Below are 56575 nucleotides of genomic sequence, written 5' to 3'. Positions count from 1 at the left end.
CGGCTCCGGGCCGTCGGCGGCGGTGCCGGCGAGGATGGCCCGCTCGGCGGGGGTCGCGTGCTCGATCCACTCCGGGGCCAGGGCCGCGTACGTGGTGACGTCGTGCCACGCGCCCTGGGTGTGGAAGAGGCCGCGCAGGGTGGCCTCCGGGCGCAGGCCCGCCGCGAGCATGATGTCCCGCATCCGGGTGTGGTCGGCGCGGTGGCCCGCCCAGATCCGGTACAGCCCGAGCGGGCCGAAGCCGTGGGCCATGAGCAGCCGGCCCGCCTCGTGGCCGTGGCCGCGCACCGGGGCGTCGGGCAGCAGCACCAGGCTGGTCAGCATGGCGTTGCGCCCGTACTCCTCGACGAGCAGGCCCATCATGCCGACCATCGTGTCGTCGCCGGGGGCGCACACGGCCATCGTGTGCTTGCGCCGGGGGTGGGCGAAGGGCTGGGTCAGGCACTGCACGAAGGCGTCCTGGGCCTGCCGGGCGTCCATCCGGTCGATGCCGAGGTAGCGGGTCAGCACCCGGTGGGTGTGGATGCGTTCGAACGGGGCCAGGTCGGTGGGGCGCAGCTCGCGCAGCCAGAGCCGGTGGCCGTGCAGTTCGGGCAGCTGGTTCACGCGAGCGCTCCCACCGGCACGCGGCCCACGAGCCGCTCCAGGTCCACGTAGTAGCGGCCCGACGCGACCGGCTCGCCGAGCAGGATCCGGCGGGCGGTGTCGGTGACCAGGGCGCCGCCGAGCGCCACCCCGCTGGCCAGCTGGGGCCAGCTGCACAGGGTGGTGCCGATCCGGCGCAGGGCGTCGGCCATGGCGGGGCTCAGGTTCGCCTCGTCGCAGATGTCGAGGAGGTGGGCGAGCGCGTCGGCCGGGGCGAGGCCGCGCACCTGCGCCGCCGTCAGGCCGCCGCCGCGGCCGTGGAAGAGGGGGCGGTCCGGCTCCAGGTCGAAGCGTTCGACGTCGAGCAGCCCGCGGTCGTTGGCGTCCATCAGGACGGGCACCCGGCGGGCCCGCGCGTGCTCGCGCACGGCCGTCTTCACCCAGGGGGTGTCGCACTCCTCGACGACCAGGTCGAGGGCCTGCTCCCCGGCGCCGACGAACGCGCCGACGCCGTCCTCGGTGAGTCCCTCGGGCCACAGCTCGATGTCGAGGTAGGGGTCGGTCTCGTACATCTGGCGGGCGCACAGGACGGTCTTGGCGAGGCCGAGGTCGTGCACGCCCGCCCGCAGCCGGTTGAGGTTGCTCAGGCCGATGTCGTCGAAGTCGGCCAGCCGGAACGATCCGCCAACGCCCTCCATGGCACAGGTCAGCGCGGCGCTGTTGCCCACGGAGAGGCCGACGACGCCGATCCTGCGGCGCAGCAGGCGCTCCTGCCCGGCGCTGGTGATCTTGTCCCGGTTGCGGTCGGTGCGCACCCGGCGGAACTCCCGCTCGGGCAGCACCCGGACGAGCCGGCCCGACCAGGGGTACCAGACCCAGGTGCCGTAGAGGCGCGGATCGGCGCCGGCGAGCACGTCGGCGACGGCGGCGTCCCGCGCGGGCCCGGCCGGGGCGTCGCCCGGGCGCAGGCAGCGGACGAGTTCGGCGAGCTGGTCGGCGAGGCGGTCGTGCGTCTCGCGTACGTCGCCGGAGGCGCGCAGCGAGTCGAGGCGGGCCCGGTCCCGGGGGTCGACGGGACGCAGCAGGACGGGGCGCCAGGGGGCCGGTACGGCCGGGGTGTCCGGCGCTCCTCGCTTGCTTGCGCGGAGAGTGACGGAGGGGGCGGTATTGATCACAGTCGGTGAAATTAGCAGCGCGAAGGGGTGCGATGGGGGCGCGCAAGGGTTTTGCGCTACGGGAAAACATGAACGATTCGTACTCTGGGACATCTGTTGTTCGAGTGTACGTTCGAATAAAGCGGTACGGTGGGGTCATGCTTCAGGGATCGCTGTTCGACCAGACCGAGGAGATCGCGCTCGGCCCGCTCGCCGGTGTGCGGCGGACCGAGCTCGGGGCGGGCGCCTGGATCGACGTCCTGCCCGGCTGGCTGCGCGGCGCCGACGCGCTGTTCGAGCACCTGGCCGGTGCGGTGCCCTGGCAGGCCGAGCGGCGGCAGATGTACGAACGCGTGGTCGATGTGCCCCGGCTGCTGAAGTTCTACGGCGCCGGGCAGGAGCTTCCGCATCCGGTGCTCGACGCCGCCCGCGACGCGCTGTCCGCGCACTACGCCGAGGAGCTGGGGGAGCCGTTCACCACCGCCGGGCTCTGCCACTACCGGGACGGGCGGGACAGCGTCGCCTGGCACGGGGACCGGAGCGGGCGCGGCGCCCGGGTGGACACCATGGTCGCCATCGTGTCCGTGGGGGCGCCGCGGGACCTCCTGCTGCGGCCGGTCGGCTCCGGCGGGACCGCCGTGCGGCGGGCGCTCGGACACGGGGACCTGATCGTGATGGGCGGGTCCTGCCAGCGCACCTGGGAGCACGCGATCCCGAAGTCGGCCCGGGCCATCGGGCCGCGGATCAGCGTGCAGTTCCGGCCCAGCGGGGTGCGGTGACGCGGCGGGCGGCGTCGGGCGCTACGCGGCGGCGGGGGTGCGGCGGACCGAGCGGCCGGCCAGGACGTCGGTGCGCCGGCCGTCCTCGATGACCGGCCTGCCGTCGATCAGGACGTGCGGGATGCCCTCCGGCAGGGTCCGCGGCGCCGCGAACGTCGATCCCGCCGCCACCGTCTGCGGGTCGAACAGCACCAGGTCCGCGCGGTAGCCCTCGCGGACCAGCCCGCGGTCGCGCAGCCGCAGCCGCGCCGCCGGCCGCGCGGTGAGGTGCGCGACCGTCTCCTCGAGCGACAGCACGCCCAGGTCGCGGGCGTAGTGGCCGAGGTAGTGCGGGAACGTGCCGTACGCGCGCGGGTGCGGCTTCGTGCCCTGGAGGATGCCGTCGCTGCCGCCGGTGTGCACCGGGTGCCGCATGATCGCGCGGACGTTCTCCTCGTGCCCGACGTGCTGGAGGATCGTCGAGCCCAGGCCGTCCTCCAGCAGCAGGCGGCGCGCGGTGGTCCAGGGCGACTCGGCGCGCTCGGCGGCGGACTCGGCGACGGTCCTGCCGACGTAGGAGGCGAGCGCGGGGTCCGTCGTCCCCGAGATCTCGATGCGGTCCCACTCGATCGGGACGCCGTGGCAGCCGTCGGAGCCGATCTCCTCGACGTGCTCGCGGATCCGCTCGCAGACCGCGTCGTCGCGCAGCCGGGCGAGGGTGGCGTCCGGGCCGCCCTCGTTGGCCCAGCTCGGCAGCATCGCCACGAGCGTGGTGGCGCCCGGCGTGTACGGGTACGTGTCCAGGCTGATGTCGGCGCCCGCCGCGATCGCCCCGTCGAGGAGGGCGAGCAGGTCCACGCCCTTGCCCTTGTTCACGCCGAAGTTCATCGTGGCGTGCGCCAGGTGCAGGGCGCAGCCCGCGGTGCGGGACAGCTCGACCATCTCGCGGTACGCGTCGAGCGCGCCGGCGCCGTAGCTGCGGTGGTGGGGGCAGTAGTAGCCGTCGTACGCGGCCACCGTGCGGCACAGCTCGGTGAGTTCGGCGTCCTTGGCGTACATGCCGGGCGTGTAGGTGAGGCCCGACGACATGCCGACCGCGCCCTGCTCCAGGCCCTCGGTGACGAGGCGCTTCATGTGGTCCAGCTCGGCGTCGCTCGCGTCGCGGTCCTCCCAGCCGACCGCGTACATCCGCACCGTGCCCTGGGGGATGAGGTAGGCGGCGTTCACGGCGATGCCGCGGTCGAGGCGGTCCAGGTACTCGCCGACCGTGCGCCAGTCGAAGTCGACGGAGGTGTCGTCGGGGCCGCCGCCGTTCCAGCCGGTGATGGTGCGGCGGACCTGGTCCAGGGTGCGGTCGTCCACCGGGGCGTAGGACAGGCCGTCCTGGCCGAGGACCTCCAGGGTGACGCCCTGGGCGGCCTTCGCGCTGTGGTCGGGGTCGCGCAGCAGCGCGAGGTCGCTGTGGGCGTGCATGTCGATGAAGCCGGGGCTCAGGGCGAGGCCGGTGGCGTCGAGGGTGCGGGGGGCCGTCGGGCGCGGGCCCGGGTCGCGGTCGCTGTGGATCTCGGCGATGCGGCCCTCGGCGATCTTCACGTCCGCGCGGTAGGAGGCTCCGCCGGTGCCGTCGATCACTCGGGTGTTCTTGATGACCAGGTCCATGGGGAGCCTCTCGTCTGCCAGTTGTTGTCGGGGGTCGGGGCGCGCCGTCGTCACCGCCGGCCGGGGGAGGGGCCACGGCGGCGCGCCGGACGCGGGGCCTAGAAGAAGGTGCGGATGTAGTCCACGACCGTGCCGTCGGCCTCGACGAGGGGGATCAGCTGCCACTTGTCGAACGCGGTGCAGGGGTGCGACAGGCCCATGCCGAGCCAGTCGCCCACCTCCAGCTCCGCCCCGTCGTCCAGGCCGAGCCACCCGTGCTGGTCGGAGAGGCCCGTCACCGCGACCCCGGTGGCCTCGCGCACCGCGCCACCGCGGGCGGGGCGGACGGCCTGGGCCTCGGGCAGGTCGAGGTCGTGGGCGGCGTCGCGCTTGCCCGCGTTGATGAAGGCCTGGTCCGGCGCGGGCCGCGACACGACCTGCGCCCACAGCCGGAACGCCGGATGCAGCGCCCCCTCCTCGGGGACCCGGTTGAACGGCGTGAGGTGGCGGTAGTGGCCGTCGTCGTGCGAGACGTACGCGCCGGAGCGCAGCAGCTTCAGGACCGGTGCGCCCAGCTCGGGGATCTGTGCGAACACGTCCGCCACCGCGTCGAACCACGCGGAGCCGCCCGCGCTGACCACGATCTCGTCGAGGCCCGCGAACCGCCCGGCCCGGTCGAACTCCGCCGCCAGCGCGACCAGCCGGCGCAGCCAGGCGCGGACCCGCTCGCCGTCGGCCTGCGGCACCTCGCCCTCGTACCCGGCGACGCCCACGAGCCGCAGCCGGTCGGCGCCGGCCACCGCGTCGGCGACGGCCGCGCACTCGGCCTCGGTGCGGACCCCGGTGCGCGCGCCCGCTCCGGCGGCCAGCTCCACGACGACGTCCACCGGCCGGGTCGCGCCCGCCTGCGACAGGGCGGCCTGCATCAGCTCCACGCCGCGTACGGAATCCACGTAGCAGACGAACCGGAAGGCGGGGTCGGCGGTGAGTTCGGCGGCCAGCCAGCGCAGCGCGGCCGCGTCGACCAGCTCGTTCGCCAGGAAGATCCGCTCGACGCCGAAGTGCCGGGCCACCCGCACCTGGTGCGGCACGGCGAGGGTGATGCCCCACGCGCCGTGCTCGATCTGCCGGTGGAAGAGCCGCGGCGCCATCGACGTCTTGCCGTGCGGGGCGAAGGTCAGGCCGTGGCGCGTGGCGTAGGTCTCCATCAGCGCGAGATTGTGTTCCAGGCGCTCGGCGGAGAGGGCGAGGACGGGGCTGGTGAAGCCGTCCGTGAAGAGGTTGAGGCGGCGGTCGGCGAGCTCGCCGACCGTGGCGCCCTCGGCCTCGGGGGGCAGTCCCTTGAAGCGGAAGTCCACCCGTTCCTGCGCGAGCTCGTCCAGGCGGTCGGCGGTCATGGGCCCTCCTCGAGGCGGACTGTTGCATTATTTGCAACGGTCATTGCGTATGTCGCTCACTGCTGTCTAACATCCGAGCCGATGCCGGGTCAACGAAGCCGTAGACCCCCACCCCCGAGGAGGACGCCCCATGAATGGCACGCCGGTGGACGTCGTCGCGCTCGGCGAGTCCATGGTCACGTTCCGGCCCACCGCGCCCGGACGCCTCGCCGATGTGCCGTCCTTCGACCGCGGGATCGGCGGCGCCGAGTCCAACGTCGCGTGCGTCCTGGCCGCCGGCGGACACCGCACGCGCTGGGTCAGCCGGGTCGGCGCGGACGGCTTCGGCGACCACCTCGTCGAGGCCATCGGCGGCTACGGCGTCGACGTCGGCGCCGTGCGCCGCGACCCCGACCGCCCCACCGGCATCTACTTCCGCACCGCGGGGGACCGGGGCGGCGACAGCCACGAGGTCGCCTACTACCGCGCCGGGTCCGCGGCCTCCGCGATGTCGGCGGCCACCCTGGACCTCGACGCGCTGCGCGCCGGCCGCGTCCTGCACCTGTCCGGGATCACCGCCGCGCTCTCCGCCGACTGCCTCGACCTGCTGCGCACCCTCACCGACGGCTCGACCCCGGGCACCGTCTCCTTCGACGTCAACCACCGGCCCGGCCTGTGGCGCACCCCCGAGGACGCCCGGGTCCTGCTCGACCTGGCCCGCCGCGCCGACCTCGTCTTCGTCGGCGAGGACGAGGCCGAGGACGCCTGGGGCGTCACCGGCGGCCCCGACGCCATCCGCGCCGCGCTGCCCGAACCGGCCCTCCTCGTCGTCAAGCAGGGCGCCGCGGGCGCCGTCGCCTTCGACCGCTCGTCCGGTGAGCGCCGCCACTTCGAACCCGCCCCGCGCGTCGACGTCGTCGCCGCCGTCGGCGCCGGCGACGCCTTCGCCGCCGGATTCCTCTCCGCGACCCTGCGCGGACTGCCCGCCGCCGCCCGGCTGCGCCACGGCCACCTGTGGGCCGCCGCCGCCCTCACCGTCCCCGGCGACCTCGCCGCGCCCCCGCACCGCGCCCACGCCGACCGGCTGGCCGCCCTGCCCGGGGCCGCGTGGGAGACACTGCACCTCGGCCCCGGCTGGACCGAAGCGACCGAAGCAGCCGACAGCGGGGCCGCCGAGGAGGTACGTACGCCATGAGCCAGACCGTCGACCGCGCGCTCAGCATCCTGCCGCTGCTCGCCGAGGGACCCGCGGACCTGGGGCAGGTCGCCGACCGGCTCGGCGTCCACAAGTCCACCGCCCTGCGGCTGCTGCGCACCCTGCACGAGCACGGCCTGGTGCACCGCCAGTCCGACCAGCGCTACCGGCTCGGCGCCCGCCTCTTCGCGCTCGCCCAGGAAGCCGTCGAGAACCTCGACGTCCGGGAGATCGCCCACCCCCACCTCGTCGCGCTCAACGAGAAGTGCGGCCACACGGTCCACCTCGCCGTGTACGAGGAGCACGAGGTCCTCTACATCGACAAGGTCGAGAGCCGCTACCCGGTGCGCATGTACTCGCGCATCGGCAAGCCCGTCGCCATCACCGTGGCGGCCGTCGCGAAACTGCTGCTCGCCGACCGCCCCGAGGCCGAGCGCCGCACCCTCGCGGAGAGGCTCGACTACCCCCTGTACACGGCCCGTTCGACGCCGAACGCCCCCGCCTTCCTGCGGGAGCTGGAGAAGGTGCGCGAACAGGGCTGGGCCACCGACCTGGGTGGCCACGAGGAGTCGATCAACTGCGTCGGAGCGCCCATCCGCGGCGCCGACGGACGGGTCGTCGCCGCCATGTCGGTCTCCGCACCGAACGTCGTCGTCACCGCCGAGGAACTCCTCACCCTGCTCCCGCTCGTGCGCCGCACGGCGGAAGTGATCAGCCGGGACTACTCCGGCAACCCCCCAACCAAGGAAGCCAGTTCACGATGACCGAGAACGCCAAGACCGCACTCACCCCCGCCACGCACACCACCCCGCCCGCGAAGTTCTCGCACGGCGTCAAGAAGGGCAACATCCTTCAGGTCGCGGGCCAGGTCGGCTTCCTCCCGGCCGTCGAGGGCCAGGCCCCCACCCCGGCCGGCCCGACCCTGCGCGAGCAGACCCTCCAGACCTTCGCCAACGTCAAGGCGATCCTCGAAGAGGGCGGCGCCACCTGGGACGACGTCATGATGATGCGCGTCTACCTGACGGACGTCGACCACTTCGCCGAGATGAACAAGATCTACAACGAGTACTTCGAGGAGCAGGGCCTGACCGCCCCGGCCGCCGCGCGCACGACCGTGTACGTCGGTCTGCCCAAGGGCCTGCTCATCGAGATCGACGCGCTCGCCGTCCTCGGCTGAGCCCCCGCACCACCCGCTGAACCACCCGCAAGCCGTACGTCGTCACGGCACGGCCCACCCGCTCCCGCAGCGCGGTGCGCCGTGCCGCGATCCCCCCTGCCCCGAAAGCCCATGCACTTACGAGGTCAACGATGTCCCCGTTCGCACTCGCCGCCCCGCTCGCGGCCCCCGCCGAGGCCCCGCCGCACACCGGCGGCATCCTCACGATCATCGACGGCACCGCCGGTCTGCTGACCGTCGCCCTCCTCGGGATCGTGCTGCTGCTCGTCCTGATCATCAAGGCCCGCATCCAGCCCTTCGTCGCCCTGCTCGCGGTCTCCATAGCCGTCGGCCTCGGCGCCGGCCTGTCGGTCACCGAACTCTTCGGCACCGTCCAGAAGTCCGACGCCGTCTCCACCATCGAGTCCGGCATGGGCGGCACCCTCGGACACGTCGCGATCATCATCGGCCTGGGCACCATGCTCGGCGCGGTCCTGGAGGTCTCCGGCGGCGCCGAGGTCCTGGCCTCCCGCCTGCTGAACCTCTTCGGCGAGAAGCGCGCCCCCCTCGCGATGGGCCTGACCGGCCTGATCTTCGGCATCCCCGTCTTCTTCGACGTCGGCATCTTCGTCCTCGCGCCGATCGTCTACGCGGCCGCCAAGCGCGGCGGCAAGTCGATCATCCTCTACTGCATGCCGCTGCTCGCGGGCCTGTCGATGACGCACGCCTTCCTGCCGCCGCACCCCGGCCCCGTCGCCGCCGCCGGACTGCTGAAGGTCGACCTCGGCTGGGTCATCCTCATGGGCATCGTCTGCGGCATCCCCGCCGTGCTCGCCGCCTGGGGCTGGGCCGCCTGGATCGGCAAGCGGATCTTCGTCCCCGTACCGCAGGACATGGTCGAGGCGGCCGAGGAGGCCAAGGCCGCCCTGGCGGCCGAGCAGCGCGCCTCCGGCGTCACCCCCACCGAGAAGCCGGTCCCGCTGGGCACCGTGTTCACCATCATCGGTACGCCGCTGGTGCTGATCCTCCTCGCGACGTTCTCCTCGATCGCCTTCGACCCGTCCACGGGCCGCTCGGTCATCGAGTTCTTCGGCCACCCCTTCGTCGCCCTGACGATCGCCCTGCTCATGGCCTACTACCTGCTGGGCATCCGGCGCGGCTGGTCCCGCAAGTCCCTGGAGACGGTGTCGACCGCGTCGCTGAAGCCGGTCGGCAACATCCTCCTGGTGGTCGGCGCGGGCGGGGTCTTCGGCGCCGTCCTCAAGGCGAGCGGCATCGCCGACGCCCTGGCCGACACGTTCAACGGCATGGGCCTGCCCGTCATCGTCCTCGCCTACCTGATCTCGCTGGTGCTGCGCGTCGCCCAGGGCTCGGCGACGGTCGCCATCGTCACGACGGCGGGCATCGTCGCCCCGCTGCTCTCCGAGGGCCACTACTCGCAGCCGTTCACCGCGCTGGTCATCATGGCGATCTCGGCGGGCTCCATCTTCGCCTCGCACGTGAACGACGGCGGGTTCTGGATGGTCGCCAAGTATTTCGGCATCTCCGAACGCGACACGCTGCGCACCTGGACCGTCCTGGAGTCGGTCCTGTCGCTGGCCGGGTTCGCGGTCGCGGCCGTGGTCAGCCTGTTCGTCTAGTCGGCTAGTCGGTCAGGCGGTTCGTCCGGCCGCCCGGATTGTCACTCAGCGGGGCGGCGTCCTGACCCACCATGGTGGGCGGGCGCCGTCCGGCCGTTCGTGACCAGGACGTGAGGGGCCGGGGGGCGCGGGACACAGCGTCGTCCGCCATACTTCGGCGCGTGGAGCAGCGTATGGACAGTCAGAAGGTCACGCCCGTCGCCGGCGCCGGTTCCGACCCGGCGTACGTCCCCGGCCTGACGTCTCCCGCCAAGGAGACGGTTGTCGAGGACGCCCAGGCCACCGAGGCGGAAGCGGACGAGCCCGCGGGGGAGGTGAGCGCGCGGGACGAGCCCGGGAGGCCGTCGCTGGAGAAGACGGCGCCCGAGCCCGAGGACGCCGTGCCGGGCACGGCGGGCGACACCGCCGGGGCGGACGGTGCCGAGTCCGGGGCGCGGGAGGGATCCGGCGCGGAGCCGGAGGCCGGGCCGCAGGCCGACGGCGCGCGGGACGGCGGCGTCACGCTGGAGGCCAAGGACCGCCGCGGCTCGATCAGCGTCGACGCGACCGGTGTCCGCTACACCCTCGACGACCAGGCGGCCGACTTCACCTGGGACGAGATCAGCGCGGTCGAGTACGGCACCTCGCGCAAGCGCCTCACGGTGACCGTCCACACGCCCAACAGCCGCTGGTACCCCAACGACGTCGAGGCCCCCGACAAGTCCCGCCTCAAGGAGTGGACGGACAGCCTCGACAAGGCGCTGGACCTCTACTTCGAGGACTGACCGCCCTCTCCTTCGAGGGCCCGGGGCCGGGGGACGCGCTCGTGCGGTCCGACGTGGGCAGCGCCGCCGGGGGAGCGGCGGCGCTGCCCGTCCGAGGGTGGCACCGGCCTACAGGCCGTGCACGTGCGGGCCGACCGCCGACGACCAGGCGTTGCCGGCCGTCGCGTCCCAGTTCGTGGACCAGGTCATCGCGCCGCGGATACCGGGATAGGTCTTCGACGGCTTGAAGGAACCGCAGCCGGTGCCCTTGGCGAGGCAGTCCAGGGCGTCGTTGACGACCGACGGGGCGACGTAACCGCTGCCCGCCCCGCTCGTCGACGCCGGGACGCCGATGCCGACCTGCGACGGGTCGAGGCCGCCCTCCAGCTGGATGCAGGCGAGCGCGGTCAGGAAGTCGACCGTCCCCTGGCTGTAGACCTTGCCGTCGCAGCCGAGCATCGAACCGCTGTTGTAGTACTGCATGTTGACCACGGTGAGGATGTCCTTCACGGCCAGCGCGGTCTTGAAGTACTCGCCGGACGTGGACTGCATGTCGATGGTCTGCGGCGCCATCGTGAGGACGAAGCCGCTGCCCGCCTTCGCCGCCAGGGACTCCAGCGCCTGCGACATGTACGTGGAGTCGAGGCCGTTCTCCAGGTCGATGTCGACGCCGTCGAACCCGTACTCCCGCATGAGCGCGTAGAGCGAGTCGGAGAAGTTGGCGGCGGAGGCCGCGTCGTTGATCGAGACCGTGCCGTTCTGGCCGCCGACCGAGATGACCACCGACTTCCCGGCCGCCTGCTTGGCCTTGATGTCGGCCTTGAACGCGTCCTCGGTGTAGCCGCCGAGGCCCGCCGAGTCGAGCGTGAAGTCGACCGCGCCCGGCGTCGTCGTGGCGTCCGCGAAGGCCACCGCGATGATGTCGTAGTCGGACGGCACGTCGCTGAGCTTCTGGACCGCCGCGCCGTTGTCGAAGTTCTGCCAGTAGCCGGTGACCGCGTGGGCGGGGACGGCGGCGGTGCTCACGGCGGTGCTCGCCGCGGCGCTCGTGGGGGCGGGCGCCGCGTCGGCGCTGCCGACGGTGGTGAGGAACAGGCCGGTCGCGGCGAGCGCCGTGGCCGTGAAACCGCCGATGAGCGTGCCGAGTCGGCCGCTCCGTCGGTGGGCGTGCGTCATCTCTGCCTCCGAGTGGGGGGATCCGTGGGGGAGTTGGGGAAGCAGCTGCTGGGGATACAAGCTGGTCCAGACCAATCCTGATGTCAAGGGTCCGGACCGTGCGGAGGTGACGGTTCCGCGCCAACTCCTGCCCATCCGGCCATGAACAGTGAGAAGTTGGGTGTTCAGGAGCGCTCACGTGGATATGGTGCGTAGGCAGGACGCCGTCAGGAGGAGTGCAGAGCGACCGGGGGTGCGTGCGTGCCGACCGCCATAGCCGTGACCGACCCCGACCTCGTGCTCACCTCGCCGGACCGGCACACCCCGACGGCCTCCGTGCTGCCCGTGGGCGAGCCGCAGGAGCGGTACCCGCTCGACCGCGCCATCATCGACGTCCACACCCTGATCGAACAGCACGGCTATGTGATCGTGCTCTGTCCGCAGTCGGCACCCGACACGGTCCTGCACCGCCTGCACGCGATCCGATCCGTGCTGGAGAGCGACCGCATCGCGATCCTGCGCCCCGAGCTGCCGCCGCTCGGGCTCGCCGTCCTCGCCCTGCAACTGCGCCAGTTGTCGATCTGCGACTTCAGCCCGGGCGTCCTCGCCTCGGCCGCCCGGCTCCTCGCGCACTACGTGTACGCGGGCGCCGTCGTCGGCTCCGTCGCCAAGCTCGACCGGGTCCCCGTCACCCTGCGCGCGCACGCCAAGTCCTGGTCGCCGGGCGCCCAGTTCGCCGTGCTCGCCTCGCCCCAGCCCGAACTGCTCCGGCTGACCGGAGCGGCCGACGAGACCCCCGGCGGGCCCTCCTTCGGCACCCACCTCTTCTACGCCGCCGGGCAGGGCTCCACCGACTGGGTCACCGGCGCGCTCGCCCCGGCCTGGCGGGTGCACGGGGTGACCGAGGCGCGGCTGCCCGCCGAGTCGGCGCGGTGGTGGGCGACCGGGAAGGCGGGCGGCCCCGGCCGGATCGTGGAGTTCGCCGCCGCGATCCCCGACATCTCCATCCTGTACCAGCTCGTGTCGTCCGTGCGGCGCGAGGACTGCCGCTGGTGCGGGCTCGAACTCATCGGTGACCGCTGCGGGTTCTGCGCGGCGCCGCTGTCCCCCGACGCGCCGCCCGAGCGGGTGGGCGGTGGCCGGTCGGCGGCGGTGCTGCAACCGGCGGCGGCCTCGGCACGGGCCGCGCTGCCGCGCGCCCCGCATTGACCCTGTCCGCCCTGTCCGCCCTGTCCGCCCCGTCCGCCCTGTCCCCGCTGATCCCAGCCGTCTATCAACGAGGTTGTCCCGTCCATGAATTCACGTCAGCGCCGCGGCGTCATTCTCCTGGTCGTCTCGGCCCTGTGTGCCCTCGGCGCGTTCGCCGGTGTGCTGTCGGTGATCCACGACGTGAACTCCAAGGTGGGCCCGGAGCGGACCGCGTACCGGCTGAAACAGGACATCGCTCCCTACAAGGAGTTGACGGAGGATCAGTTCGAGAAGGTCGACATGCCCGAACGCTGGCTGTCGTCCACGGCCGTCACCCGGCTCGGCCAGATCCGCGGCAAGATCGCCGTCACGCAGCTGAAGAAGGGCTCCCTGCTCCAGGAAGACATGATCGTCTCCCGGCCGCAGCTCAAGGCGGGACAGCAGGAGATCGCCATCATGATCGACGCCGAGACGGGCGTCGCCGGCAAGATCGACCCCGGCTCGAAGGTGAACATCTACGCCACCTTCAAGGCCGCCAACGACAAGCAGCGCGACCAGTCCAAGGTCATCGTGGAGAGCGCCGAGGTGATCGACGTCGGCAAGCTCACCCCCATCGACCAGCAGGGCGCCAACGCCTCCGACAACAACGGGGTGCGGCGGCAGGGCGAGGCCGTGCCGATCACGTTCGCGCTCGGCGCGGCGGATGCGCAGCGGGTCGCGTACGCCGAGTCGTTCGCGACCCATGTGCGGCTCGCGCTGGTGGCACCGGGCACCGACGGGGCGGTGCCGCCGGGGGACCGGACGTACACGCTGGACGAGGACAAGTAGGGGGTCGGGTGATGGTGATGCGTGCGGTTCCCTTCGGGTCCGGGGTGTTGGTCGTTCGCGGGGTTGTGGGGGTGGGGCGTGCTGTTGGGCGTGCCCCTGGGGGGTCGGTCGTCCTCTGCGGGCCGGTGGGGGCTGGTCGCGCAGTTCCTCGCGCCCCTGGCGGGGCGGTCGTTCGCGGGGTTGTGGGGGTGGGGCGCGCTGTTGGGCGTGCCCCTGGGGAGTCGGTCGTCGTCTGCGGGGCGGTGGGGGCTGGTCGCGCAGTTCCTCGCGCCCCTAGGGGGGCGGTCGCCCGGGGGGTCGGGAGATGTGGGCGGTGGCCGGTTCGGGTGCTGGGTGGGGAGGGGGCGCGGTGACCACTCGCATTCTGCCCGCCGTCGGTGACCCGGACAGCGCCCGCGCGCTCATCACCCTGCTCTCCCAGCTCCCCGACACGGAGCCGGCACCCCCCGTCCCCGACTCCACCGCCCTCCTCGACCTGCTGGCCCGCCTCGCCGCCGAGTCCCTGGACGAACTCCCCGAGGTCGTCCTCGTACACGAACGCATCGGCCCCGTACCGGCCCTGGACCTCATCCGGGACCTGGTGCTGCGCTTCCCGGCCGTCGGCGTCGTCCTCGTCACCGCCGACACCAGCCCGGCCCTGCTCACCGCCGCCATGGACAGCGGCGCCCGCGGCATCGTCTCCTTCCCGCTCGGCTACGACGCCCTCGCCGAACGCGTGCACGCCGCCGCCTCCTGGTCCGCCGGAATGCGCCGCCACCTCGCGGGCGGCACCGGCGGCGAACTCGTCCCGGTGGGCGGCGGCGGCCGCGTCGTCGCCGTCACCGGCGCCAAGGGCGGCGTCGGCACCACCCTGACCGCCGTCCAGCTCGCCCTCGCCGCCCGGGCGTCGGGCCACTCGGTCGCCCTGCTCGACCTGGACCTCCAGTCCGGCGACGTCGCCTCCTACCTCGACGTCCAGTTCCGCCGCTCCGTCGCCGACCTGGCCGCCATCCACGACATCACCCCGCGCGTGCTCCAGGACGCCGTCTTCACCCACGAGACCGGCATCGACCTCCTCCTCGCCCCGGCCGACGGCGAACGCGGCGAGGAGATCACCGACCGCGTGGCCCGCCAGGTCGTCCACGCCCTGCGCGCCCGCTACGAGGTCGTCGTCATCGACTGCGGTACGCAGATGGGGGCGGCCAACGCCGTGGCCGTCGAACTCGCCGACCAGGCGGCCCTGCTGATCACCCCCGACGTCGTCGCCGTCCGCGCGGCCAAGCGCATGATCCGGCTCTGGGACCGGCTCCAGATCCGCAAGGCCGAGGAGACCCTGACGGTCGTCAACCGGTTCGCCCGCACCGCCGAGATCCAGCCGACCCTGATCGAGCGCGTCACCGGCACCAAGACGGCCCGCACGACGATCCCGGCCGCGTTCAAGGAACTCCAGGCCGCCGTCGACGCGGGCCGCATGCAGGACCTCGACAACCGGTCCACGGTGAAGCAGGCGATGTGGACCCTGGCCGGCGAACTCGGCCTGGTCGCCGCCCCCGCCCCCGACGCGCCGGGCGGCCGCCGCTCGCGCCGCCGCGGCGACAAGGGCGCCGTCACCCTCGAATTCGCCGCGATGTTCCCGCTGGTGCTCGTCGTCATGGGCCTGCTCTGGCAGTGCGTGCTGTACGGCTACACGTACTCCCTGGCCGGGAACGCGGCCGACGAGGCGGCCCGCGCCGCCACCTCGGCCCAGGCCGGCACCGGCGACTCCGACGGCGCCTGCCAGACCGCCGGCCACAAGAACCTCCCGTCGGCCTGGCAGGACGCGAGGATCAGGTGCGCAGGCGACGGCACGGTCATGAAGGCCACCGTCGAGGTCGAGGTCCCCCTCTTCTTCCCCGGCGTGAACCCGGGCTGGAGGGTCAAGGGCGAGGCGGGCGCCGCGGAAGAGAAGGCCGAGGACCGGTGACGGCCCCCGAAGAGCCGCGGGGAACCGCGCAGGCGACCGCCACGCCCGCGGGCACCGCGCACCGACGGCCGGCAGCGGCGCACGGCCGTCTGCGGGGCGACCGGGGCGTCTCCATGCTGGAGTTCGCCGGCTTCCTCCCCTTCCTCCTGGTCATCGGCATGGCCGTGATCCAGCTCGGCCTCGTCGGCTACGGCGCCAACCAGGCGGGAAGCGCCGCCCGCGCCGGAGCCCGGGCCGAATCCCTGAACCCCGGGTCCGGCCCGGCGGCGGCGACCTCCTCGGTGAGCGGCTGGCTGGCACCGGCACCGGGCGCGTGCGGCGGCGACCCCCTGGTCACCTGCACCGTCACCGTCCACGTCCCGGCGATCATCCCGCTCTTCGACGGCTGGTACCTCCACCGCACCGTGACCATGCCCAACGACAGAGCCGACCAGGGGAGCTGACATGAGCCTGCGCTCCAGAGTGGTCGCCACCCGCGACCCCGCCGGCGGCGAACCGTCCCGCGACGACGGCCTGGTGGCCGTCTACCGCGCCAAACTCCTCGAAGAGATCGACCTCGCCGAGATGTCGACCCTCGCCGCGGCGGACCGCCGGGTCCGCCTCGAACGCGTCCTCGGCCACATCATCAGCCGCGAGGGCCCGGTCCTCTCCTCCACCGAACGCACCCAGCTCATCCGCCGCGTCGTCGACGAGGCACTCGGCCTCGGCATCCTCGAACCGCTCCTCGCGGACGCCTCCATCACCGAGATCATGGTGAACGGCCCCGACGCGATCTTCGTGGAGCGCGCCGGCCGCGTCGAACAGCTCCCGATGCGCTTCGCCTCGCCCGAGCAGCTCATGCAGACCATCGAACGCATCGTGTCGACCGTCAACCGCCGCGTCGACGAGTCCAACCCCATGGTCGACGCCCGCCTGCCCACCGGCGAACGCGTCAACGTGATCATCCCGCCGCTCGCCCTGACCGGCGCGACCCTCACCATCCGCCGCTTCCCGCGCGCGTACAGCCTCAACGAACTCCTCGACCTCGGCTCCCTCGACCAGCACATGCTGATGCTGCTCGCGGCGTGCGTCCGGGCCCGGTTCAACATCATCGTCAGCGGCGGCACGGGCTCCGGCAAGACCACCCTCCTCAACGCCCTCTCCGCCCTCATCCCGCCCCACGAACGCATCATCACCATCGAGGACTCGGCGGAGCTCCAGCTCCAGCAGGACCACGTCATCCGCCTCGAATCGCGCCCGGCGAACGTCGAGGGCAAGGGCCAGGTCACCATCCGCGACCTCGTCCGCAACAGCCTGCGCATGCGCCCCGACCGCATCATCGTCGGCGAGGTCCGCGGCGGCGAGACCCTCGACATGCTCCAGGCCATGTCCACCGGCCACGACGGCTCCCTGGCCACGGTCCACGCCAACACCGCCGAGGACGCCCTCACCCGCCTCCAGACACTCGGCTCGATGTCCGAGGTCGACGTCCCCTTCGAGGCGCTGCGCGACCAGATCAACTCGGCCGTCGACGTCGTCGTCCAGCTCACCCGGCACGCCGACGGCTCCCGCCGGGTCACCGAGATCGCCCTCCTCGTCAGCCACGGCCGCGAACAGTTCACCATCGCGACGGTCACCCGCTTCGCCGCCCAGCCGCACACCTACGGCGACGCCGGCCCGCGCCGCGTCCACGGCTACTACGAGCACCTGCCGCTGCCGCGCCGCGTCGCCGACCGGCTCTACGTGGCGGGGGAGTCGGTACCGGCCGCCTTCGGGGTGGTCGAGTCCGTCGACGTACTCAACACCAGGGAGGCCACGGGATGACGTCCGACCACGCGGCGGCGGGTGCGGCATGACCCAGCCGGCCCTCATCGCCCTCGGCGCCACCGTCCTGGCCTGCCTCGTCGCCGTCGCGGGCGTCCACGTCTACGCGTCCGGGCGCGCCCAGCGCCAGGCCCTCGTCGACCGCCTCGACGACTATCCGGCCGGCGGCTTCGGCACCGGCCCGGGCGGCCGGACCCGGCGCTTCCGCACGGTCGACCGCCGGCTGCGCCGCACCCGCCTCGGCCGGTCCCTGCACCTGCGCCTGTCGGCGACGGGCCTGGACCTCACCCCGGGCGAGTTCTTCGTCTACGTGGCCGTGGTCTTCGTCGCCCTGTGGCTGCTGGCGGCGACGCTCCTCGCCCCGTTCTTCGGGCCCATCGCGGGCGCGGTGGGCATCTGGAGCGCCGTCATCTTCCTCAACTGGCAGCGCCAGAAACGCATCGAGGCGTTCATCAACCAACTCCCCGACGTGGCACGCCTCCTGGCCAACGCGACGGCCGCCGGGCTCGCCCTGCGCACCTCGCTGGCCATGGCGGCGGAGGAGCTGGAGGCCCCGGCCGGCGAGGAACTGTCGCGCGTCGCCGACCGGCTGGCGCTCGGCCACTCGGTGGACGACGCCCTCGACGAACTCGCCACCCGCCTCCCCTCGCGCGAACTCATCGTCCTGGTGACCACGCTGGTGCTCGCCAACAAGGCGGGCGGCACGGTCGTCTCCTCCCTGCGCAACCTCACCCAGACCCTGGAGGACCGCAAGGAGACCCGGCGCGAGATCCGCACCATGCTCTCCGAGGTCAACGCCACCGCCTTCACGATCCCGCTGCTCGGCCTCGGCTCCCTCATCCTCATCAACTCCTCGAACGAGGGCGCCCTCGCCCGGGTCACCGGCTCCCCGATCGGCCAGACCCTCATCCTGGTCGCGCTCGGCCTCTACGCGATCGGCTTCTTCGTCATCCGCCGCCTGGGAAAGATCGAGGTCTGAGGCGCTCATGTCCACCACCGTCATCGGCCTCCTCCTCGCCCTCCTCACCGCCCTGGCCGTCCTCGGCGTCTTCACGGGCATCCGGATGTACCGGGCCGACGCCAAGATCCCCAGCGACCTGGCCCTCGCCCTGGAGGTCGGCGCCACCCGCGTCTCGGCCCCGTCCTCGGCGGTCGACCGCCTCGGCATGCGCTTCGCCCCGCTGGTCCTGCGCCTGATGGGCCCCCGCCGCGTCGACGCCAAACGCCGCCGCATCGACATGGCGGGCAACCCCGGCGGCCTGACGATCGACCGGTATGCGGCGCGGCGGGCGGTGTACGGGGCGTTCGGCGTGGTCATGGGCCTCGTCTTCCTGTCCGCCGGCCGGCCCCTCTTCGCTCTGTTCACGTTCGCCTTCGGCGCGCTCGCCGCGGACGCGCTGATCCTCCAGGCCATGCGCGAACGCAAGGACGTCATCGACCGCACCCTCCCCGACTTCCTCGACGTCCTCGCGGTCGTGGTCTCGGCGGGTCTGGGGTTCCGGCAGGCGCTGGACCGGGTGGCCGAGAAGTACGAGGGCCCCTGGGCGGACGAACTCCGCATCACCTTGCGCCAGATGGACATGGGCGTGTCCCGCCGCCAGGCCTTCGACGAACTGCGCCGCCGCAACGCGTCCGAGCAGGTGGCCCAGTTCGTCTCGGCCCTCCAGCAGGGTGAGGAACTGGGTTCCCCCATCGCGGACACCCTTATCCAGCTGGCCACGGACATGCGCCGCACCGACGCCCAGAACTCCCGCCGCCGCGCGGCGAAGACCGTCCCCAAGGCCACGATGGTCACCCTGGTCTTCATGCTCCCGGCCACCATGATCCTGATCGGCACGGGCATGTTCCTCGGCTCGGGCTCCGACTTCGGCTCGATCCTGGGCCGCTGAGTCCGACACGTCCGACACGGAGGAGGGACACGCGATGCGACCGGCGGCACAAGGGGCACCGCGGACAACTCGACATCAACTTCCGGTCAAGCGGCGGAGGTTAATTGTCGAATCCGGGTACAAGCGGTTGCGGGTCGCGTACGTTGCGTACGGTACGCGCGCGAGCGTGGCCGTCGTACGGGGAAGGAGAGATCGTGACCAGGGATCGGCTCATCGAGGTGTGGGTCAAGTGGACGGTTTCGGTGTCGGATCGGTTGCGCGGGGATCGACGAGATTCCGGCGCCGGGTTCGTGGAGTACGCGGGGCTGATGATTCTGATCGCCGGGATCTTCTTGGCCATCGACGCATTGGGTCTGGACGGCAAGATCTCTCAGGCGATCGGCAACGCTATCGGTCGCGTTACTGGTGGAGGCTGAGGTCGCTTCGTCCTAGCGGTGACCGCGGGTCGACCCTCCCGATCTACATCTGGCTCACGGGAATTCTGCTCTTCACCGCACTCGCCTTCTTCGCTTTCGCTCAAGCGGCTTCAGCGCGCAACGGAGCTCAGTCAGCAGCTGACGCCGCCGCGCTGGCGGCGGCGCAGGCCTCGCGTGACGAGTTGATGGAAGGCTTGGGGAAGGCCATCGAAGGTGGCGACGACTGGTTCGAGTGGCTCGATGGAAAGAACTTCGTCGGAGGCGATGCGCAGGCGGCTGCCGGGCAGCTGGCAGCTGAGAACGACGCCGACGTCATCGCTGGCCCTGACGCCACAGATGTCAACGGGTTCCCGGGCTATCGGGTCGAGGTCCGAACTCGGTACACGGTCGGCGACACGGTGATTCCCGGTACGGAGAACAAGCACGCCACCGCGCATGCCACGGCAGTGATTCAACCGAGATGTGACATTCCTTCAGATGCCGACTTCGAGAAGCCGGTCCAATTCGAATGCGATGGGTCTCCTTTTGAGATCGACCCCGAGAATTTCGACCTGGAGGACCTGCCCGACGCGTCGGCCCTGTTTTCCGTCCACCTGGCCGACTGACGAGAAAAGGAAGCCGTAGCGATGAACCTTCGGCGCACTACGACGACCCGCCGGGCACTGGCGGCGGTGGCGATCACGACGGGGTTGGTCTTCTCCGTGGCGGGTTGTGGAGGTGGCGACGACAAGGGTGACGCTGCTCCGAAAACATCCTCAGCGACGAAGAGCGATGCCAGCGACAAGCCGAAGGAGACACAGTCGGCGGACGCGGATCAAACCCTCGCAGAGGTGAAGAACAACGGCATCACGCTTGCGGTGACCTCGGCAAAGCGGGACCAGGGTGGTTACCTCACAGTCAGTGGCACCGTGACGAACGGGACGTCCGGAATCTGGCTCGCCACCGAGTGGAAGAGCGACGAGAGCGAGCTCCAGGGAAACGCGGCTTCGGTGGCTGGGGCCAGCATCGTCGACCAAGCGGGCAAGAAAAGGTATTTGGTCCTCAGGGACACTCAGGGGCGTTGCCTCTGCACCAAATTCCAGGGCGGCATCGACCCCGGCAAGTCCTCGGACTGGTTCGCCCAGTTCCCCGCACCCCCCGAAGGCACCACCTCGGTCCAGCTCCAGATCCCCACCATGCCCCCGGCCCAGCTCGACATCACCGAGGGCGATTGACATGCCCCGCCACCACCTGACGGCCGCCACGCTCACGGTTCTCCTGCTCGCCACCGGCACCACGGTGGCCCACGCCGACGACAAGCCCTCCGCGCCGCCGGGCAGCACCAGCACCTCGGCCCCGCCCGACGTCGACGCCAACAGCCCGGGGCTGAAGCTCGCCGACGGTGCCACGCTGGCGCCCGCCAAGGTGCTGGACATCAAGTCGGTCGTCGAGGACCTGTCCGGCGACGAACGCCGCTCCGACACCAACGAGACCATGACGTTCGCCCTCCAGGCCGAGGTCCTCTTCCCGAAGGACAGCTCCAAGCTCAACCCGGACGCGCGCTCCCGCATCCAGGCCATCGCCGACGAGATCAAGTCCCAGAAGGCGTCCACGGTCCGGGTGTTCGGCTTCACCGACAACCTGGGCTCGTACGCGCACGGCCTGACGCTGTCCAAGAAGCGCGCCGAAGCGGTCCACGACCAGCTGTCGTCGGCGCTCGGCGGATCCGGCGGCGACGTCACCTTCCAGGTCCGGGGCTACAGCGAGGACTACCCGATCGCGGACAACGGCTCGGAGGAGGGCCGCAAGAAGAACCGCCGCGTGGAGGTCTCCTTCCCGAAGAGCGCCTGACCCGTTCCGGCCGGCCGGCTCGCCGCGTACGACGACCGGTCCGGGACCGGGTCCACCGCGGAGCCGCCGGACCGGCCGACGCCCGGCGCCCCGGGCGCTCAGCGTTTCGTGGCGTACCGGGTCAGGACCACCCCGCCCGGAAACGCCCGCGTCTCCACCAGGTCGAGGTCCACCCAGTTGTCCAGCGCGGCGAAGAACGGCGTGCCGCCGCCCACCAGGACCGGCGCGGTGGCCAGCACGTATTCGTCGATCAGCCCGGCCCGCATGGCGGCCCCGGCGAGCGTCGCGCCGCCGATGTCCAGCGGGCCGCCGTCCTCGGCCCTGAGCCGGGCGATCTCGGCGACCGCGTCACCGGTGACCAGGCGGGCGTTCCAGTCGACCTCGTCGACCGTCGAGGAGAACACCACCTTCGGCCTGTCCCGCCAGCGCCGCGCGAACTCGATCTCCGCCGGGGTCGCGCCCGGCCGCTGGTCGCCGGTCGGCCAGTGCGCGCTCATCGTCTGCCACAGCCTGCGCCCGTAGAGCGTCAGGCCGGGCTCCCGCAGCCGGTCCGACCAGAACCCGAACAGTTCGTCGCTCGGCACGCCCCAGCCGAGGTCGTCGCCGGGCGCGGCGATGTAGCCGTCCAGGGACACGTTCATGCCGTAGGTCAGTTTTCGCATGGCGCCAGCCTCCCGCAGGTCCGGTCCGTCTCCCCGTACCGACGTACAGACCGGCGCCGCGCGGGAAACTCATCCGGGACCAACCACCCGTCCAGCCCCCGGATCCAGGCCCCGATCCCGCCGCGTCGCTAGGCCTTTCCCCAGTACGTCATGTCCACGTTCAGGAAGGCGATGTCGGGCAGCGCGGTCGACTTCACGTTGACGACGAGGGAGGCGAGCCGGCCGTCGCCGCTGCGCACGCAGAACTGGGTGCCGGCGGCGGTCGCGGCCAGCGACCAGGTGTGGCTCGTCTTGCCCGTCTTGGTGCTCGTCATGAGGTCGCACATGTCCCGGACGGCGAGCGGCCTGCCGAAGATCTGCATGAACACGGCCGTCCTGCTGGTCAGTTCGCAGCTGGCGTCCTTGCAGGAGAACAGGATCTCGCCCTTGCGGTCGTCCCGCTGGTGCGGGGCGTCGAAGCTCAGCGAGTTCTTCGCGTCCAGCATCATCCCGGCCTCCCCCGAGAGCGTCGGCTCCGCGGCCGGGGCGGACGCGGAGCCGGTGCCCGCTTTACCGCCCGCCTTGCCGCCCGCCCGGCCACCCGTGTCGGCGGCCTTCGCGTCCGCGCCCGACGCGGCGGACTTCGCCGCCGGCCCGGACGGCGACCCGCCGGCCCCGGTCCCGGCCGACACCCCGCCGCCGCCCGCCTTCGCCGACCCGCGGCCCGCCGGGTCGCGGTCGAACACCCCGCCCGCGTCCAGGGCGGTCCAGGCCAGCACCGACAGCGCCGCGACCGCCGCCGTCACGGCCGCCCCGACGGCCAGCCGGGCGCCACGGCTGCGCGCGGGCGGCCCGCTGGGCTCCGTCGGCGGCGCCCATGGATCCCCGCCCCACGGGGGCTGCTGCCCGGCGGCCGTGCGCGGGGTCGCCGTGTAGGAGGCGGTCCCGTCCGGACCCGCGCCCGCCCCGACGCCCACACCCGCCCCGGCCCCCGGGGTCCCCGCGGGAACCGGCCCCGGCGGTGTCCGGAGCGGCCCCGGCACCGACACCTCCGGCCCCGTCACCTCCCGCCACACCGCGGGCCCGCCACCGGTGTGCACCGCGTCCCCGAGCCGCTCCCGGCACCAGTCCACGATCTCCGCGAGGGTGGCCCGCTCGGCCGGGTCCGCGGCGAGGCAGCGGGCGAACAGCGGTCGCAGCTCCTCGGGGAGCGGCGTCAGGTCCGGCCGGGAGTGGACGATGCGGTAGAGGACGCCCACCCCGGGACCGTCGCCGTACAGCGGAGCGCCGAGCGCCGCGAAGGCGGCCGTCTGGCCGAGCCCGAAGACGTCCGTGGCCTCGGTGACCGCGGCGCCGGACGCCTGTTCCGGCGCCATGTACTGCGGGGTGCCGATGGCCAGGCCGCCGCTCGTCGCGGTGTACGAACTCAGGCCCGAGGCCAGGGAGATGCCGAAGTCGATGACGCGCGGGCCGTCGGCGGCGAGCAGCACGTTCGAGGGCTTGAGGTCGCGGTGCACGACGCCCGCCGCGTGGATGGCCTGCAACGCCTCGGCGATGCCCGCCATCAGCCACAGCAGCGCCGGCACCGGCAGCGGACCGCGCCGCTCGACCGCCTCCGACAGGGAGGGGCCGGGCACGTACAGGGTGGCGAGCCACGGCGGGTCGGCATCGGCGTCCCCGCCGATCAGCTCGGCCGTGTAGGCGCCCCGCACCCGCCGCGCCGCCTCCATCTCCCGGCGGAACCGCCGCCGGAAGGAGGGGTCGTCGGCCAGCTCCGGGCGGACGACCTTCAGCGCCACCGGGCGGCCGCCCTGCGTGTGCGACAGATAGACCCGGCCCATGCCGCCCGCGCCGAGCCGCGCCACCAGCCGGTGACCGGCCACCGCCACCGGGTCGTCGCCCTGGAGCGGAGCGAATCCCGCACCGGGCCCGGCCTGCGCCGCGTCCCCCCTGAGATCCATGATCCCCTGACCCCTTCCCCTGCTCCCCGTCGCTCCCCATGAGCCCCCGGTCAACCGTTGGTTGACCCATGTATGTGGCAGCAGCCTATGCCGAGCGATCCGGGGCGACGGGCGCGCGGGGACCTGCGGGGAGGTGCGGCGGGACGCGGTGAGGTGCGGTGCGGTGCGGTGAGGAGGTGCGGGCCTAGAGGCGCACGGGGAGCGAGTCGACCCCGTACACGATCGACAGCTTGCGGAACTCCAGTTCCTCCGGGGCCACCGCGAGCCGCAGGTCGGGGAACCTGCGGATCAGCTGGGGGAAGGCGGCCCGCAGCTCCATCTTGCCCAGCTCGGCGCCGATGCAGCGGTGGATGCCGTAGCCGAAGGCCAGATGGGAGGCGACGGGCGGGCGGGACGGGAGGAAGGCGTCCATGTCGTCGCCGGGCCCGCCGAGCCGCGGGTCCCGGTCGGCGGCGCTGAGCGACACGATCACGATGTCGCCGCTGGATATCGCGGTGCCGCCGATCTCGACGTCCGCACACGCGAACCGCGGGAAGGCCGTCTGTACGACCGTGAGATGCCGCAGCAGCTCGTCCACGAAGGGCGCCGCGACCGCCATCGGATCGTCCGCGTCGCGCAGCGCCGTGACGTGCTCCCGGTCGCCCAGCATGATCATGGTGCCGAGGGCGAGCATGCTCGCCGTGGTCTCCAGGCCGCCGGTCAGCACGCCGTCGGCGAGACCGGTCAGCTCCTCGTCGGTGATGTTGTCGCCGTGCTCGCGCACCAGCATGCCGAGCAGGCCCTCGCCCGGATGGCGCCGCTGCTCGGCGACGACCCCGCGCAGATAGTCCAGGGACTGCGAGACGGCCCCGAACGACGCGCCCGCGCCGCCCAGCACGTCGAAGCGGGCCACCGAGAACCGCTGGAACGCCTCGCGCTCCTCGTAGGGCACGCCCAGCAGTTCGCAGATCACCAGGGCCGGCACCGGCATCGCGAAGTGCTCGACGAGGTCGGCCGAGCCGTCGGGCGACTCGTGCACCGCCTTCTCCAGGTGGGCCAGCTGCTCCTCGACGATCGCGTGGATGCGCGGGGTGAGCCGCGACAGCCGGCGCATCGTGAACTCGGGCGTGAGCAGGCGCCGCAGCCGGGTGTGGTCCGGCGGGTCGCAGAAGCCGAGCCCGCCCGGGTTCTGATCGGCGCCAGCGCCGCCCACGCCCACCAGGTGCCGGAAGTCGTTGCTGAACGCCTTGGCGTTGCCGAGGACTTCCTTCGCCTCGTCGTAGCCCGACACGAGCCAGACCGTCATGCCGGGGATCGGCAGCCTGCTGACCGGCTCGCGGTCGCGCAGCGCACCGATCTCGGGGACCGGGTCGACGCCCTCGCGGCGCAGCGGCAGCAGCGCGCCGTCGGGCAGCTTCGACAGGATCGACAGATCCAGGCCCGTCCCCTTTCTCCGCAGCCGGGAGAAGTAGAGGCGGGTCAGCCAGCTCGCTATCGCGGAACGTGCAGATCGTACGTACATGTGCTCGCGTCTCTGCGGTGAGGTGGGACGGACGGGCCCGATGTGGGGGACGTGGGCCGAAAGGGTGATGCGGCGGGGGCGCGTCAAGGGTATGTGCGTGCCCGGGGTCCCGGGGAAGAGGGCCAGCCCCTGGGAGAACCCTGGGGACAGCCCCCACGGATCCCTGAGGGCAGCCCCCGGCGGACCCTTGACGCGCCCCGTACGGGAAGAGGGGTCCGGGCGGGCCTCAGTTCCCCGCGTCGGACAGCGGGGGCAGGAATCCCGTCGCGCCGTCCGTCAGCTCCCGCAGGATGTCCATGTGGCCCAGGTGCCGGGCCGTCTCCTCGACCATGTGCACCAGCACCCAGCGCATCGACACCGTCCGGCCGTCCCACGCGGTGCCCGTGTCCTCCAGCGGGATCGCGGCGACGGCCAGGTCGGCGGCGGCGCGCGCCCGCGCGTAGAAGGCGAGCAGGCCGTCGATCGTCTCGTCGGCGGCGGCCACGATGTCCTCGCCCCGGTACGGGTCGAACCACAGCGGCTCGCTCGCGCGCCCGAACGTGTCGCAGAACCAGCCGTACTCCACCGTCGCCAGGTGCTTGACGAGCCCCAGCAGGTTGGTCCCGGACGGCGTCAGCGGCTGCCGCGCCCGCTCCTCGTCGAGCCCCTGGAGCTTCCACACGACACCGTCCCGGTGCCGGTCGAGCGCCGCGTGCAGGCTCTCCTTCTCGCCGCCCTCGTACGGGACGTGCCGCGTCGTCGCCCTGCTGGTCATGGCTGTTCCTCCCCTGTCCGGCGCTTCCGGAGCGTCCGGTGCGCAGAAAGTAGCAGCGGCCTCGGACGGCGCGGACGCGGGGAAAGCCGGGAAAGCCGGGAAAGCCGGGAAAGCCGGGGAAAAGGGGAGGTCGGTGTCGGTGCCGCCTGGAACCATGGGTGACATGAACGCCAAGGACGCCACGCACCACACGAACCACGGGGAGCACACGAACCAGGGGGAGCACACGGAGCACGGGGAGCACACCAAGCACGACGGGCGCAGGAGTTACGAGGCCCTGGTTGCCGAGGCGGTCGCCGCGCCGACCGAGGGCTGGGACTTCTCCTGGTTCGAGGGCCGCGCCACCGAGGAGCGCCCCTCGTGGGGGTACGCCCGGCTGATGGGGGAGCGGCTCGCCGGCGCCGAAGCGGCGCTCGACCTGCACACCGGCGGCGGCGAGGTGCTCGACCTCGCGCCGCGCCTGCCGCGCCTGATGGCGGCCACGGAGGGCTGGCCGCCGAACGTGGCGAAGGCCTCCCGCCGGCTCGCCCCGCGCGGCGTGGTGGTGGTCGCGTCCCCCGACGACGCGCCGCTGCCCTTCGCCGACGCCACCTTCGACCTGGTCACCGCCCGCCACCCGGTGCGCGCGGACTTCCCCGAGATCGCCCGCGTGCTGCGCCCCGGCGGCACCTACTTCGCCCAGCACGTCGGCCCCAGCAGCGTCTTCGAGGTGGTCGAGTACTTCCTCGGCCCGCAGCCGGAGGAGGTGCGCCGGGGCCGCGACCCGCAGCAGGAGGCCGCGCAGGCGCGCGCGGCGGGCCTGGAGATCGTCGATCTGCGCGCCGAGCGGCTGCGCATCGAGTTCCACGACGTCGGCGCGGTCGTCCACTTCCTGCGCAAGGTCGTCTGGATGGTGCCGGGCTTCACCGTCGAGGCGTACGAGCCCCGGCTGCGCGCCCTGCACGAGCGGATCGGCGCGCAGGGCCCGTTCGTGGCCCACAGCTCCCGTCATCTGATCGAGGCGCGCAAGCCGTAGGACCGCGATCGAGCAAACGGTGCAAACCGGGCGCCTGGAGCAACCGATTCCGCATCGTTACCGACAGGCACTCGATCCCCACGTAAACCTCACGTAAGTTCAGACCAACGGCAATTCGCGCCAGCAAAGCTGCGCGGCGGTACCGCGCGGTGGAGGGGGCCGCGCGGTGCCGCTTGCCACCTCCCGGCCCGGCGCCCGCCGCCGCGCGAACCGAATGCGCCATATCCGGGACGGCCCTCGCGGCCCGCGCCGCAGGCGTCAACCTCGCGCGTGACACGGGAGAGGGACGCCGAACCTCCGGCGAAAAGCCCGGGAGGACGGTGCCGAAGGCGCCTGTGAGCCCACTGTGGAGCGGCCGGAAAGCTACCTCCGGCCGTCGCCGGGCGACTGCGGAGAGTAGTTGTGGAGCGCCGATGCACGCATCCGCACTTACGAAGGGTTATGGTGGAACCCCCCCCTCGGGCCGGTCCGTCTCCCCCCCACGGACCGGCCCGTTTTTTGTCCGCACATAAGGACAGGCCAAGCCCCGCTCCGGGGCCCGCCGGGGACGAACCGGATCAGCTGCGTCCGGCCCAGATGTTCGTACCGGGCGTGGAGACCGCGAACGAGTCGATTTCGGTCAGTTCCGCGTCGGTCAGTTTCGCGGCGCTCAGGGCCGCCACGTTGTTCTCCAGCTGCCGCACGCTGGAGGCCCCGATCAGGGCCGATGTCATCCGCTCGTCGCGCAGCACCCAGTTCAGCGCGAGCTGGGCCAGCGACTGGCCGCGCCGCTGCGCGATGTCGTTCAGGCCGTTCAGCCGGCGCACCACGTCCTCGCTCAGCAGGTTCGGGTCGAGCGACTTGCCCTGCGTGGCGCGCGAGCCCTCCGGGATGCCCTTCAGGTACTTGTCCGTCAGCAGCCCCTGCGCGAGCGGCGCGAAGGAGATGCAGCCCATGCCCGCCGCCTCCAGCGTGTCGAGCAGCGCGTCGTCCTCCGTCCACCGGTTGATCATCGAGTAGGACGGCTGGTGGATCAGGGCCGGGACGCCCATCTCCTCGAGCAGCCGCGCGGCCCGCGCCGTCTGCTCACTGGTGTACGAGGAGACGCCGACGTACAGCGCCTTGCCCTGCTGCACCGCCGAGGCGAGCGCGCCCATCGTCTCCTCCAGCGGAGTCTCCGGGTCGAAGCGGTGCGAGTAGAAGATGTCGACGTGGTCGACGCCCATCCGCTTCAGCGAGGCGTCCAGCGACGACAGCAGGTACTTGCGGCTGCCCCACTCGCCGTACGGGCCGGGGTGCATCAGATAGCCGGCCTTGGTCGACAGGACCAGCTCGTCGCGGTACGGGGCGAAGTCCTGCGCGAAGAGCTTGCCGAAGTTCAGCTCCGCCGAGCCGGGTGGCGGGCCGTAGTTGTTCGCCAGGTCGAAGTGGGTGACGCCGAGGTCGAAGGCGCGGCGCAGGATCGCGCGCTGGGAACCGAGCGTGCGGTCGTCCCCGAAGTTGTGCCACAGGCCGAGCGAGATCGCGGGCAGCTTCAGTCCGCTGCGGCCCGTGCGCCGGTACTCCATCGTGTCGTAACGGTCGGCCGAGGCCGCGTAGGGAGAGATGTCGTTCATGGGTACGAAGCTACGTCAGGGCCCTCGACACCCCACAGCTCCCACCCGGTTTCGCGGCTGTAGGCTTTCGCCCTCGGGGACCGTCGTCTGCACGGAGGGGCAAAGACCGTGAACCTGCGCGACAGGCTGCGCGGCCTGCTGGTCAGGCTGTACGCACGCCGGGTCGAAGGCCATCTCGACCACGACCAGGTGCCCAAGCACATCGGCGTCATCATGGACGGCAACCGACGGTGGGCCAAGGCCGCCGGCTCCACCACCGCCCAGGGCCACCAGGCGGGCGCCGCCAAGATCGAGGAGTTCCTCGGCTGGTGCAGCGAGACGGACGTCGAGGTCGTCACCCTGTGGCTGCTGTCCACGGACAACTTCGACCGGCCCGCCGAGGAACTGGTCCCGCTGCTCGGCATCATCGAGGACACCGTGCGCGCCCTCGCCGCCGACGGCCGCTGGCGCGTGCACCACGTGGGCGCCGCCGACATCCTCCCCGAGGGGATGCAGGGCATCCTCAAGGAGGCCGAGGAGGCCACCGCCCACCGCGACGGAATACTGGTCAACGTGGCGATCGGCTACGGCGGCCGCCAGGAGATCGCCGACGCCGTCCGCTCGATGGTCCTGGACGCCGGGGACAAGGGGCAGTCGATCGAGGAGCTGGCCGACGCCGTCTCCGTCGACCTGATCGGCAAGCACCTCTACACCAGCGCCCAGCCCGACCCGGACCTCGTCATCCGCACCAGCGGCGAGCAGCGCCTGTCGGGCTTCATGCTCTGGCAGACGGCCCACGCCGAGTACTACTTCTGTGAAGTCTTCTGGCCGGCGTTCCGCAAGGTCGACTTCCTGCGCGCGATGCGCGACTACGCCGCCCGGCACCGGCGTTTCGGCGGCTGAGCCGCCCCCGCCCGGGACGCACCCCGGGGACGTACGACATCAGGAGTTAACGCACGCGTCGCACCATGCCGTGGCATGGCTGCGCGTGTTCGAGGGAATAACCCCGTCAGGTCGGTGTCCGCACCAAGGACGCCGCATCTCAGCGGGCGGCACGGGGCCGCCCGCCCGGGAGGCCCTTTGCACCAGGACGACCGCACGCACAGCCGTGCGGATGACGACTTGGAGGGCCGGCTCTCGGCCCGCGCAGCGCGGCCGACGACCGGCGGCCTTCGCCGGTGCTCCCGGCCCAGGAACTCCTCCGTCGCTCCCCGACCTCATCCGAGGGGGTACGTCCTTCCGTGGTGACCAGCAACAAGCGCCTGCGCAAGCCCGAACGGCGCACTTATGTTCTCGACACCAGCGTCCTGCTGGCCGATCCCAACGCCATGACCCGCTTCGACGAGCACGAAGTCGTGCTGCCGATCGTGGTGGTCACGGAGCTGGAGGCCAAGAGGCACCATCCGGAGCTCGGGTACTTCGCCCGGCAGGCCCTGCGCCTGCTCGACGACTACCGGGTTCGCTACGGACGCCTGGACGCCCCGATCCCCACCGGAGACCTGGGCGGCACGCTGCGCGTCGAGCTCAACCACTCCGACCCCGCCGTGCTCCCGGCGGGCTACCGCCTGGGCGACAACGACTCCCGGATCCTGGCCGTGGCCCGCAATCTCCAGGCCGAGGGATTCGACGTCACGGTCGTGTCGAAGGACCTGCCGCTCAGGATCAAGGCGTCGTCGGTCGGCCTCCTCGCCGAGGAGTACCGCGCCGAACTCGCCATCACCGATTCCGGCTTCACCGGAATGGCCGACCTGACGCTCGCCGGCGAGCAGGTCGACCTGCTCTTCGAGGAGGAGACGCTCTACGTCCCCGAGGCCGCCGACCTCCCCGTGCACACCGGCCTGACGATCCACTCCGAGCGCGGCAAGGCCCTCGGCCGCGTCTCGCCGGAGGGCAACGTCCGGCTGGTGCGCGGCGACCGGGAGGCCTTCGGCCTCAAGGGCCGCAGCGCCGAACAGCGGATCGCGCTCGATCTGCTGCTCGATCCGGACATCGGCATCGTCTCCATGGGCGGCAGGGCCGGCACCGGCAAGTCGGCGCTCGCCCTCTGCGCGGGCCTGGAGGCCGTCCTGGAGCGGCGCCAGCACAAGAAGGTGATGGTCTTCCGCCCGCTGTACGCGGTGGGCGGCCAGGAGCTGGGCTACCTGCCCGGCAGCGAGGCCGAGAAGATGGGCCCGTGGGCGCAGGCCGTCTTCGACACCCTCTCGGCCGTGACCACCCGTGAGGTGATCGAGGAGATCACCTCGCGCGGGATGCTGGAGGTCCTGCCGCTCACCCACATCCGCGGCCGTTCGCTGCACGACGCGTTCGTGATCGTGGACGAGGCCCAGTCCCTGGAGCGCAACGTCCTGCTGACGGTGCTCTCCCGCATCGGGGCCAACTCGCGGGTCGTCCTCACCCACGACGTCGCCCAGCGCGACAACCTGCGGGTCGGCCGGTACGACGGGGTCGTCGCCGTCGTCGAGAAACTCAAGGGGCATCCGCTGTTCGCGCACGTCACACTGACGCGCTCCGAGCGGTCGCAGATCGCGGCCCTGGTGACCGAGATGCTGGAGGACGTCCAGATTTAAGGAAGTTCGCCCCCAAAAGGCGCCGTTCGGCGAAGCCAGAGAGCTTAGCCGGGCGGCGTCCTGGTGCGCGGGGGTTTCCTGAATTCCCTTGCGCCAAACGGGGTGTGACGTTTCCCACGCAACGCAGAATTGCCTAGCGGCGTCCGAATGCGGCAGAGTCACGGTCCTGTCAGGCCCCGCATACGACACTTGCGTACCCCCAGGGGTGCGAAACCCCCGCAGTACCAGCTGCACCTTGAACTCCATACAGGACGTCGTATGCCGCCCGCGCACCACGCGGCGCTCCCGCAACGGAGTTGCCCACCGGGCCCGTGCCTCCCGTGACCCCGCAGTTGGGAGGCCAGCGTCAGGGGCACGATTGCGTCCGCGACGGTCACGCTCACGCGGGCGACGCTGGAAGGAAACCGTGTGAGCCGGATTTCGGTCCGGGGATTCGCAGTGGCTTCGGCCACCGCGGTCACCACTGTCGGCGCCGTCGTGGGTGTTGCCTCGGGCAGCACCGCTCAGCCCAACGAGGCTGAGGCCACGGCGAGCGACGCGACCCTCCTCGCCGACATACCCGCGGGCCAGCAGGCCCAGGTTCAGACCTCGTCCCTGGAGCAGCAGGCTCAGACGCAGGCCATCGCCGCGGACAACGCTGCGCAGAAGACGGCGGAGGAGGCGGCCCGCAAGCAGGCCGCCGAGGACGCCGTCGCCAAGCAGCAGGCCGCGCAGGACGCGAAGGAGAAGGCCGAGAAAGAGGCCAAGGAGCGTGCGGAGGCCAAGAAGAAGGCCGCCAGCCGTTCCGAGACCCGCGACGCCTCCAGCTTCAGCACCCAGTCCTCGTACTCGGTCGGACAGATCCAGGCGATGGCGCGCCAGATGGTGCCCGCCGGTCAGTTCCAGTGCTTCAGCAACATCGTGAACCACGAGTCGAGCTGGAACTACCGCGCCACCAACGCCTCCTCGGGCGCCTACGGTCTCTTCCAGGCCCTGCCCGCCTCCAAGTACTCCTCGGCGGGCGCCGACTGGCAGACCAACCCGGCCACCCAGATCAAGTGGGGGCTGAACTACATGAACGACCGCTACGGCAGCCCGTGCGACGCCTGGTCGTTCTGGCAGGCCAACAGCTGGTACTAGGACGCCCGCGCGTTCAACCTTCCGAAGCCCCCCACCGTCCTACGGTGGGGGGCTTCCGGCTGTACCAGGATGTACGGTCGTCGGTGTCAAGGGCGCCCCAGGGGGAACTGGTGGGTGCGAACGGGGTACCCCGCGGGGAAATCAGAGGATGGACCATGTCGCGAGTTCCAGGCTGGCTCGGCCGGGTCGGGGCCGGAATCAGTAAGGTCGGCGAACGCCTGGACGAGCGCCGGGCCGAGGCCGAGCGGGAGCGGGAAGAGGAAGACGGCCCCGCCACGGTCGAGCGGCTGTCCGACGTGGTGCAGGAAGCGCCGGCGGGCGAGCAGGTGCCCGCGCCGCCCGCGTACGCGCCCGACGTGTCGGCCCGGCCCGAACCGGTCGCCGCCGTGCCCTGGGGGCTGCGCGTCGCCGCCGAGGCCGGCTGGCGGCTGCTGATCCTCGCGGGCGCCCTCTGGATCCTGATGAAGGTCATCAGCTCGGTGCAGCTGGTGGTGTTCGCGTTCATCGCGGCGCTGCTCATCACCGCGCTGCTCCAGCCCACGGTGGCCCGGCTGCGCCGGCACGGGGTGCCGCACGGACTCGCGACGGCGCTCACCGCGATCCTCGGGTTCGTCATCATGGGGCTCGTCGGCTGGTTCGTGGTCTGGCAGGTCCAGGAGAACATCGACACGCTCTCCGACCAGGTCCAGGACGGCATCGACGAGCTGCGCAAGTGGCTGCTCAACAGCCCGTTCCACGTCACCGAGGACCAGATCAACGACACCGCCAAGTCGCTGCGCGACGCCATCGGGGCCAACACGGACTCGATCACGTCCGCCGGACTCGAAGGCGTCACCGTCATCGTCGAGGCGATGACCGGCATCCTCCTCGCGATGTTCTCCACGCTGTTCCTGCTCTACGACGGCAAGCGCATCTGGGAGTGGACGCTCAACCTCGTCCCGGCGCAGGCCCGGCCGGGTATGGCGGGGGCGGGGCCGCGGGCGTGGCGCACGCTCACCGCGTATGTCCGCGGGACCGTCATAGTCGCGCTGATCGACGCCATCTTCATCGGCCTCGGCATCTTCTTCCTCGGCGTCCCGATGGCGGTGCCGCTCGCCGTCTTCATCTTCCTGTTCGCGTTCATCCCGCTCGTCGGCGCGGTCGTGTCGGGGGCGCTCGCCGTCGTCGTCGCGCTGGTGACGCAGGGCGTGTTCACCGCCGTGATGACGCTGGCCGTCGTGCTCGCCGTGCAGCAGATCGAGGGGCACATCCTCCAGCCGTTCATTCTCGGCCGGGCCGTGCGGGTGCATCCGCTGGCGGTCGTGCTGTCCGTCGCCACCGGGAGCATGGTCGCCGGGATCGGCGGGGCCGTCGTCGCCGTGCCGCTCGTCGCCGTCACGAACACCGTCGTCGGCTATCTCCGGAGCTGGTCCCAGGAAGCCGCCCGCCGCCGTGCCCCGGCTCCGCGCGACACCACCCCGCCGACCCCGGCGACCGCGCCCCCCGAATCCCCATAACCTCCCAGCGAAGCGCGCCACCGTGGTGGCTGCCCGCGCAGTTCCCCGCGCCCCTGGGTGGTTCTTCGTCCGCGGGCCGGTGGGGGCTGGTCGCGCAGTTCCCCGCGCCCCTGGGTGGTTCTTCGTCCGCGGGCCGGTGGCCGCGTCTCGCGCAGTTCCCCGCGCCCCTGGGGTGTACGTCGACTGCGGGCCGGTGGCCGCGTCTCGCGCAGTTCCCCGCGCCCCTGGGTGGTTCTTCGTCCGCGGGCCGGTGGCCGCTTCTCGCGCAGTTCCCCGCGCCCCTGAGGCATGCGCTGACGCGCAGCCTCCCCTTGAGGCCGCGCTTCGCGCGCCTCCCCTTGAGGCCGCGCTTCGCGCGCCTCTCCTGAGAGGCGGGGGGTGCGCCTCTTCTGGGAGGCGGATCGGTGGGGCGGCTCTTCTGGGAGGCCGGACGGTGGGTGCGTCTCTTCTGGGAGGCGGGACTGTGGGTACGCCTTTCCTGGGAGGCGGGACGCGGGTGCGCCTGTCCCCGGAGGCACGGGGCGGGGGTGCGCCTCTCCTTGGGAAGCGGGACGCGGGGGGTGGCTGGTGAGATGGCGCACGCAGTGCGCATCTCAGGGGCGCGGGGAACTGCGCGACCAGCCCCCACCGGGGCGCGGGCGGGGAGACGGCAAAGGTCGGGCCCGGCACCAGGGGTGCCGGGCCCGACCTTCTTACGGTTACGCCAGGACGGCTTCCGCGTCGAGCGTCACCGCCACCGCCTGAACGACAGACGCGATCTTGAACGCCTCCTGCACGACCTCCCGGTCGACACCGGCCTTGCGCAGCACCTGCTCGTGCGAGTCGAGACACATCCCGCAGCCGTTGATCGCGGAGACCGCGAACGACCACAGCTCGAAGTCGACCTTGTCGACCCCGGGGTTGCCGATGACGTTCATCCGCAGACCCGCGCGCATCGACCCGTACTCGTCGTCCGACAGCAGATGACGGGTCCGGTAGAACACGTTGTTCATCGACATGATGGCGGCAGCCGACTTGGCGGCCTTGAACGCCTCCGGCGACAGATTCGCCTCCGCCTCCGGCGCCAGCTCGCGCAGCACGTGCGGCGAGCGGGACGCGATGGCGGTCGCCAGGACCGTGCCCCACAGCTGCTGCCGCGGGAGGTCCGAGTTGCCGATGACCGAGCCCAGGTTGAGCTTCAGGTCCTTGGCGTAGTCCGGTATGGCGGACTTCAGTTCGTCGAGAGCCATGTCAGATCCTTCCGTTCACTCGCCCGAGAGCAGCGCGACCGGGTCCAGGGTCTCGTCACCCTTGCTCCAGTTGCACGGGCACAGCTCGTCCGTCTGGAGGGCGTCGAGGACCCGCAGGACCTCCTTGGGGTTACGGCCCACGGATCCGGCGGTCACCATCGTGAACTGGATCTCGTTGTTCTGGTCGACGATGAACACGGCGCGCTGCGCGAAGCCGTCCTCGCCCTCGATGCCGAGGTCACGCATGAGCTCGTGCTTGGAGTCGGCCAGCATCGGGAAGGGCAGGTCCGTCAGGTCCGGGTGGTCCTTGCGCCAGGCGTGGTGCACGAACTCGGAGTCGCCGGAGAAGCCGAGGACCTGGGCGTCACGGTCGGCGAACTCGTCGTTCAGCTTGCCGAAGGCGGCGATCTCGGTGGGGCACACGAAGGTGAAGTCCTTGGGCCACGCGAACACGATCTTCCACTTGCCCTCGTAGGTCTTGTGGTTGATCTGCTCGAACTCCTGGCCCTTCTCCAGCGAGACGCAGGCGGTCAGGTCGAACTCGGGGAACTTGTCACCGACAGTGAGCACGCGCTCTCCTTGCAGCTAGAAAGGTCCCTTTTTGGGGGACTTTCCTGTGGGTTGGACTGTGGGTGATCGTGGCACAGGGTGCATTGATTACGGAAATAGCTAGACTCGGTCGTGTTGATCGGAGGTGGCTATCAGTGGCCGTGGGTAAGGGAAAGCCCGCAGGTGGGCGGCGTCGGCAGCCGAGCCTGGCGCAACTGCGGGCGTTCGCCGCGGTCGCGGAGCACCTGCACTTCCGGGACGCCGCGGCGGCCATCGGGATGAGCCAGCCCGCGCTGTCGGGAGCCGTGTCGGCCCTGGAGGACGTGCTGGGGGTGACCCTTGTCGAGCGTACGACGAGAAAGGTGCTGCTCTCGTCCGCGGGGGAGCGCATCGCGGTGCGGGCGCGCGCCGTGCTCGACGAGGTCGGGGCGCTGATGGACGAGGCCGAGGCGGTCCGGGCGCCGTTCACGGGCGCGCTGCGGCTCGGGGTGATCCCGACCGTCGCCCCGTACCTGCTGCCGACCGTGCTGCGGCTCGTCCACGAGACGTATCCCGAGCTGGACCTCCAGGTGCACGAGGAGCAGACCTCGTCGCTGGTCGAGGGGCTCGGCGCGGGGCGGCTCGACCTGCTGCTCCTCGCGGTCCCGCTCGGCGTGCCCGGGATCGCCGAACTGCCGCTGTTCGACGAGGACTTCGTGCTGGTGACGCCGCTCGACCACTGGCTGGGCGGCCGGGAGGGCATCCCGCGGGAGGCGCTGCGCGAGCTGAACCTGCTGCTGCTGGACGAGGGGCACTGCCTGCGCGACCAGGCGCTGGACATCTGCCGGGAGGCGGGCCGCGGGGACGCGCCGGTCACCACGACCGCCGCCGGGCTCGCCACGCTGGTCCAACTCGTCGCCGGCGGGCTCGGGGTGACCCTGCTGCCGCGTACCGCCGTGGCCGTCGAGACGAGCCGCAGCAGCCAGTTGCTGACGGGGTACTTCGCCGAGCCCGCGCCCACCCGACGGGTCGCCCTGGCCATGCGCGCGGGGGCGGCGCGCTCCGCCGAGTACCAGGAGCTGGCGGCCGCGCTGCGCGGCGCCCTGCGGGGGCTGCCGGTCAAGATAAGCGCCACGGACGGCTGAGGCGCGGGGCCCCGGTCCCGGGGCCCCGCGCCCGCGCGCCCGGGGGCGCCTACTCGGTCCGCAGTCCTTCCGGCCGCATCAGGCGGTAGAGCGGCGGCAGGCTCAGCAGGGTCACCGCGGCGATCGCGGCCAGGCCCACGCCGGCCAGCGGCAGGAAGGCCAGCCAGTCCTGCACCGGGGACCCGACCATCCGCAGCATCAGCGTGCCCAGCGCCAGGCCGCCGCCGACCGCCACCGTCATGCCCAGGGCGACCGGGATCGCCGTCTGCCACAGCACCGACCAGGCCAGGGTGGAGCGGCGGGTTCCGTACGCGACGAGGATCGACAGCAGGCGCCTGCGGTCGCGGAGTTGCTCGATCTGCGAGACCAGCAGCGACGCCGCGATCAGGGCCATCGTCAGGGCCGCGGCGGAGAACAGGCCGCGCCGGATGGCCGCGTACTCGTCGTCGCGCTCGACCGTGCGGAACTCGGACACGTTCGTCGTCGGGTCGAGCCGGTAGGCGGTGTTGCGCACGTGCTCGACGGCGTCCGGCACCGTCGGGTCGATCCTGATCTGGAGGGACACCATCCCGTTGGTCAGGTCGCGTATGTCGACGGCGGACGGGGTGGCGAGGATGCCGCCGTAGCGGTTGCCGTCCGGGGCGCGCAGGGACGGGACCGTGCGGGCGTCGTCCGGCACCGTCCACCGCGCCTTCTCGCCCAGGTCGTCGATGGTGAGCCGGGCGCCCGGCCGCGCGTCGCGGACCAGCGTCCGCTCGCTGTCGGAGAAGTCGGAGCCGGTGACGCGGAAGACGTCGCCGTCCGCGCAGGAGGGCAGCTTCGCCAGCTCGCGCAGGCTGGAGCAGGAGCCGACGGACAGCGGCACGGTCGCCTGCGAGACACCGGTGCCGGGCTCGGCGCCCACCGGCGTCATCGAGCTGTTGATGGTGCCGATCGCCTTGCGCACGCCCTCGGTCGCGGCGAACTCGCGCACCATGCGCTCGGCCGTCCGGCCCGAGGTGACATCGGCGCTGACGCCGATCTGGGCGCGCGTCGGGTCCTGTCCGGTGGCTTCGCTGAAGTCCCCGTCGATGCCGCCCATGTACATCTGGAGGGCGATGCCGCCCGCCACCGCGATGGTGATCCCGGCGACCGCGCGGCTCGCGCCGGTGCTGTGCGACTGGAGCCTGCGCACGGCCAGTTGCCACGGCACCGGGCCGCCGCGCAGCCGGTGCACGACCGCCTCGACCAGCCACGGCAGCACCAGGACCAGGCCGATCAGGGTGAGGGCGATGCCCGCGGAGGTCTGGAAGACGCCGAAGCCGCCCAGGTCCGACGCCGATCCGGTCGTCAGCAGCAGCGCGGCGCCGACCGCCGGCACCACGAGCCGCCACCACAGCCGGCGGGACCGGGTGCGGCCGCCGCGGACGACGCCCAGCGGTTCGATGGTCACCGAGCGCAGCGCGAACACCGTGACCGCGACGGCCGAGACCGGCACCGCCACCAGGACCAGGACGCCGAGGGCCGGTACGGGCGTGAGGTCGGACGGGAACGCCGACAGCCGCCAGAGCTCCACCACCCCGAGCAACTGCCGCCCGGCCAGGAAGATCAGGACGCCGAGGGCGAGGCCGAGCAGCGTGCCGAACAGCGCCTCGCCCGCGGCCGTGCGCCGGGTCGTCCGCGCGTCCGCGCCGACCAGCCGCAGCGCGGCCAGGCGCCGGTCGCGCCGCTCGCCGCCGAAGCGGACGGCCGTCGCGATGAAGATGGCCACCGGGACCAGCAGCACGACGCAGGCCAGCACGATGAGCACGATCAGGCTCGGCGAGAGGGCGGGGCGGGCGTAGGTCATCCCGAAGTGGTCGAGGCGGGCGGTGCTCGTCCCGTAGGTGAGCGTGTCGCTGCCCGCGTAGAAGTACAGCTCGAAGGGGTTGTCCAGGCCCGCTTCGTGGATCGTGCCGACGTCGCGGTAGGCGTAGCGCTCCTTGAGCAGCCGGCCGTCGGGGGAGGCGAGCAGCTTGCGCAGTGCGGGCGAGACCACCATCTCGCCGGGGCCCGGCAGCCTGTCGACGCCGGGCGGCACCGGCGGGTGCGCGCCTTCGGGGCGCAGCAGGGCGCCGCCGACGAACTCGCCGCGGTAGTCGGACGACGCGCCGGCGGCGATCATCGTCCGGTCGCCCCGCTTGAGGACGCTGTCGACGCCGACGCCCAGCTGCCGGTTGTCGCCGCGCACGTCGCGCTCGTGCATGAACGTCGGCACCGAGGCCGCGCCGAGCAGCACGGCGACACCGAAGGCTACGCCGACGGCGGTCAGCAGGGTGCGGATCCAGCCCTCGCGGCCGCCGGACACGGCGAACCGCATGCCGAGGGCGAGGTCGTGGAGGTATCTCATCGGGCGAACTCCATGTCCCGCGACCGGCCGTCCCGTACGACGATCTCGCGGTCGGAGTAGGCGGCGACCCGGGCCTCGTGGGTGACCAGGACGACGGCGGCGTTCGCGCCGCGCGCCGCCTCGGTGAGCAGTTCCATGACCCGCTCGCCGTTCAGGGAGTCCAGGGCGCCGGTCGGTTCGTCCGCGAACAGCAGGCGCGGGCCGGTGACCAGGGAACGGGCCACCGCGACGCGCTGGCCCTGGCCGCCCGATATCTCGCCGGGGCGCTTGTCCGCGAGGGTGTCGACCTCCAGGCGCGCCAGCCAGGAGGCGGCCTGCCGCTCGGCCTCCTTGCGCTTGGTGCCGTTGAGCCGCAGCGGCAGCGCGACGTTCTCCACGCAGGTCAGCTCCGGGACCAGCTGGCCGAACTGGAACACGAACCCGAAGTCGGTGCGGCGCAGGGCGCTGCGCTCGGCGTCGGAGAGCGCCGTGAGGTCGCGGCCGTCGTAGACGATGCTGCCGGAGTCCGGGGTGACGATGCCGGCCAGGCAGTGCAGCAGGGTCGACTTGCCGGAACCGGAGGGGCCCATGACGGCGACGATCTCGCCGGGGTGCACGGAGAAGGAGGCGCCGTCCAGTGCGGGGGTCGGGCCGTACGCCTTGTGCAGGTCGGTGGCGATGAGCAGGGCGCCTGCGGGGGTGGCGGTCATGAGGGGCGTACCTCCGCGGCGAGTCGGTCGAGGCGCGCGGCGGTCAGTTCGAGCCAGCGCAGGTCGGCTTCCAGGTGGAACAGGGCGTGGTCGCAGATCAGCTGGTCGGCGAGGTCGCCCTTGCGCTTGCGGTCCGTGAGGATGCGCATGAGGCGCAGGTGTTCGGCGCGCTGGGTGTCGAGGATGGTCGCCGCGTCGCGCTCGGTCAGCAGCGCCAGGACGACCTTCGTGTAGAGCGTCGACTGGAGGTACGGCTCCGGCTTCTCCGGGGTCGCCAGCCACTCCTGTACGTCGGTGATGCCGGCGTCCGTGATCGCGTACCGCTTGCGCTCCGGGCCGTCCCCGGCCTCGATCCCGTCGACCTCGACGAGGCCGTTCTTCAGGAGGCGGGACATGGTCGAGTAGACCTGCCCGTAGTGCAGCGGCTTGTCGTGACCGAACGTCGAGTCGAAGGTGCGCTTGAGGTCGTATCCGTGCCGGGGGCCGGATTCGAGGAGCCCGAGAAGGGTGTGGCCGATGGACATGAGGTGACTGTACACCGTGTGTATACCTGGGGTGTATAGCGCTCGGGCCGACTGCCTCGCTTTGCCGACGCGCGCGGCTTTCGGTGTGACTGCCCGCGCAGCGCCCCTGGCTGGTTCTCCGGGTGCGGCTCTCGTCGTGGCTGGTCGCGCAGTTCCCCGCGCCCCTGGATGGTCCGTCGTCTGCGGCCCGGTGGCCGCGTCTCGCGCAGTTCCCCGCGCCCCTGAGATGCGCACTGCGTGCGCCATCTCATCGGGAGAGGCGCACCACCGTCCCGCTTCCCGGGAGGGGCGCTCCACCGTCCCGATCCCTGGGAGGGGCGCTCCACCGTCCCGATCCCTGGGAGGGGCGCTCCACCGTCCCGATCCCTGGGAGGGGCGCTCCATCGTCCCGATCCCTGGGAGGGGCGCTCCATCGTCCCGATCCCTGGGAGGGGCGCTCCACCGTCCCGATCCCTGGGAGGGGCGCGCCCCTGTCCCGATTCCTGGGAGGGGCGGGCCACCGTCCGCCTTTCAGTGGAGGCGCGCGGAGCGCAGCCTCTGGGGGAGGCTGCGCGTAGCGCATGCCTCAGGGGCGCGGGGAACTGCGCGAGAAGCGGCCACCGGGCCGCGGACGAAGTACGGCCTAGGGGCGCGGGGAACTGCGCGAGAAGCGGCCACCGGGCCGCGGACGAAGTACGGCCTAGGGGCGCGGGGAACTGCGCGAGAAGCAGCCACCGGGCCGCGGACGAAGTACGGCCCAGGGGCGCGGGGAACTGCGCGAGAAGCCCCACCGGGCCGCGGGCGAGGGACCACCCAGGGGCGCGGGGAACTGCGCGAGTCGCCCGCGCCCCGGCGCGGGGAGGGGGCGGCCCGGGTTGGGGTCACGGGGGCGGCGGGGACTCGGTGTCGGGGGGTGTGGTGGGTGGGCGGCCGCGGCGGGGGAGGGGGGCGGCGCCGCCCGGCAGACGACCGGACTCCGCGAGAGCGCGCCGCAGCAGAAACTCGATCTGCGCGTTCGCGGAGCGCAGCTCGTCACCGGCCCACCGCGCGAGCGCGTCGTACACGGCGGGATCCAACCGCAGCAGCACCTGCTTACGCGGACGCGGGGTCACTGGTAGAGCGTCCCGGTGTTCAGCACGGGCTGCGCCGCACGGTCACCGCAGAGCACCACGAGCAGGTTCGAGACCATCGCGGCCTTGCGCTCCTCGTCCAGCTCGACGATGTCCTGCTCGGAGATCCGGGCGAGCGCGGCCTCGACCATGCCGACGGCGCCGTCCACGATCTGCCGCCGCGCGGCGACCACGGCACCGGCCTGCTGCCGCTGGAGCATCGCCGAGGCGATCTCGGGCGCGTACGCGAGGTGCGTGAAGCGGGACTCGATGATCTGGACCCCGGCCGCCTCCACGCGCGCGTGCAGCTCCACGGCGAGCTTCTCGGTGATCTCCTCCGCGTTGCCCCGCAGCGACAGGCCCTCCTCCTCGTGCGCGTCGTAGGGGTACTCGATCGCGATGTGCCGCACCGCCGCCTCGGTCTGCGTCGAGACGAACTCCAGGAAGTCGTCGACCTCGAACGAGGCCTGCGCGGTGTCCTCGACCTTCCACACCACGACGGCGGCGAGCTCGATCGGGTTGCCGTAGGCGTCGTTGACCTTCAGGACGGCGGTCTCGTGGTTGCGGACGCGCGTCGAGATCTTCGTGCGCGAGGTCAGCGGGTTCACCCAGCGCAGGCCGTCGGTGCGGATCGTGCCGCGGTAGCGGCCGAAGAGCTGCACGACGCGGGCCTCGCCCGGCGCCACCATGTTCAGCCCGCACATCGCGAAGAACGCGGCGATCGCGAGCACGATCCCGACCGCGATCAGCGCGCCCTCGGCGCCGGCCGAGTCCAGCCCGGCGCCGAAGGCGACCAGCCCCGCGCCGACGAGCAGACCGACCAGGCCGAGCAGCAGGGCGAGGCCGCCGCCGATGCTCTTGGCCGTGAATTCCCGCACGCCGGTCCGCGGCATCTGCGGAACATCAGGTGTGGCGTCCGTCTCTGGCACAACAGTCCCCGTTCGCTCGAAGCATTGCTGAGCTGCTGGTTCGCGCCGGATGTGACCCGAACCCGCTCTAGCAAAGTGATATCACTTTAACGCAGGCGGCAACCTTCCGCATCTGTTGCTCGTCGGTTCTCTTGGGGCGCGTGCTGATTGTCACGTCCCGAAAAGCCCGGATAGGCCGGAATTGGCCGGTAGGCGCGGTGTTAGCTTCATGCACTGATTGGCCCTGCTGGGGGCGGAAGGGCCGGGTTCACAGGCCGGTGCGGCACGATCGGCCCACCGGAGCACGCCGAGAACGACGAGATGCGGAGCGGTAGACGTCATGGGCCGAGCGGAAGAGCGGCGGGCACGGCAGCGCGGTGGCGCGCGCCGCGCCACGCCCGCCCCGGCGACGGGACACCGTGCCGAGGGCGGGCGCACGGACCGGAGGAAGAGCAGGGGCGGCAAGGGCAAGGACGACCGGGGCTTCATACGCAGGCTGTTCACCTGGAAGAAGCTGCTGGGCACCTTCTTCGGGCTCGTCCTGCTCTGCATGGGCGCGTTCGTCGTGCTCTACATGATCATCGACGTCCCCGACGGGAACAACGAGGCGAAGCTCCAGAGCAACGTCTTCGAGTACAGCGACGGCACCGTCATGGCCCGCACCGGCCAGGTCAACCGCGAGATCGTCAGCCTGTCCGAGCTGTCCCCCCAGGTGCAGCACACCTTCGTCGCCGCCGAGAACAAGTCGTTCTACACGGACAAGGGCGTCGACCTGAAGGGCACCGCCCGCGGCCTGATCAACACCCTCTCCGGCAAGGGCAAGCAGGGTGGCTCGACCATCACCCAGCAGTACGTCAAGAACTACTACCTCACGCAGGACCAGACCGTCACGCGCAAGCTGAAGGAACTGGTCATCTCGCTCAAGGTGGAGCGGCAGAAGTCCAAGGAGGACATTCTCGCCGGCTACATCAACACCAGCTACTACGGCCGCGGCGCCTGGGGCATCCAGGCCGCCGCCCAGGCGTACTACAACGTCGACGCCTCCAAGCTGACGGTGCAGCAGGGCGCGTACCTCGCCGCGCTGCTCCAGGCCCCCAGCCAGTACGACTGGTCGAGCGCCACCGAGACCGGCCGCACGCTCGTCACCGCGCGCTGGAACTACGTCCTGGACAACATGGTCGAGATGCACTGGCTCGACCCGGACAAGCGGCGGGACCTGAAGAAGCTGCCCAAGCCGCTCAAGCCGAAGGCGGCCTCCGGCCTGACCGGCCAGGAGGGCTATCTGTACGAGGCCGCGAAGGGCGAGCTGGCCAGGGACCTCGACATCACCAAGGAGCAGTTCGACGCGGGGGGTTACACCATCACCCTCAACATCGACCGCAAGAAGCAGCGGCAGCTGGAGAAGTCGGTCCGGGACCAGCTGACCGGCAGGCTGCACCCCAAGCGCAGCGACACCGACGCGGACGTGCAGGCCGGCGCGGTGTCGGTCGACCCGAAGACCGGCAAGGTGCTCGCGATGTACGGCGGCCCGGGCTACACCGAGCACTACACCAACAACGCGACCCGCGCCGACTACCAGCCCGCCTCCACCTTCAAGCCGATCATCCTGGCGGCGGCCCTGGCGGACGGCGCCACCACCCAGGCCGGCCAGCAGATCAAGGCGAGCACCAGCTACGACGGCACCAGCAAGCGCCCGGTGGAGCAGGACGGCGAGAAGGTCGGCTTCGCCCCGCCGAACGAGGACGACCAGGACTACGGGCCGGTCACCGTCCAGACCGCCATGAACAAGTCCATCAACTCCGTCTTCGCCCAGATGGGCATCGACGTCGGCATGGACAAGGTCATGGAGACCGCCAAGCAGCTCGGCATGAACGGCGACGACCTCAAGCCGTACGCGGCCCAGACCCTCGGCACGATGGGCGCCAGCCCGCTGGAGATGGCCGGGGTCTACGCGACGTTCGACAACCACGGCAAGAAGGTCACCCCGAAGATCGTCAAGTCCGTGTCCTACCAGGGCCGGAAGGACAGGCTGCCGGACGCGATCGGCGGCCAGGTCCTCGACCGCGGCGTCGCCGACTCGGTCACCTCGGTGCTGACCGGAGTGGTCGACGACGGTACGGCGAAGACGTCCGTCCGCGACAACCCGGCGCGGGCCGGCCAGCAGGTGGCGGGCAAGACCGGCACCTCCGACTGCAACCGCTCGGCCTGGTTCACCGGCTACACCCCGGACCTGGTCACCTCCGTCGGCCTGTTCGGCGAGGCGGCCGGGAAGCGCACCCTGTCCTGCGACGACAAGAAGACCCCGGTCGCCAAGGGCGGCCAGGTCTCGCTGACCGGCGCGGCCGGCGGCGGCCGGGTCAACGGTGGCGCGTTCCCGGCCCAGATCTGGGCCCAGTACACCTTCAACGCGACCGGCGCCACCGGCAAGTTCGACCTCGACACCGACATGGGCGCGGGCGTCAGGCCGACCACCACGGCCCCGATCACGCCGAGCGAGACGCCGACGACGCGGGAGCCCAGCCAGACGCCGACGACGCGGGAGCCCAGCCAGACGCCGACGACGCGGGAGCCGAGCCAGACCCCGACGACGCCGACGCAGACGCCGACGACCGAGCAGCCGCCGGACCCGACGGACACGCCCACGGACGACGACCCGGAGAACCCGGTCAACGGCAGGGAAGAGCAGTAACCGCGCGAAGGGGCGCCGGAGACGGATCCGGCGCCCCTTCGGCGTGCGTACGTGCCCCCGTGCGGCCTACGACGGGCCGCTGCCGGGCCGCGCCAGCTCGAACCACACCACCTTGCCGGTCGACAGCCGGGTGGCGCCCCAGCGCCTGGCGAGACGGTTCACCAGGAACAGGCCGCGACCGCCCTCGTCCGTGGCGCGCGCCTGCCGCTGCCGGGGCAACTGCGGCACGTCGTCGCCGACCTCGCAGCGCAGCACGTCGGTGCGCAGCAGCCGCAGCGTCACCGGCCGGGACGCGTACCGCACCGCGTTCGTCACGACCTCGCTGACCAGCAGCTCCACCGAGTCGGTCAGCTCCTCGAGACCCCAGCGGGCCAGCGCGCTGCGGGCCAGCCTGCGGGCCCGGGACGGCGCCGTGTCCTCCGGCTCCAGGAACCAGTACGCGACATCGCTCGGCGCGATCCCGTCGAACCGGGCGGCGAGCAGCGCGATGTCGTCGTCCCGGTCGCCCGGGCCGAGCATGTCGAGCACCTCGTCGCAGAGGGCCTCCAGCGGCGGCGGGTGGTCCGGGCCGGTCAACTGCGCGGTGTCCGCGAGGCGTTCGCGCAGCTGCTCTATGCCGGTCCACACGTCGCGCAGCCGGGACTCCACGAGTCCGTCCGTGTACAGGAGCAGGGTCGCCCCGGCGGGCGCGTCCAGCTCCACGGCCTCGAAGTCGACGCCGCCGACGCCGATCGGGGCGCCCGGCGGCACCCGCAGCACCTCGGCGCGGCCGCCCAGGTGGAGCAGGACCGGCGGCGGATGCCCGGCGTTGGCGATCGTGATGCGGTGCGAGACCGGGTCGTAGACCGCGTACAGGCAGGTCGCCATCCGGTCGGTGCCGAGCCGCTGCGCCTGCTCGTCGAGGTGGTGCAGCACCTCCTGCGGCGGCAGGTCGAGGCCCGCGAGGGTCTGTGCCGTCGTGCGCAGCTGGCCCATGATGGCCGCCGACGTCATCGAGTGGCCCATCACGTCCCCGACGACTAGCGCGACCCGGCTGCCCGGCAGCGGAATCGCGTCGTACCAGTCGCCGCCGACCCGCGCGGTCTCCGCCGCCGGCAGATAGCGCGAGGCCAGCCGCACCCCGGTCGGGCGCGGCAGGGTCTCGGGGAGCATGGTGCGCTGCAACTCGTCGGCGATGTACGCCTCGCGCCCGTACAGGACCGCCTTGTCGATGCCGAGCGCGCTGTGCGTCGCCAGCTGCCCGGCGACCAGCAGATCGTCCGGGTCGAAGGGGATCCGGTCCTGGCGGCGCAGGAACACCGCGGCGCCGATCACCCGGCGGCGCCCGCGCAGCGGGGCCAGGATGACGCGCTGCCCGGACGGCAACGACGGCTCCCCGCCGAGGAGTTCGGGCAGGGCCGCCGCCGCGGCCGGGGTGTCCGCGAACACCGGGCGCACCCCGCGCAGCACCTCGGCCAGCGCGCCGCCGACCCGCACCTCGCACAACTCGGCGCTGCCCGACGCCAGTTCCGCCGGCGGCGGGAGCGGCACGGACAGCGGACCGCCGTCGGTGTCGGTGTCGTCGGCGTCGGGGATCCGGTCGGTGCGGCGCAGCCGCAGCACCATCGGGCCCGTCGGACGCTCGTCACCGACCGGCAGCGGCTCGCGCAGATACACCAGGATCGCGTCCGAGAACGTCGGCACCGTGGCCCGGCACAGGCCCATCACGATCTCGTCGAGGTCGATGCCGCGGGCGATCCGCCGGGTCGCGGCGCCCACGAACCGCAGCCGGTCGCCGTCCCGGCGCATCGCCACGGGCTGGCCCGTGGGGCGCGGCTGCCCTGAGCGCCGGTCGGCGCCCTCCGGCGGCCCGGACGGGTCGGGGCGCACCGGCTCGGGCGAGGGGGTCCGCGGCTGCGAGTGCTCGGCGTCCGCGGCGGACGCGGGCGGCGCGGAGCGGCGCGGCTGTTCCGGTAAGCCGCCCGAGCCCTCCGCGGACTGCGGGGTGTGCCGCAGGGCCGCGCGGGGATCCGCGGGGCGGGCCGCCATGCCGTGATGGCGGCCTTCGTGGGAGCCTTGATAAGAGGCTGAGTGCTCCGTCACGCGTGTCGAATCCGTCCGTCCGGGGCTGCGCGCCGTGTCACTGGCCGAGGCGTCGGCAGGTGCTGAACAGCTGATGCTCGGGGGCCCCCAGGAGTGCCGATACCCGGAACCTGTGCCCGGGGAACGGAATCCCGGCGTCGCACGGACACGTTCACGGTCCCGCCGCCCCTCGATGACCTCGTCGACATCGTGTCAGACCCCTGGTGGGCGCGGAGAGTTGCTGCCCGACCTTCACCACATCCGCAGGTGTTCGCTCTTGCGGAGGACGATCCTACGTTTCCTCCCCGGGGGCGCATCAAGGGTCTCATGAGGACACGTGCGCGGGCGTACGGTCCCAGTCGGCGGGCAGGTCCGGTACCGGCCACGCCGGGTCGGGGCGCCAGTGCTGCCAGCCGTCGCGGAACGGGTGCCCCCAGCGCTCGATCACCTCGACGGCCCGCGCCCCGGCCGCCCGCACCTGCCGGGCCTGCTCCGCGCCCATCAGGCCGACGGCCTGGGCCTGCGCGAACTCGTCCTCGTCGTGCCAGCGCCAGCTGCGGTCCTCGTACACCGACAGGTCGAGGAAGTGGTCCTCGGAGTCGACGCCGCCGGACCAGCGGGTGCGCGGCGCCTCCAGGTTCACGTACCAGTTGCGGAAGCGCCAGTCCGGCTCCCAGAACAGCCACACCGACCACGGCTCGCCGGGGCGTGCCAGCTTCAGCACGCCCGCGCCGAACCAGCGGTCGCGGTGCACGGTGCGCGGCTTGGTGTAGCGGGTGGCCAGCGGCTCGCGGTGCAGCGGGGTGCCGTCCGCGAGGACCGGCCGCACGCACTCGGTGCCGGGCGCCATCCAGGCGGCGAGCAGCTCGTCGCTGTCCTCGACGACGGTGACCGGACGGCAGATGTGGACCGGCCCGGGATCCGGGTGTCCCGTATTGGCGCGATAGCGCCACAGGATCCGCTCCCCGGGCGCCCAGCGCCCCTCGCCCGTCCGGCCGTTGTCTGTCATGGACAGATATTAGGTGCCACCGGCATACGTCGGCAGCGACCGGCGTCACGATGTCGGCATTCGGCCACCCGTTGTTACGGACGGGTCATCCGCAGGACATCCAGCGCCTCGTCCAGCTGCTCCTCGGTGAGGTCGCCGCGCTCGACGTAGCCGCCCTCCCGCACGACCTCGCGGATGGTCTTCCGCTCGGCCAGGGACTTCTTGGCGACCCTGGCCGCCTCCTCGTAGCCGATGTACTTGTTCAGCGGGGTCACCACCGAGGGGGACGACTCGGCGTACTCGCGGGCGCGCTCGCGGTCGGCGGTGATGCCGTCGACCGTGCGGTCGGCGAGCAGCCGGGTGACGGAGGCGAGCAGCCGGATCGATTCCAGGACATTCTTGGCGATCACCGGAAGCATGACATTCAGCTCGAAGTTGCCCGCGGCGCCCGCCGTGGCCACCGTCGCGTCGTTGCCGATCACCTGCGCGGCGACCATCAGCGTCGCCTCCGGAATGACCGGATTCACCTTGCCCGGCATGATCGAGGAGCCGGGCTGGAGGTCCGGCAGGGCGATCTCCGCGAGGCCCGTGCGCGGGCCGGACGCCGCCCACCGCAGGTCGTTGGCGATCTTCGTCAGGCCGACCGCGATGGTGCGCAGCTGCCCGCTGGTCTCCACGATGCCGTCGCGCGCGCCCTGCGCCTCGAAGTGGTCGCGGGCCTCGGTCAGCGGCAGACCCGTGACCCGGGCCACCTCGGCGATCACGGCCGGTGAGAACCCGGGCGGCGTGTTGATCCCCGTACCGACGGCCGTGCCGCCCAGGGGCAGTTCGGCCAGCCGGGGCAGCGAGGCGGTCAGCCGCTCGACGCCGTAGCGGACCTGCGCCGCGTACCCGCCGAACTCCTGGCCCAGCGTCACCGGCGTCGCGTCCATCAGGTGCGTGCGGCCGGACTTCACGACGTCGGCGAACTCCTCCGCCTTGCGCCCCAGGGACGCGGCGAGGTGTTCGAGGGCCGGGATCAGGTCGTGGGTGACGGCGGCCGTCGCGGCGATGTGCAGGGAGGACGGGAAGACGTCGTTCGACGACTGCGAGGCGTTGACGTGGTCGTTCGGGTGCACGTCGCGGCCCAGCCGCTCGGTGGCCAGCGTCGCCAGCACCTCGTTGGCGTTCATGTTCGACGAGGTGCCGGAGCCGGTCTGGAAGACGTCGACCGGGAACTCGGCGTCCCAGCGGCCGTCGGCGACCTCGGCGGCCGCGTCCGCGATGGCCCCGGCGATGTCCTTGTCGAGCACCCCGAGCTCCGCGTTGACCTTCGCGGCCGCGCCCTTGATCCGGGCCAGGGCCTCGATGTGGGCGCGCTCCAGGCGCTGGCCGGAGACGGGGAAGTTCTCCACGGCGCGCTGGGTCTGGGCCCGCCACTTGGCGGTGGCGGGGACGCGGACCTCGCCCATGGAATCGTGCTCGATGCGGTAGTCGGTCATACCCGGTACAGCGCGTGCGGCGCCGCCGGTGTTCCCGGCGCACCGCCGGACGGGTTCCGGGCCCGGCCCGTCCGGCGGTGCGGCGGGCGCGGTCAGCCCAGGCCGGGACCGCGCACCGGGATGTGCGTGAACGTCGGCTCGGGGGCCGGGTTCTGGAAGAAGTCGTTGCCCTTGTCGTCCACGACGATGAACGCCGGGAAGTCCTCGACCTCGATCTTCCAGACGGCCTCCATGCCCAGCTCCTCGTACTCGACGACCTCGACCTTCTTGATGCAGTCCTGGGCGAGGCGGGCGGCCGGGCCGCCGATGGAGCCGAGGTAGAAGCCGCCGTGCGCGTCGCACGCGTCGGTGACCTGCTGCGAGCGGTTGCCCTTGGCGAGCATCACCTTCGAGCCGCCCGCCGCCTGGAACTGCGCGACGTAGGAGTCCATGCGCCCGGCCGTGGTCGGCCCGAACGAGCCCGACGCGTACCCCTCGGGGGTCTTGGCCGGACCGGCGTAGTACACCGGGTGGTCCTTGAGGTATTGCGGCATCTCCTCGCCCGCGTCCAGCCGCTCCTTGATCTTGGCGTGCGCGATGTCGCGGGCGACGACGAGCGGGCCGTTCAGGGAGAGCCGGGTCTTGACCGGGTGCCGGGTCAGCTCGGCGAGGATCGCGTCCATCGGCTGGTTCAGGTCGATGCCGACCACGTCGCCCTCCTCCTCCAGGTGCTCGTCCGTCGTCTCCGGCAGGAACCGCGCCGGGTCCGTCTCCAGCTGCTCCAGGAAGACGCCCTCGGCGGTGATCTTCGCGACGGCCTGGCGGTCGGCCGAGCAGGACACGGCGATGGCGACCGGGCAGGACGCGCCGTGCCGGGGCAGGCGCACCACGCGCACGTCGTGGCAGAAGTACTTGCCGCCGAACTGCGCGCCGATGCCGATCTTCTGCGTCAGCTCGAAGACCTTCTCCTCCAGCTCCTTGTCGCGGAAGCCGTGGCCGAGCGCGGAGCCCTCCGCGGGCACGTTGTCCAGGTAGTGCGCGGAGGCGTACTTCGCGGTCTTCAGCGCGTACTCGGCGCTGGTGCCGCCGACGACGATCGCCAGGTGGTACGGCGGGCAGGCGGCCGTGCCGAGCGAGCGGATCTTCTCCTCCAGGAACTTCATCATGGAGGACTCGTTCAGGACGGCCTTCGTCTCCTGGTAGAGGAACGACTTGTTGGCCGAGCCGCCGCCCTTCGCCATGAACAGGAACTTGTAGGCGCCGCCGTCGGTCGCGTAGAGCTCGATCTGCGCCGGGAGGTTGGAGCCGGTGTTCTTCTCGTCCCACATGGTCAGCGGGGCCATCTGCGAGTAGCGCAGGTTCAGGTTCTGGTAGGCGTCGAAGATGCCCTTGGAGAGCGCCTTCTCGTCCTCGCCGGCGGTCAGCACGTTCTGCCCGCGCTTGCCCATGACGATCGCGGTGCCGGTGTCCTGGCACATCGGGAGCACGCCGGCCGCCGCGATGTTGGCGTTCTTCAGCAGGTCGAGCGCCACGAACTTGTCGTTGCCCGACGCCTCCGGGTCGTCGACGATGCGGCGCAGCTGGGCGAGGTGGGCCGGGCGCAGGTAGTGCTGGATGTCGTGGATCGCCTCCTCGGCGAGCGCGCGCAGCGCCTCCGGCTCGACCTTCAGGAACGTACGGCCGTCCGGCCCCTCGGCGGTGGAGACACCCTCCGAGGTCACCAGGCGGTACGGCGTGGTGTCCTCGCCCTGGGGGAGCAGATCGGTGTACGCGAACTCAGGCATCTCGCCCATTCCTCTTTCGGCCGGTGGCAGCGCTGGCATCCGTTGGCAGCGCCAACCAGCGTAGAACCTGGCCGCGGGGCCGGACCTGTGAGGTAGGGCTCAGTCGGCCCGGATCCGGTGCCGGCGCACCCTAGTCGCGATCTATCGCGTTTGGGTACGCTGCTGCCGTGGACCTTCAGAAGCGCCCCGAGCGCAGTGCCCCCGCGGCGGAGCCGACCGACCTGCGCGCGTCCGACGCGGACCGGGACCGGATCGCCGACATCCTGCGCGAGGCGCTCGCGGAGGGCAGGCTTGACGCGGACGAGCACGCGGAGCGGATCGACGGGGTGTACCGCGCCAAGACGGTGGGCGAGCTGGAGCCGCTGGTCCGGGACCTGCCCGGCGCGCACACCGGCGGGCCGTCCGGCGCGTCCCCGGCGCCCGAGCGCCCGGCGCCCGGCACCGTTCCGCCGCTGCCGGGGGAGAACCTGGTGGCGGTCTTCAGCTCCACCGTGCGCAGGGGCCGCTGGCGCGTCGGCCGGCGCACGCACGCGTACGCCGTGTTCGGCAGCGTGGAGATCGACCTCAGCGAGGCGATCTTCGAATACCCGCAGATCTACATCAAGGCGGTCTCCGTCTTCGGCAGCGTCGAGATCCGCGTCCCGGAGAACGTGTCGCTGCGCGGCAGCGGCGGCGGCATCCTCGGCAGCTTCGAGGTGGACGCCATGGACGCGCCGGACCCCGGGGCGCCGGTCGTCTACGTCGACGGCGCGGCGGTGCTCGGCAGCATCGAGGCACGGCCCAGGCGCGGCCGGATCATCGCGAACCTGGAGAAGCACCTGCGCAAGCACTTCGGCTGACCTCGCGGCGGGCGGCGGCTGAACTCCCGTACGCGCACGGGAACTTCCGTGCTTCGGAACTCAGTGCATAGGCGTCGACACAGCGGGTAGAGCTTGGGGCATCGTCTACCGATCGACCCCTGTTGCCTCTGAAGCTCGCGAAAGCCGCCGTAAGCCGTCGTCAGGAGTAGACCGTGCTGCATCCGCCGCATCAGTCCTTGCAGGTCGCCGCCGTACCCCAGCAGCGGGTGCCCGTGCGGGACCAGGACGCACCGTGGCACACGGAGGCCGTGTGCAGGCGCGACGAGGCGGGCCTCTTCTTCGCCCCGTCCAAGGAGCCCACGGCCGCGCGCCTCGCGCGCGAGGAGGCGGCCAAGCGGGTCTGCGCCCGCTGTCCGGTCCTGGTCGAGTGCCGCGAGCACGCCCTGCTCCAGCCCGAGCCGTACGGCGTCTGGGGCGGTCTGACGGCAGCCGAGCGCCGCGTCGTCCTGGCCCGCAGGCGCCGGCGTGACGTGGAGCTGAAGTCCACGGGCCGCCCGGTCGCCGCGGCGGGTTAGCGCGCAAGGGCGCCCCGGGGCCCCGGGGCGCCCTCCCGCACGGCGCGGCCGCGCCTGCTCGGCGGGGTCCGCCTCCTTGGCGGGGTCCGCCTACTTGGCCCGGTCGAAGTCGATCGCCGAGTAGGCGCGCAGCTTGCTCAGCCGGTGCTCCGAGTCGATCTGCCGGATCGTCCCGGACTTCGAGCGCATGACGAGGGACGACGTGGTCGCGCTCTCCGAGCGGTAGCGCACCCCGCGCAGCAGCTCCCCGTCCGTGATCCCGGTGGCCACGAAGAACACGTTCTCCCCGGAGACCAGGTCGTCGGTGGACAGCACCCGGTCCAGGTCGTGCCCGGCGTCGAGCGCCCGCTGCCGCTCCGCGTCGTCCTTCGGCCACAGCTTGCCCTGGATCACGCCGCCCAGGCACTTCATGGCGCAGGCCGAGATGATGCCCTCGGGCGTGCCGCCGATGCCGAGCATCAGGTCCACGCCGGTGCCCTCGCGCACGGCGAGGATCGAACCGGCCACGTCGCCGTCGGAGATCAGCTTGATCCGCGCGCCCGTCTCCCGGATCTCCTTGATCATGCCCTCGTGGCGCGGCCGGTCCAGGATGACGACGGTGACGTCCTCGGGCGCGGCCCGCTTCGCCTTGGCGACCCGCCGGATGTTCACCGACACGGGCGCGTCGATGTCCACGTAGTCCGCGGCCTCCGGGCCGGTGACCAGCTTGTCCATGTAGAAGACGGCCGACGGGTCGAACATCGTGCCGCGGTCGGCCGCGGCGAGCACCGCGATCGCGTTCGGCATGCCCTTGGAGCAGAGCGTCGTGCCGTCGATCGGGTCGACGGCGATGTCGCACTCGGCGCCGGTCCCGTCCCCGACCCGCTCGCCGTTGAACAGCATCGGCGCCTCGTCCTTCTCGCCCTCGCCGATGACGACGACGCCGTCCATCGACACGGTGGAGACGAGGGTCCGCATGGCGCGCACGGCGGCGCCGTCCGCCCCGTTCTTGTCGCCGCGGCCGACCCAGCGGCCGGCGGCCATGGCGGCCGCCTCGGTGACGCGGACGAGTTCCAGGGCGAGGTTGCGGTCGGGGGCCTCGGAAGGAACCTCGAGTTCGGACGGCAGCTGGTGTTGCTGATGCTCGGTCATCGAGACGCACCTTTCTGTTCCGGCGTTCTGGTGTGGTTCGCCGGGATACGACGACGGCCGGATGAGGGTTGATGTGTCCTGACTCTATCGTCCGTACGACAATCTGAGCAGACCACCCCACGAATGAGCGGATACGTTCATGACAGGTTCGCGCGCCCGTGTGCGGACCGGGCCGGGAACCGGGACCTCCCGGCGGAGATCGCCGGGCCGCCTGCGACCATGGGCGGGTGGCAGGAAGAAATGGCAAGAAGACGGTGGGCAGCCTGGTGCTGTCCCTGGGTGTCTGTGTCGTGGCGGCGGGTGTGATCTACGTGTTCGTCCCGCACGACGACTCCGAGGAGACGCCGGTCAAGCGCGTGGACTACCGGGTGGAGCTGCTCTCCGCCCGCCGCGCCGCCTCGTACCCGGTGGCCGCCCCCGAGGGCCTCACCGCGTCGTGGAAGCCGACGTCGGTCCGCTACGACGGCGAGAGCAACGAGGCCTGGCACCTAGGCTTCCTCGACCCCGACGGCCAGTACGTCGCCGTGGAGCAGTCGACGGACAAGCCGGCCCGCTTCATCGACGAGGCGAGCCAGGGCGCCGAGCGGACCAGCCGCGCGCAGTCCATCAACGGCGAGCGGTGGCAGCGCTACAAGGGCGAGAAGTACGACGCCCTGGTGCTGCGGCAGAAGAACGCCACCACCGTGGTGACCGGCACGGCGGGCTTCGACGGCCTGACCAGGATGGCCACCGCGCTGAAGATGGCACGCGACACCTCGGCCTGACCGACCCCCGTGCACGCGCACGAAGGCCCCGGCTCCTCCAGGGAGCCGGGGCCTTCGCGCGGGGTGCGTCCGTGGCTCGGACTCAGACCGTGGTGATGACCTGGTCGAGCGAGAGGCGCGGGGAGCGCGGGAACCAGGCGTCGTCGCCCGGCTTGCCGATGTTCACGATCATCAGCGGGGTGTGGTCGTCGTCCAGGAACTCCTTCTGGACGCCGGCGAAGTCGAAGCCGGTCATCGGGCCCGCGGCGAGCCCGGCGGCGCGCACGCCCACGATGAAGTAGCCGGCCTGGAGCGTGGCGTTGACCAGCGCGGCCTGCTCGCGGACCGGGCGCTCCGAGAAGAACGCGTCCTTGGCCTGCGGGAAGTGCGGGAGCAGCTGCGGGAGCTCCTCGTGGAACTCGTTGTCCGCCGAGAGGATCGCGACCAGCGGGGCCGAGGCGGTCTTCGGCTGGTTGCCCTCGGCCATGTGCTTCACCAGGCGCTCGCGGGCCTCGGGGGAGCGGACCAGGGTGACGCGCAGCGGCGACTGGTTGAAGGCGGTCGGGCCGTACTTGACCAGGTCGTAGATCGCCTGGACCTGCTCGTCGGTCACCGGCTCGTCGGTGAAGGTGTTCGCGGTGCGGGCCTCGCGGAAGAGCAGGTCCTGGGCGGCGGAGTCAAGAACGAGGGACATTGATCAACCTTCTCGTACGGATCGTCTGACGGCTCAGACACTACGCCGATGAGGTTCAACTTTCAACAAACACCTTCGTGACCCTGTTCACAAGAGCCCCGCGCGGTCAGTCGTCGTCCGCGGCCCCCTCCGTGGCGGCCTCCTCGGCCAGCGCCGCGTCCAGCCGGGCCCGCGCCCCGTCCAGCCAGCGCCGGCAGACCTTCGCCAGCTCCTCGCCCCGCTCCCACAGCGCGAGCGACTCCTCCAGGGACGTGCCGCCGGCCTCCAGCCGCCGCACGACCTCGATCAGTTCGTCCCGCGCCTGCTCATAGCCGAGCGCCTCGTCGGCCGCCTTCGTGGTCATGCTGTCGTCCGTCCTCACGCTTCGGTGTCCGTGCCGCGCACGGTCTCGGTCTCGGTGTCGGTGTCGGTGTCGGTGTCGGTGTCCGGGTCCGTGCCGCGTGCGGCCTCGGTGTCCCGTGCGGCCTCGGTGTCCCGTACGGCGCCGGTGACCCGTACGGCGCCGGTGACCCGTACGGTGAACTCGCCCTCGGCGACCCGGGCCCGCAGCTCCTCGCCGTCCGCCGTCTCCGCCGGGCCGCGCACCACATGGCCGTCGGGCTTCTGCAACACGGCGTAGCCGCGCTTGAGGGTGGCCGCGGGGGAGAGGGCGACCACGCGCGCGTGCGTGTGCGACAACTCCGACTCCGCGCGGTCCAGGAGGTGCCCGAGGGTGCGGCGGCCCCGCTCGGCCAGCGCCGTGACCTGCGCCTCCCGGTCGTCGATCATGCGGTGCGGGTCCTCTATCGACGGGCGGGCCAGCGCCGCCGCCAGACCCCGCTCCTCCCGGTCGAGGAACGCCTCCACGCTGCGCCGCGCCCGGTCCCGCAGGAACCGCACCCGCTCGTACTCCTCGCCCACGTCCGGCACCACCTTCTTGGCGGCGTCCGTCGGCGTCGAGGCCCGCAGGTCGGCGACGTGGTCGAGGAGGGGATTGTCCGGCTCGTGCCCGATCGCGGACACCACCGGCGTCCGGCACGACGCCACCGCCCGGACCAGCTGCTCGTCCGAGAACGGCAGCAGGTCCTCCACGCTGCCGCCGCCGCGCGCCACGACGATCACGTCGACCTCCTCCAGCGCGTCCAGCTCCTTGACCGCCTGGACGACCTGCGGCACCGCGTGCACGCCCTGCACCGGCACATTGCGCACCTCGAAGCGGACCGCGGGCCAGCGGTGCCGCGCGTTCTCCAGGACGTCGCGCTCGGCGG

Annotated in this window: 52 protein-coding genes (2 of these 52 only partly in view); 27 read left to right on the top strand and 25 right to left on the bottom strand. The window is 72.1% G+C overall.

What is annotated here, in order from left to right:
- Together ACIP5K_RS01865 and ACIP5K_RS01860 are read right to left on the bottom strand one after the other, a co-directional pair.
- Positions 1-606, bottom strand: the 5' portion of a protein-coding gene (locus ACIP5K_RS01865; protein ID WP_401403972.1) for a GNAT family N-acetyltransferase. Its footprint begins 72 nt before the window's first position; the window shows 606 of its 678 coding nt (coding positions 1-606); its start codon is at positions 604-606; its stop codon lies beyond the left edge, outside the window.
- A complete protein-coding gene (locus ACIP5K_RS01860) occupies positions 603-1760 on the bottom strand; it encodes a ThiF family adenylyltransferase (RefSeq protein WP_401403970.1) in 1158 nt (385 codons plus the stop codon). Before ACIP5K_RS01860 ends, ACIP5K_RS01865 begins: the two co-directional genes overlap by 4 nt.
- A 137-nt stretch (positions 1761-1897) precedes the next feature.
- Here ACIP5K_RS01860 and ACIP5K_RS01855 point away from each other — a divergent pair, with 137 nt between their 5' ends.
- On the top strand, positions 1898-2518 hold the full coding sequence (locus ACIP5K_RS01855) for an alpha-ketoglutarate-dependent dioxygenase AlkB (RefSeq protein WP_401403969.1): 621 nt from the start codon (positions 1898-1900) through the stop codon (positions 2516-2518).
- 21 nt (positions 2519-2539) lie between these two features.
- Here the strand turns inward: ACIP5K_RS01855 and ACIP5K_RS01850 are convergent, their stop codons facing one another.
- Positions 2540-4156, bottom strand: a complete 1617-nt coding sequence (locus ACIP5K_RS01850; protein ID WP_401403967.1) for an amidohydrolase family protein — start codon at positions 4154-4156, stop codon at positions 2540-2542.
- Between the two features lie 98 nt (positions 4157-4254).
- A complete protein-coding gene (locus tag ACIP5K_RS01845) occupies positions 4255-5532 on the bottom strand; it encodes an alanine racemase (RefSeq protein WP_401403965.1) in 1278 nt (425 codons plus the stop codon).
- A 130-nt stretch (positions 5533-5662) separates the two neighbouring features.
- On the opposite strand from ACIP5K_RS01845, the gene ACIP5K_RS01840 reads away from it, so the two are divergent.
- From ACIP5K_RS01840 to ACIP5K_RS01820, 5 genes are all read left to right on the top strand, one after another.
- Positions 5663-6706 carry a sugar kinase gene (locus tag ACIP5K_RS01840; protein ID WP_401403963.1) on the top strand — a complete coding sequence of 348 codons (1044 nt, stop codon included), beginning with the start codon at positions 5663-5665 and terminating at the stop codon, positions 6704-6706.
- On the top strand, positions 6703-7470 hold the full coding sequence (locus ACIP5K_RS01835) for an IclR family transcriptional regulator (RefSeq protein WP_401403961.1): 768 nt from the start codon (positions 6703-6705) through the stop codon (positions 7468-7470). Before ACIP5K_RS01840 ends, ACIP5K_RS01835 begins: the two co-directional genes overlap by 4 nt.
- A complete protein-coding gene (locus ACIP5K_RS01830; RefSeq protein ID WP_351448599.1) occupies positions 7467-7883 on the top strand; it encodes a RidA family protein in 417 nt (138 codons plus the stop codon). The genes ACIP5K_RS01835 and ACIP5K_RS01830 overlap by 4 nt, the downstream gene beginning before the upstream one ends.
- Before the next feature lie 131 nt (positions 7884-8014).
- Entirely contained in the window at positions 8015-9502 is a 1488-nt protein-coding gene (locus tag ACIP5K_RS01825; protein WP_401403960.1) for a GntP family permease, read from the top strand.
- 173 nt (positions 9503-9675) lie between these two features.
- Complete coding sequence (locus ACIP5K_RS01820; RefSeq protein WP_401403959.1) at positions 9676-10266, top strand: hypothetical protein; 591 nt, start codon at positions 9676-9678, stop codon at positions 10264-10266.
- A gap of 108 nt (positions 10267-10374) precedes the next feature.
- On the opposite strand, the gene ACIP5K_RS01815 is transcribed toward ACIP5K_RS01820, so the two are convergent.
- Positions 10375-11421: a chitinase gene (locus ACIP5K_RS01815; RefSeq protein WP_401403958.1), complete on the bottom strand. Its 1047-nt coding sequence runs from the start codon at positions 11419-11421 to the stop codon at positions 10375-10377.
- 240 nt (positions 11422-11661) lie between these two features.
- On the opposite strand from ACIP5K_RS01815, the gene ACIP5K_RS01810 reads away from it, so the two are divergent.
- The 11 genes from ACIP5K_RS01810 to ACIP5K_RS01760 all read left to right on the top strand — a co-directional run bounded on the left by ACIP5K_RS01810 (position 11662) and on the right by ACIP5K_RS01760 (position 21296).
- Positions 11662-12609, top strand: coding sequence for a hypothetical protein (locus tag ACIP5K_RS01810; protein WP_401403956.1), 948 nt, complete (start codon positions 11662-11664; stop codon positions 12607-12609).
- Between the two features lie 84 nt (positions 12610-12693).
- Complete coding sequence (gene cpaB / locus ACIP5K_RS01805; RefSeq protein WP_401403954.1) at positions 12694-13416, top strand: Flp pilus assembly protein CpaB; 723 nt, start codon at positions 12694-12696, stop codon at positions 13414-13416.
- A 349-nt stretch (positions 13417-13765) separates the two neighbouring features.
- A complete protein-coding gene (locus ACIP5K_RS01800; protein ID WP_401403952.1) occupies positions 13766-15358 on the top strand; it encodes a CpaE family protein in 1593 nt (530 codons plus the stop codon).
- A complete protein-coding gene (locus ACIP5K_RS01795) occupies positions 15355-15801 on the top strand; it encodes a TadE/TadG family type IV pilus assembly protein (RefSeq protein WP_401403951.1) in 447 nt (148 codons plus the stop codon). Before ACIP5K_RS01800 ends, ACIP5K_RS01795 begins: the two co-directional genes overlap by 4 nt.
- Position 15802: 1 nt before the next feature.
- Entirely contained in the window at positions 15803-17161 is a 1359-nt protein-coding gene (locus ACIP5K_RS01790) for a CpaF family protein (RefSeq protein WP_401403949.1), read from the top strand.
- Positions 17162-17189: 28 nt separating this feature from the next.
- Complete coding sequence (locus ACIP5K_RS01785; protein ID WP_401403947.1) at positions 17190-18140, top strand: type II secretion system F family protein; 951 nt, start codon at positions 17190-17192, stop codon at positions 18138-18140.
- 7 nt (positions 18141-18147) lie between these two features.
- A complete protein-coding gene (locus ACIP5K_RS01780) occupies positions 18148-19050 on the top strand; it encodes a DUF5936 domain-containing protein (RefSeq protein ID WP_401403946.1) in 903 nt (300 codons plus the stop codon).
- A gap of 212 nt (positions 19051-19262) precedes the next feature.
- Positions 19263-19466, top strand: coding sequence for a hypothetical protein (locus ACIP5K_RS01775; protein ID WP_401405223.1), 204 nt, complete (start codon positions 19263-19265; stop codon positions 19464-19466).
- Entirely contained in the window at positions 19397-20071 is a 675-nt protein-coding gene (locus ACIP5K_RS01770) for a pilus assembly protein TadG-related protein (RefSeq protein ID WP_401405221.1), read from the top strand. Before ACIP5K_RS01775 ends, ACIP5K_RS01770 begins: the two co-directional genes overlap by 70 nt.
- Positions 20072-20092: 21 nt before the next feature.
- Positions 20093-20680 (top strand): hypothetical protein, encoded by a 588-nt coding sequence (locus ACIP5K_RS01765; RefSeq protein ID WP_401403944.1) that lies wholly within the window; start codon positions 20093-20095, stop codon positions 20678-20680.
- Position 20681: 1 nt separating this feature from the next.
- Positions 20682-21296 (top strand): OmpA family protein, encoded by a 615-nt coding sequence (locus ACIP5K_RS01760; RefSeq protein ID WP_401403942.1) that lies wholly within the window; start codon positions 20682-20684, stop codon positions 21294-21296.
- Positions 21297-21394: 98 nt separating this feature from the next.
- Here ACIP5K_RS01760 and ACIP5K_RS01755 read toward each other — a convergent pair whose 3' ends face one another.
- From ACIP5K_RS01755 to ACIP5K_RS01740, 4 genes are all read right to left on the bottom strand, one after another.
- Complete coding sequence (locus ACIP5K_RS01755; RefSeq protein ID WP_401403940.1) at positions 21395-21958, bottom strand: dihydrofolate reductase family protein; 564 nt, start codon at positions 21956-21958, stop codon at positions 21395-21397.
- Positions 21959-22086: 128 nt separating this feature from the next.
- Positions 22087-23898, bottom strand: coding sequence for a serine/threonine-protein kinase (locus tag ACIP5K_RS01750; RefSeq protein ID WP_401403938.1), 1812 nt, complete (start codon positions 23896-23898; stop codon positions 22087-22089).
- A gap of 184 nt (positions 23899-24082) precedes the next feature.
- Positions 24083-25399, bottom strand: coding sequence for a cytochrome P450 (locus ACIP5K_RS01745; protein WP_401403936.1), 1317 nt, complete (start codon positions 25397-25399; stop codon positions 24083-24085).
- 226 nt (positions 25400-25625) lie between these two features.
- Positions 25626-26153, bottom strand: a complete 528-nt coding sequence (locus ACIP5K_RS01740; RefSeq protein WP_401403934.1) for a DinB family protein — start codon at positions 26151-26153, stop codon at positions 25626-25628.
- A gap of 163 nt (positions 26154-26316) precedes the next feature.
- On the opposite strand from ACIP5K_RS01740, the gene ACIP5K_RS01735 reads away from it, so the two are divergent.
- Positions 26317-27168, top strand: a complete 852-nt coding sequence (locus ACIP5K_RS01735) for a class I SAM-dependent methyltransferase (protein WP_401403932.1) — start codon at positions 26317-26319, stop codon at positions 27166-27168.
- Positions 27169-27725: 557 nt separating this feature from the next.
- Here ACIP5K_RS01735 and mgrA read toward each other — a convergent pair.
- Positions 27726-28763 (bottom strand): L-glyceraldehyde 3-phosphate reductase, encoded by a 1038-nt coding sequence (gene mgrA / locus ACIP5K_RS01730; RefSeq protein ID WP_401403930.1) that lies wholly within the window; start codon positions 28761-28763, stop codon positions 27726-27728.
- Positions 28764-28871: 108 nt separating this feature from the next.
- Between mgrA and ACIP5K_RS01725 the strand changes: the two genes are divergently transcribed.
- The 4 genes from ACIP5K_RS01725 to ACIP5K_RS01710 all read left to right on the top strand — a co-directional run bounded on the left by ACIP5K_RS01725 (position 28872) and on the right by ACIP5K_RS01710 (position 33924).
- A complete protein-coding gene (locus ACIP5K_RS01725; RefSeq protein WP_401403928.1) occupies positions 28872-29645 on the top strand; it encodes an isoprenyl transferase in 774 nt (257 codons plus the stop codon).
- A gap of 338 nt (positions 29646-29983) precedes the next feature.
- Positions 29984-31309, top strand: a complete 1326-nt coding sequence (locus tag ACIP5K_RS01720) for a PhoH family protein (protein ID WP_401403926.1) — start codon at positions 29984-29986, stop codon at positions 31307-31309.
- Positions 31310-31717: 408 nt separating this feature from the next.
- Entirely contained in the window at positions 31718-32428 is a 711-nt protein-coding gene (locus ACIP5K_RS01715) for a lytic transglycosylase domain-containing protein (protein WP_401403924.1), read from the top strand.
- Between the two features lie 155 nt (positions 32429-32583).
- Positions 32584-33924 (top strand): AI-2E family transporter, encoded by a 1341-nt coding sequence (locus ACIP5K_RS01710; RefSeq protein WP_401403922.1) that lies wholly within the window; start codon positions 32584-32586, stop codon positions 33922-33924.
- Between the two features lie 698 nt (positions 33925-34622).
- On the opposite strand, the gene ACIP5K_RS01705 is transcribed toward ACIP5K_RS01710, so the two are convergent.
- Both ACIP5K_RS01705 and ACIP5K_RS01700 read right to left on the bottom strand, forming a co-directional pair.
- On the bottom strand, positions 34623-35153 hold the full coding sequence (locus ACIP5K_RS01705) for an alkyl hydroperoxide reductase (protein WP_401403920.1): 531 nt from the start codon (positions 35151-35153) through the stop codon (positions 34623-34625).
- Between the two features lie 15 nt (positions 35154-35168).
- A complete protein-coding gene (locus ACIP5K_RS01700) occupies positions 35169-35723 on the bottom strand; it encodes a peroxiredoxin (RefSeq protein ID WP_018089323.1) in 555 nt (184 codons plus the stop codon).
- 134 nt (positions 35724-35857) lie between these two features.
- On the opposite strand from ACIP5K_RS01700, the gene ACIP5K_RS01695 reads away from it, so the two are divergent.
- Positions 35858-36826, top strand: coding sequence for a LysR substrate-binding domain-containing protein (locus ACIP5K_RS01695; protein ID WP_401403919.1), 969 nt, complete (start codon positions 35858-35860; stop codon positions 36824-36826).
- 49 nt (positions 36827-36875) lie between these two features.
- Here ACIP5K_RS01695 and ACIP5K_RS01690 read toward each other — a convergent pair whose 3' ends face one another.
- The 5 genes from ACIP5K_RS01690 to ACIP5K_RS01670 all read right to left on the bottom strand — a co-directional run bounded on the left by ACIP5K_RS01690 (position 36876) and on the right by ACIP5K_RS01670 (position 42388).
- On the bottom strand, positions 36876-39194 hold the full coding sequence (locus ACIP5K_RS01690) for an FtsX-like permease family protein (RefSeq protein WP_401403917.1): 2319 nt from the start codon (positions 39192-39194) through the stop codon (positions 36876-36878).
- Positions 39191-39883 carry an ABC transporter ATP-binding protein gene (locus ACIP5K_RS01685; protein WP_401403915.1) on the bottom strand — a complete coding sequence of 231 codons (693 nt, stop codon included), beginning with the start codon at positions 39881-39883 and terminating at the stop codon, positions 39191-39193. The genes ACIP5K_RS01690 and ACIP5K_RS01685 overlap by 4 nt, the downstream gene beginning before the upstream one ends.
- Entirely contained in the window at positions 39880-40407 is a 528-nt protein-coding gene (locus tag ACIP5K_RS01680; RefSeq protein WP_401403914.1) for a PadR family transcriptional regulator, read from the bottom strand. Before ACIP5K_RS01680 ends, ACIP5K_RS01685 begins: the two co-directional genes overlap by 4 nt.
- Before the next feature lie 860 nt (positions 40408-41267).
- Complete coding sequence (locus tag ACIP5K_RS01675; protein WP_401403913.1) at positions 41268-41498, bottom strand: hypothetical protein; 231 nt, start codon at positions 41496-41498, stop codon at positions 41268-41270.
- Complete coding sequence (locus ACIP5K_RS01670) at positions 41495-42388, bottom strand: SPFH domain-containing protein (RefSeq protein WP_401403911.1); 894 nt, start codon at positions 42386-42388, stop codon at positions 41495-41497. Before ACIP5K_RS01670 ends, ACIP5K_RS01675 begins: the two co-directional genes overlap by 4 nt.
- Before the next feature lie 355 nt (positions 42389-42743).
- On the opposite strand from ACIP5K_RS01670, the gene ACIP5K_RS01665 reads away from it, so the two are divergent.
- Positions 42744-45092, top strand: coding sequence for a transglycosylase domain-containing protein (locus tag ACIP5K_RS01665; protein ID WP_401403909.1), 2349 nt, complete (start codon positions 42744-42746; stop codon positions 45090-45092).
- Positions 45093-45158: 66 nt separating this feature from the next.
- On the opposite strand, the gene ACIP5K_RS01660 is transcribed toward ACIP5K_RS01665, so the two are convergent.
- From ACIP5K_RS01660 to ACIP5K_RS01645, 4 genes are all read right to left on the bottom strand, one after another.
- Positions 45159-47174 carry a SpoIIE family protein phosphatase gene (locus tag ACIP5K_RS01660; protein ID WP_401403907.1) on the bottom strand — a complete coding sequence of 672 codons (2016 nt, stop codon included), beginning with the start codon at positions 47172-47174 and terminating at the stop codon, positions 45159-45161.
- Positions 47175-47478: 304 nt separating this feature from the next.
- On the bottom strand, positions 47479-48162 hold the full coding sequence (locus ACIP5K_RS01655) for a DUF402 domain-containing protein (RefSeq protein ID WP_401403906.1): 684 nt from the start codon (positions 48160-48162) through the stop codon (positions 47479-47481).
- A gap of 74 nt (positions 48163-48236) precedes the next feature.
- Complete coding sequence (locus tag ACIP5K_RS01650; protein WP_401403904.1) at positions 48237-49622, bottom strand: class II fumarate hydratase; 1386 nt, start codon at positions 49620-49622, stop codon at positions 48237-48239.
- Positions 49623-49714: 92 nt separating this feature from the next.
- Positions 49715-51385, bottom strand: a complete 1671-nt coding sequence (locus ACIP5K_RS01645; protein ID WP_401403903.1) for a fumarate hydratase — start codon at positions 51383-51385, stop codon at positions 49715-49717.
- A 167-nt stretch (positions 51386-51552) separates the two neighbouring features.
- Here ACIP5K_RS01645 and ACIP5K_RS01640 point away from each other — a divergent pair, with 167 nt between their 5' ends.
- Together ACIP5K_RS01640 and ACIP5K_RS01635 are read left to right on the top strand one after the other, a co-directional pair.
- Positions 51553-52224, top strand: a complete 672-nt coding sequence (locus ACIP5K_RS01640) for a DUF1707 domain-containing protein (protein ID WP_401403901.1) — start codon at positions 51553-51555, stop codon at positions 52222-52224.
- A 173-nt stretch (positions 52225-52397) separates the two neighbouring features.
- Positions 52398-52760 (top strand): WhiB family transcriptional regulator, encoded by a 363-nt coding sequence (locus ACIP5K_RS01635; RefSeq protein ID WP_401403899.1) that lies wholly within the window; start codon positions 52398-52400, stop codon positions 52758-52760.
- Between the two features lie 90 nt (positions 52761-52850).
- Here ACIP5K_RS01635 and glpX read toward each other — a convergent pair whose 3' ends face one another.
- Positions 52851-53891: a class II fructose-bisphosphatase gene (gene glpX / locus ACIP5K_RS01630; protein WP_401403897.1), complete on the bottom strand. Its 1041-nt coding sequence runs from the start codon at positions 53889-53891 to the stop codon at positions 52851-52853.
- Positions 53892-54118: 227 nt separating this feature from the next.
- Here glpX and ACIP5K_RS01625 point away from each other — a divergent pair, with 227 nt between their 5' ends.
- The gene (locus ACIP5K_RS01625) at positions 54119-54655 is read left to right on the top strand and encodes a DUF4245 domain-containing protein (RefSeq protein ID WP_401403895.1); all 537 of its coding nucleotides are present in this window, start codon (positions 54119-54121) and stop codon (positions 54653-54655) included.
- 82 nt (positions 54656-54737) lie between these two features.
- Here ACIP5K_RS01625 and ACIP5K_RS01620 read toward each other — a convergent pair whose 3' ends face one another.
- The 3 genes from ACIP5K_RS01620 to xseA all read right to left on the bottom strand — a co-directional run.
- Positions 54738-55328 carry a malonic semialdehyde reductase gene (locus tag ACIP5K_RS01620; protein WP_401403893.1) on the bottom strand — a complete coding sequence of 197 codons (591 nt, stop codon included), beginning with the start codon at positions 55326-55328 and terminating at the stop codon, positions 54738-54740.
- A gap of 106 nt (positions 55329-55434) precedes the next feature.
- A complete protein-coding gene (locus tag ACIP5K_RS01615; RefSeq protein ID WP_401403891.1) occupies positions 55435-55671 on the bottom strand; it encodes an exodeoxyribonuclease VII small subunit in 237 nt (78 codons plus the stop codon).
- A gap of 14 nt (positions 55672-55685) precedes the next feature.
- A protein-coding gene (xseA, locus tag ACIP5K_RS01610; RefSeq protein ID WP_401403889.1) for an exodeoxyribonuclease VII large subunit crosses the window boundary here: on the bottom strand, positions 55686-56575 show its 3' portion. It continues 460 nt past the right edge of the window; only the last 890 of its 1350 coding nucleotides appear in the window; the start codon falls outside the window, past its right edge; it ends in the stop codon at positions 55686-55688.

This window comes from Streptomyces sp. NPDC088785 (genome assembly GCF_044750685.1).
In the GTDB taxonomy this organism is placed as follows: Bacteria; Actinomycetota; Actinomycetes; order Streptomycetales; family Streptomycetaceae; genus Streptomyces.
The sequence above is the reverse complement of the archived record's forward strand: the minus strand, read 5'-3'. Positions and strand labels throughout refer to the sequence as shown.

Bases quoted from the DNA above. Each gene is read 5' to 3' on its own strand.
- ACIP5K_RS01855 (WP_401403969.1), top strand. From the start codon at position 1,898: ATGCTTCAGGGATCGCTGTTCGACCAGACCGAGGAGATCGCGCTCGGC.
- ACIP5K_RS01850 (WP_401403967.1), bottom strand. From the start codon at position 4,156: ATGGACCTGGTCATCAAGAACACCCGAGTGATCGACGGCACCGGCGGA.
- ACIP5K_RS01845 (WP_401403965.1), bottom strand. From the start codon at position 5,532: ATGACCGCCGACCGCCTGGACGAGCTCGCGCAGGAACGGGTGGACTTC.
- ACIP5K_RS01840 (WP_401403963.1), top strand. From the start codon at position 5,663: ATGAATGGCACGCCGGTGGACGTCGTCGCGCTCGGCGAGTCCATGGTC.
- ACIP5K_RS01835 (WP_401403961.1), top strand. From the start codon at position 6,703: ATGAGCCAGACCGTCGACCGCGCGCTCAGCATCCTGCCGCTGCTCGCC.
- ACIP5K_RS01830 (WP_351448599.1), top strand. From the start codon at position 7,467: ATGACCGAGAACGCCAAGACCGCACTCACCCCCGCCACGCACACCACC.
- ACIP5K_RS01825 (WP_401403960.1), top strand. From the start codon at position 8,015: ATGTCCCCGTTCGCACTCGCCGCCCCGCTCGCGGCCCCCGCCGAGGCC.
- ACIP5K_RS01820 (WP_401403959.1), top strand. From the start codon at position 9,676: ATGGACAGTCAGAAGGTCACGCCCGTCGCCGGCGCCGGTTCCGACCCG.
- ACIP5K_RS01815 (WP_401403958.1), bottom strand. From the start codon at position 11,421: ATGACGCACGCCCACCGACGGAGCGGCCGACTCGGCACGCTCATCGGC.
- cpaB (WP_401403954.1), top strand. From the start codon at position 12,694: ATGAATTCACGTCAGCGCCGCGGCGTCATTCTCCTGGTCGTCTCGGCC.
- ACIP5K_RS01790 (WP_401403949.1), top strand. From the start codon at position 15,803: ATGAGCCTGCGCTCCAGAGTGGTCGCCACCCGCGACCCCGCCGGCGGC.
- ACIP5K_RS01785 (WP_401403947.1), top strand. From the start codon at position 17,190: ATGACCCAGCCGGCCCTCATCGCCCTCGGCGCCACCGTCCTGGCCTGC.
- ACIP5K_RS01780 (WP_401403946.1), top strand. From the start codon at position 18,148: ATGTCCACCACCGTCATCGGCCTCCTCCTCGCCCTCCTCACCGCCCTG.
- ACIP5K_RS01765 (WP_401403944.1), top strand. From the start codon at position 20,093: ATGAACCTTCGGCGCACTACGACGACCCGCCGGGCACTGGCGGCGGTG.
- ACIP5K_RS01760 (WP_401403942.1), top strand. From the start codon at position 20,682: ATGCCCCGCCACCACCTGACGGCCGCCACGCTCACGGTTCTCCTGCTC.
- ACIP5K_RS01755 (WP_401403940.1), bottom strand. From the start codon at position 21,958: ATGCGAAAACTGACCTACGGCATGAACGTGTCCCTGGACGGCTACATC.
- ACIP5K_RS01750 (WP_401403938.1), bottom strand. From the start codon at position 23,898: ATGGATCTCAGGGGGGACGCGGCGCAGGCCGGGCCCGGTGCGGGATTC.
- ACIP5K_RS01745 (WP_401403936.1), bottom strand. From the start codon at position 25,399: ATGTACGTACGATCTGCACGTTCCGCGATAGCGAGCTGGCTGACCCGC.
- ACIP5K_RS01740 (WP_401403934.1), bottom strand. From the start codon at position 26,153: ATGACCAGCAGGGCGACGACGCGGCACGTCCCGTACGAGGGCGGCGAG.
- ACIP5K_RS01735 (WP_401403932.1), top strand. From the start codon at position 26,317: ATGAACGCCAAGGACGCCACGCACCACACGAACCACGGGGAGCACACG.
- mgrA (WP_401403930.1), bottom strand. From the start codon at position 28,763: ATGAACGACATCTCTCCCTACGCGGCCTCGGCCGACCGTTACGACACG.
- ACIP5K_RS01710 (WP_401403922.1), top strand. From the start codon at position 32,584: ATGTCGCGAGTTCCAGGCTGGCTCGGCCGGGTCGGGGCCGGAATCAGT.
- ACIP5K_RS01705 (WP_401403920.1), bottom strand. From the start codon at position 35,153: ATGGCTCTCGACGAACTGAAGTCCGCCATACCGGACTACGCCAAGGAC.
- ACIP5K_RS01690 (WP_401403917.1), bottom strand. From the start codon at position 39,194: ATGAGATACCTCCACGACCTCGCCCTCGGCATGCGGTTCGCCGTGTCC.
- ACIP5K_RS01685 (WP_401403915.1), bottom strand. From the start codon at position 39,883: ATGACCGCCACCCCCGCAGGCGCCCTGCTCATCGCCACCGACCTGCAC.
- ACIP5K_RS01680 (WP_401403914.1), bottom strand. From the start codon at position 40,407: ATGTCCATCGGCCACACCCTTCTCGGGCTCCTCGAATCCGGCCCCCGG.
- ACIP5K_RS01670 (WP_401403911.1), bottom strand. From the start codon at position 42,388: ATGCCGCGGACCGGCGTGCGGGAATTCACGGCCAAGAGCATCGGCGGC.
- ACIP5K_RS01665 (WP_401403909.1), top strand. From the start codon at position 42,744: ATGGGCCGAGCGGAAGAGCGGCGGGCACGGCAGCGCGGTGGCGCGCGC.
- ACIP5K_RS01655 (WP_401403906.1), bottom strand. From the start codon at position 48,162: ATGACAGACAACGGCCGGACGGGCGAGGGGCGCTGGGCGCCCGGGGAG.
- ACIP5K_RS01650 (WP_401403904.1), bottom strand. From the start codon at position 49,622: ATGACCGACTACCGCATCGAGCACGATTCCATGGGCGAGGTCCGCGTC.
- ACIP5K_RS01645 (WP_401403903.1), bottom strand. From the start codon at position 51,385: ATGCCTGAGTTCGCGTACACCGATCTGCTCCCCCAGGGCGAGGACACC.
- glpX (WP_401403897.1), bottom strand. From the start codon at position 53,891: ATGACCGAGCATCAGCAACACCAGCTGCCGTCCGAACTCGAGGTTCCT.
- ACIP5K_RS01620 (WP_401403893.1), bottom strand. From the start codon at position 55,328: ATGTCCCTCGTTCTTGACTCCGCCGCCCAGGACCTGCTCTTCCGCGAG.
- ACIP5K_RS01615 (WP_401403891.1), bottom strand. From the start codon at position 55,671: ATGACCACGAAGGCGGCCGACGAGGCGCTCGGCTATGAGCAGGCGCGG.